At 65.2% G+C, this 55,683-nt stretch carries 57 protein-coding genes, 1 tRNA gene and 1 riboswitch (1 of these 59 only partly in view); of the genes, 27 read left to right on the forward strand and 31 right to left on the reverse strand.

What is annotated here, in order from left to right; genetic code table 11:
* The 7 genes from GGR00_RS03020 to GGR00_RS03050 form a co-directional block, all read right to left on the reverse strand.
* Positions 1–679: the 5' portion of an NADH-quinone oxidoreductase subunit E gene (locus GGR00_RS03020; protein WP_246441258.1), read on the reverse strand. It extends 32 nt beyond the left edge of the window; only the first 679 of its 711 coding nucleotides appear in the window; it begins with the start codon at positions 677–679; its stop codon lies off the left edge, out of view.
* A gap of 86 nt (positions 680–765) precedes the next feature.
* Complete coding sequence (gene nuoF, locus GGR00_RS03025; RefSeq protein WP_055969385.1) at positions 766–2,073, reverse strand: NADH-quinone oxidoreductase subunit NuoF; 1,308 nt, start codon at positions 2,071–2,073, stop codon at positions 766–768.
* An 11-nt stretch (positions 2,074–2,084) separates the two neighbouring features.
* On the reverse strand, positions 2,085–3,191 hold the full coding sequence (gene nuoE, locus GGR00_RS03030) for an NADH-quinone oxidoreductase subunit NuoE (RefSeq protein ID WP_184697784.1): 1,107 nt from the start codon (positions 3,189–3,191) through the stop codon (positions 2,085–2,087).
* A complete protein-coding gene (locus GGR00_RS03035) occupies positions 3,192–4,382 on the reverse strand; it encodes an NADH-quinone oxidoreductase subunit D (protein ID WP_184697786.1) in 1,191 nt (396 codons plus the stop codon).
* Positions 4,383–4,391: 9 nt separating this feature from the next.
* Entirely contained in the window at positions 4,392–4,997 is a 606-nt protein-coding gene (locus tag GGR00_RS03040; RefSeq protein ID WP_055969393.1) for an NADH-quinone oxidoreductase subunit C, read from the reverse strand.
* Between the two features lie 5 nt (positions 4,998–5,002).
* Positions 5,003–5,584: a NuoB/complex I 20 kDa subunit family protein gene (locus tag GGR00_RS03045; protein WP_055969396.1), complete on the reverse strand. Its 582-nt coding sequence runs from the start codon at positions 5,582–5,584 to the stop codon at positions 5,003–5,005.
* The gene (locus tag GGR00_RS03050; RefSeq protein WP_055969399.1) at positions 5,575–5,940 is read right to left on the reverse strand and encodes an NADH-quinone oxidoreductase subunit A; all 366 of its coding nucleotides are present in this window, start codon (positions 5,938–5,940) and stop codon (positions 5,575–5,577) included. Before GGR00_RS03050 ends, GGR00_RS03045 begins: the two co-directional genes overlap by 10 nt.
* Before the next feature lie 343 nt (positions 5,941–6,283).
* Between GGR00_RS03050 and GGR00_RS03055 the strand changes: the two genes are divergently transcribed.
* The 8 genes from GGR00_RS03055 (at position 6,284) to GGR00_RS03090 (ending at position 16,691) form a co-directional block, all read left to right on the forward strand.
* Positions 6,284–7,510 carry a winged helix-turn-helix domain-containing protein gene (locus GGR00_RS03055; protein ID WP_184697788.1) on the forward strand — a complete coding sequence of 409 codons (1,227 nt, stop codon included), beginning with the start codon at positions 6,284–6,286 and terminating at the stop codon, positions 7,508–7,510.
* Positions 7,506–7,707: riboswitch (cobalamin riboswitch) on the forward strand. It overlaps the preceding gene by 5 nt.
* Before the next feature lie 37 nt (positions 7,708–7,744).
* On the forward strand, positions 7,745–8,182 hold the full coding sequence (locus GGR00_RS03060) for a DUF1636 family protein (RefSeq protein WP_210314938.1): 438 nt from the start codon (positions 7,745–7,747) through the stop codon (positions 8,180–8,182).
* Positions 8,179–9,216 carry a cobalamin biosynthesis protein CobW gene (gene cobW / locus GGR00_RS03065; RefSeq protein ID WP_055969407.1) on the forward strand — a complete coding sequence of 346 codons (1,038 nt, stop codon included), beginning with the start codon at positions 8,179–8,181 and terminating at the stop codon, positions 9,214–9,216. The genes GGR00_RS03060 and cobW overlap by 4 nt, the downstream gene beginning before the upstream one ends.
* A gap of 165 nt (positions 9,217–9,381) precedes the next feature.
* Positions 9,382–13,008, forward strand: a complete 3,627-nt coding sequence (locus tag GGR00_RS03070) for a cobaltochelatase subunit CobN (RefSeq protein ID WP_184697790.1) — start codon at positions 9,382–9,384, stop codon at positions 13,006–13,008.
* Positions 13,005–14,546 (forward strand): precorrin-3B synthase, encoded by a 1,542-nt coding sequence (cobG, locus tag GGR00_RS03075; RefSeq protein ID WP_184697793.1) that lies wholly within the window; start codon positions 13,005–13,007, stop codon positions 14,544–14,546. Before GGR00_RS03070 ends, cobG begins: the two co-directional genes overlap by 4 nt.
* A gap of 2 nt (positions 14,547–14,548) precedes the next feature.
* The gene (locus GGR00_RS03080) at positions 14,549–15,181 is read left to right on the forward strand and encodes a precorrin-8X methylmutase (protein WP_184697796.1); all 633 of its coding nucleotides are present in this window, start codon (positions 14,549–14,551) and stop codon (positions 15,179–15,181) included.
* Positions 15,178–15,930: a precorrin-2 C(20)-methyltransferase gene (locus GGR00_RS03085; protein WP_055969418.1), complete on the forward strand. Its 753-nt coding sequence runs from the start codon at positions 15,178–15,180 to the stop codon at positions 15,928–15,930. Before GGR00_RS03080 ends, GGR00_RS03085 begins: the two co-directional genes overlap by 4 nt.
* Entirely contained in the window at positions 15,927–16,691 is a 765-nt protein-coding gene (locus GGR00_RS03090; RefSeq protein ID WP_184697799.1) for a precorrin-3B C(17)-methyltransferase, read from the forward strand. Before GGR00_RS03085 ends, GGR00_RS03090 begins: the two co-directional genes overlap by 4 nt.
* Here GGR00_RS03090 and GGR00_RS03095 read toward each other — a convergent pair.
* Positions 16,655–17,419, reverse strand: a complete 765-nt coding sequence (locus tag GGR00_RS03095) for a cobalt-precorrin-6A reductase (protein ID WP_184697803.1) — start codon at positions 17,417–17,419, stop codon at positions 16,655–16,657. The genes GGR00_RS03090 and GGR00_RS03095 overlap by 37 nt on opposite strands.
* Positions 17,420–17,573: 154 nt before the next feature.
* On the opposite strand from GGR00_RS03095, the gene cbiE reads away from it, so the two are divergent.
* From cbiE to cobM, 3 genes are read left to right on the forward strand one after another with little or no spacing between them, the layout of a single operon-like run.
* Positions 17,574–18,803, forward strand: a complete 1,230-nt coding sequence (gene cbiE / locus GGR00_RS03100; protein ID WP_184697805.1) for a precorrin-6y C5,15-methyltransferase (decarboxylating) subunit CbiE — start codon at positions 17,574–17,576, stop codon at positions 18,801–18,803.
* Positions 18,800–19,186 (forward strand): cobalamin biosynthesis protein, encoded by a 387-nt coding sequence (locus GGR00_RS03105; protein WP_184697808.1) that lies wholly within the window; start codon positions 18,800–18,802, stop codon positions 19,184–19,186. Before cbiE ends, GGR00_RS03105 begins: the two co-directional genes overlap by 4 nt.
* The gene (gene cobM, locus GGR00_RS03110; RefSeq protein WP_184697811.1) at positions 19,183–19,947 is read left to right on the forward strand and encodes a precorrin-4 C(11)-methyltransferase; all 765 of its coding nucleotides are present in this window, start codon (positions 19,183–19,185) and stop codon (positions 19,945–19,947) included. The genes GGR00_RS03105 and cobM overlap by 4 nt, the downstream gene beginning before the upstream one ends.
* On the opposite strand, the gene GGR00_RS03115 is transcribed toward cobM, so the two are convergent.
* Complete coding sequence (locus tag GGR00_RS03115) at positions 19,914–21,029, reverse strand: cobalt-precorrin-5B (C(1))-methyltransferase (RefSeq protein ID WP_246441259.1); 1,116 nt, start codon at positions 21,027–21,029, stop codon at positions 19,914–19,916. The genes cobM and GGR00_RS03115 overlap by 34 nt on opposite strands.
* A gap of 53 nt (positions 21,030–21,082) precedes the next feature.
* On the opposite strand from GGR00_RS03115, the gene cobA reads away from it, so the two are divergent.
* The 9 genes from cobA to GGR00_RS03160 all read left to right on the forward strand — a co-directional run bounded on the left by cobA (position 21,083) and on the right by GGR00_RS03160 (position 29,700).
* A complete protein-coding gene (gene cobA, locus GGR00_RS03120; protein ID WP_055969436.1) occupies positions 21,083–21,868 on the forward strand; it encodes a uroporphyrinogen-III C-methyltransferase in 786 nt (261 codons plus the stop codon).
* A complete protein-coding gene (locus tag GGR00_RS03125; protein ID WP_055969438.1) occupies positions 21,865–23,178 on the forward strand; it encodes a cobyrinic acid a,c-diamide synthase CobB in 1,314 nt (437 codons plus the stop codon). The genes cobA and GGR00_RS03125 overlap by 4 nt, the downstream gene beginning before the upstream one ends.
* Position 23,179: 1 nt before the next feature.
* Positions 23,180–23,938: an adenosylcobinamide-GDP ribazoletransferase gene (gene cobS, locus GGR00_RS03130; protein ID WP_184697814.1), complete on the forward strand. Its 759-nt coding sequence runs from the start codon at positions 23,180–23,182 to the stop codon at positions 23,936–23,938.
* A 24-nt stretch (positions 23,939–23,962) separates the two neighbouring features.
* Positions 23,963–24,973 carry a nicotinate-nucleotide--dimethylbenzimidazole phosphoribosyltransferase gene (cobT, locus tag GGR00_RS03135; protein WP_184697817.1) on the forward strand — a complete coding sequence of 337 codons (1,011 nt, stop codon included), beginning with the start codon at positions 23,963–23,965 and terminating at the stop codon, positions 24,971–24,973.
* 187 nt (positions 24,974–25,160) lie between these two features.
* Positions 25,161–26,147 carry a sulfate ABC transporter substrate-binding protein gene (locus GGR00_RS03140; RefSeq protein ID WP_184697821.1) on the forward strand — a complete coding sequence of 329 codons (987 nt, stop codon included), beginning with the start codon at positions 25,161–25,163 and terminating at the stop codon, positions 26,145–26,147.
* Positions 26,148–26,327: 180 nt separating this feature from the next.
* Positions 26,328–27,149: a sulfate ABC transporter permease subunit CysT gene (gene cysT, locus GGR00_RS03145; protein WP_055969448.1), complete on the forward strand. Its 822-nt coding sequence runs from the start codon at positions 26,328–26,330 to the stop codon at positions 27,147–27,149.
* Between the two features lies 1 nt (position 27,150).
* Positions 27,151–28,059 carry a sulfate ABC transporter permease subunit CysW gene (cysW, locus tag GGR00_RS03150; protein ID WP_184697824.1) on the forward strand — a complete coding sequence of 303 codons (909 nt, stop codon included), beginning with the start codon at positions 27,151–27,153 and terminating at the stop codon, positions 28,057–28,059.
* Positions 28,056–29,078 carry a sulfate/molybdate ABC transporter ATP-binding protein gene (locus GGR00_RS03155; protein ID WP_055969455.1) on the forward strand — a complete coding sequence of 341 codons (1,023 nt, stop codon included), beginning with the start codon at positions 28,056–28,058 and terminating at the stop codon, positions 29,076–29,078. Before cysW ends, GGR00_RS03155 begins: the two co-directional genes overlap by 4 nt.
* A gap of 172 nt (positions 29,079–29,250) precedes the next feature.
* The gene (locus tag GGR00_RS03160; protein WP_184697827.1) at positions 29,251–29,700 is read left to right on the forward strand and encodes an RrF2 family transcriptional regulator; all 450 of its coding nucleotides are present in this window, start codon (positions 29,251–29,253) and stop codon (positions 29,698–29,700) included.
* Between the two features lie 3 nt (positions 29,701–29,703).
* On the opposite strand, the gene GGR00_RS03165 is transcribed toward GGR00_RS03160, so the two are convergent.
* The 7 genes from GGR00_RS03165 to GGR00_RS03195 all read right to left on the reverse strand — a co-directional run bounded on the left by GGR00_RS03165 (position 29,704) and on the right by GGR00_RS03195 (position 36,007).
* Entirely contained in the window at positions 29,704–30,615 is a 912-nt protein-coding gene (locus GGR00_RS03165) for an LLM class flavin-dependent oxidoreductase (RefSeq protein ID WP_184697830.1), read from the reverse strand.
* Between the two features lie 128 nt (positions 30,616–30,743).
* Complete coding sequence (locus tag GGR00_RS03170; RefSeq protein ID WP_162244879.1) at positions 30,744–30,896, reverse strand: hypothetical protein; 153 nt, start codon at positions 30,894–30,896, stop codon at positions 30,744–30,746.
* Positions 30,897–31,217: 321 nt separating this feature from the next.
* The gene (locus GGR00_RS03175; protein WP_156381056.1) at positions 31,218–31,490 is read right to left on the reverse strand and encodes a glycine zipper domain-containing protein; all 273 of its coding nucleotides are present in this window, start codon (positions 31,488–31,490) and stop codon (positions 31,218–31,220) included.
* A 181-nt stretch (positions 31,491–31,671) separates the two neighbouring features.
* The gene (locus GGR00_RS03180; RefSeq protein ID WP_055969465.1) at positions 31,672–33,612 is read right to left on the reverse strand and encodes an AI-2E family transporter; all 1,941 of its coding nucleotides are present in this window, start codon (positions 33,610–33,612) and stop codon (positions 31,672–31,674) included.
* Between the two features lie 156 nt (positions 33,613–33,768).
* Positions 33,769–34,707: a glutaminase gene (locus GGR00_RS03185; RefSeq protein ID WP_184697833.1), complete on the reverse strand. Its 939-nt coding sequence runs from the start codon at positions 34,705–34,707 to the stop codon at positions 33,769–33,771.
* 207 nt (positions 34,708–34,914) lie between these two features.
* Positions 34,915–34,990, reverse strand: a tRNA-Lys gene (locus GGR00_RS03190).
* A gap of 102 nt (positions 34,991–35,092) precedes the next feature.
* Complete coding sequence (locus tag GGR00_RS03195) at positions 35,093–36,007, reverse strand: PhzF family phenazine biosynthesis protein (protein WP_055969470.1); 915 nt, start codon at positions 36,005–36,007, stop codon at positions 35,093–35,095.
* A 174-nt stretch (positions 36,008–36,181) separates the two neighbouring features.
* Here GGR00_RS03195 and GGR00_RS03200 point away from each other — a divergent pair, with 174 nt between their 5' ends.
* From GGR00_RS03200 to GGR00_RS03210, 3 genes are read left to right on the forward strand one after another with little or no spacing between them, the layout of a single operon-like run.
* Positions 36,182–37,480, forward strand: coding sequence for an efflux RND transporter periplasmic adaptor subunit (locus tag GGR00_RS03200; protein WP_055969473.1), 1,299 nt, complete (start codon positions 36,182–36,184; stop codon positions 37,478–37,480).
* An 8-nt stretch (positions 37,481–37,488) separates the two neighbouring features.
* Positions 37,489–38,193, forward strand: coding sequence for an ABC transporter ATP-binding protein (locus GGR00_RS03205; protein ID WP_055969475.1), 705 nt, complete (start codon positions 37,489–37,491; stop codon positions 38,191–38,193).
* 3 nt (positions 38,194–38,196) lie between these two features.
* Positions 38,197–39,408: an ABC transporter permease gene (locus GGR00_RS03210; RefSeq protein ID WP_055969478.1), complete on the forward strand. Its 1,212-nt coding sequence runs from the start codon at positions 38,197–38,199 to the stop codon at positions 39,406–39,408.
* Between the two features lie 2 nt (positions 39,409–39,410).
* On the opposite strand, the gene GGR00_RS03215 is transcribed toward GGR00_RS03210, so the two are convergent.
* The 3 genes from GGR00_RS03215 to GGR00_RS03225 all read right to left on the reverse strand — a co-directional run bounded on the left by GGR00_RS03215 (position 39,411) and on the right by GGR00_RS03225 (position 41,777).
* Entirely contained in the window at positions 39,411–39,812 is a 402-nt protein-coding gene (locus tag GGR00_RS03215; RefSeq protein ID WP_377864693.1) for a cupin domain-containing protein, read from the reverse strand.
* Positions 39,813–39,939: 127 nt separating this feature from the next.
* Positions 39,940–40,653, reverse strand: a complete 714-nt coding sequence (locus GGR00_RS03220; protein ID WP_055969483.1) for an NUDIX hydrolase — start codon at positions 40,651–40,653, stop codon at positions 39,940–39,942.
* An 11-nt stretch (positions 40,654–40,664) separates the two neighbouring features.
* The gene (locus GGR00_RS03225) at positions 40,665–41,777 is read right to left on the reverse strand and encodes an endonuclease/exonuclease/phosphatase family protein (protein WP_184697836.1); all 1,113 of its coding nucleotides are present in this window, start codon (positions 41,775–41,777) and stop codon (positions 40,665–40,667) included.
* A gap of 170 nt (positions 41,778–41,947) precedes the next feature.
* On the opposite strand from GGR00_RS03225, the gene GGR00_RS03230 reads away from it, so the two are divergent.
* Positions 41,948–42,463 carry a BA14K family protein gene (locus tag GGR00_RS03230; RefSeq protein WP_184697839.1) on the forward strand — a complete coding sequence of 172 codons (516 nt, stop codon included), beginning with the start codon at positions 41,948–41,950 and terminating at the stop codon, positions 42,461–42,463.
* A gap of 115 nt (positions 42,464–42,578) precedes the next feature.
* Positions 42,579–42,872, forward strand: a complete 294-nt coding sequence (locus tag GGR00_RS03235; RefSeq protein WP_055969492.1) for a PilZ domain-containing protein — start codon at positions 42,579–42,581, stop codon at positions 42,870–42,872.
* A gap of 136 nt (positions 42,873–43,008) precedes the next feature.
* Here GGR00_RS03235 and ilvC read toward each other — a convergent pair whose 3' ends face one another.
* From ilvC to GGR00_RS03265, 6 genes are all read right to left on the reverse strand, one after another.
* A complete protein-coding gene (ilvC, locus tag GGR00_RS03240) occupies positions 43,009–44,028 on the reverse strand; it encodes a ketol-acid reductoisomerase (protein ID WP_055969494.1) in 1,020 nt (339 codons plus the stop codon).
* 24 nt (positions 44,029–44,052) lie between these two features.
* Entirely contained in the window at positions 44,053–44,706 is a 654-nt protein-coding gene (locus GGR00_RS03245; protein WP_184697842.1) for a TetR/AcrR family transcriptional regulator, read from the reverse strand.
* Between the two features lie 252 nt (positions 44,707–44,958).
* Positions 44,959–46,062, reverse strand: a complete 1,104-nt coding sequence (locus GGR00_RS03250; protein WP_246441260.1) for an OmpA family protein — start codon at positions 46,060–46,062, stop codon at positions 44,959–44,961.
* A 51-nt stretch (positions 46,063–46,113) separates the two neighbouring features.
* Positions 46,114–47,376 (reverse strand): FAD-dependent oxidoreductase, encoded by a 1,263-nt coding sequence (locus tag GGR00_RS03255; RefSeq protein ID WP_184697845.1) that lies wholly within the window; start codon positions 47,374–47,376, stop codon positions 46,114–46,116.
* A gap of 84 nt (positions 47,377–47,460) precedes the next feature.
* Positions 47,461–49,377 carry a potassium transporter Kup gene (locus GGR00_RS03260; RefSeq protein WP_055969497.1) on the reverse strand — a complete coding sequence of 639 codons (1,917 nt, stop codon included), beginning with the start codon at positions 49,375–49,377 and terminating at the stop codon, positions 47,461–47,463.
* A gap of 105 nt (positions 49,378–49,482) precedes the next feature.
* Positions 49,483–50,223, reverse strand: coding sequence for a pyridoxine 5'-phosphate synthase (locus GGR00_RS03265; RefSeq protein WP_184697848.1), 741 nt, complete (start codon positions 50,221–50,223; stop codon positions 49,483–49,485).
* Positions 50,224–50,350: 127 nt separating this feature from the next.
* Here GGR00_RS03265 and GGR00_RS03270 point away from each other — a divergent pair, with 127 nt between their 5' ends.
* Complete coding sequence (locus tag GGR00_RS03270) at positions 50,351–50,749, forward strand: SpoIIAA family protein (protein WP_055969501.1); 399 nt, start codon at positions 50,351–50,353, stop codon at positions 50,747–50,749.
* A gap of 46 nt (positions 50,750–50,795) precedes the next feature.
* Complete coding sequence (locus GGR00_RS03275) at positions 50,796–51,668, forward strand: hypothetical protein (protein ID WP_184697851.1); 873 nt, start codon at positions 50,796–50,798, stop codon at positions 51,666–51,668.
* Between the two features lie 115 nt (positions 51,669–51,783).
* Here GGR00_RS03275 and GGR00_RS03280 read toward each other — a convergent pair whose 3' ends face one another.
* The 6 genes from GGR00_RS03280 to nthA form a co-directional block, all read right to left on the reverse strand.
* Positions 51,784–52,911: an ATP-dependent DNA helicase gene (locus GGR00_RS03280; protein WP_184697854.1), complete on the reverse strand. Its 1,128-nt coding sequence runs from the start codon at positions 52,909–52,911 to the stop codon at positions 51,784–51,786.
* A 47-nt stretch (positions 52,912–52,958) separates the two neighbouring features.
* Positions 52,959–53,354 (reverse strand): type II toxin-antitoxin system VapC family toxin, encoded by a 396-nt coding sequence (locus GGR00_RS03285; protein WP_055969507.1) that lies wholly within the window; start codon positions 53,352–53,354, stop codon positions 52,959–52,961.
* Positions 53,351–53,599 carry a type II toxin-antitoxin system VapB family antitoxin gene (locus tag GGR00_RS03290; protein ID WP_055969510.1) on the reverse strand — a complete coding sequence of 83 codons (249 nt, stop codon included), beginning with the start codon at positions 53,597–53,599 and terminating at the stop codon, positions 53,351–53,353. The genes GGR00_RS03285 and GGR00_RS03290 overlap by 4 nt, the downstream gene beginning before the upstream one ends.
* A 369-nt stretch (positions 53,600–53,968) precedes the next feature.
* Positions 53,969–54,334, reverse strand: coding sequence for a nitrile hydratase accessory protein (locus GGR00_RS03295; protein ID WP_055969514.1), 366 nt, complete (start codon positions 54,332–54,334; stop codon positions 53,969–53,971).
* Entirely contained in the window at positions 54,321–54,980 is a 660-nt protein-coding gene (gene nthB / locus GGR00_RS03300; protein WP_055969517.1) for a nitrile hydratase subunit beta, read from the reverse strand. Before nthB ends, GGR00_RS03295 begins: the two co-directional genes overlap by 14 nt.
* Complete coding sequence (gene nthA, locus GGR00_RS03305) at positions 54,977–55,591, reverse strand: nitrile hydratase subunit alpha (RefSeq protein WP_055969520.1); 615 nt, start codon at positions 55,589–55,591, stop codon at positions 54,977–54,979. Before nthA ends, nthB begins: the two co-directional genes overlap by 4 nt.
* Positions 55,592–55,683 lie beyond the last annotated feature (92 nt).

Consider the following 55,683-nt stretch of genomic DNA (forward strand, 5'->3'; position numbering starts at 1 on the left):
CCGCCTGCCCGATCCAGTCGTCCCGGCCGATCCGGCCCTTGAAGCCGAGATAGTCGTCGGCCCAGGCCACTTCTTCCGGCGTCCAGCCGGCGATCTGGCCATAGGTCCAGATGCCGAGACCGTTCAGCACCTGCTCCAGCTTCGGCCCGATGCCGGAGATAGCCTTCAGATCGTCAGCCGCTTCCGGCCGTTCGATCGAAGCCGGCTGCCTGAAATCCTCGGGCTGGATGCCCGCCGGCGCTGCTTCGACCCCGGCAGCCTCGACACCCATCGGATCGGTCGCAGCGACAACCGCCGGCTTCGCCTCGGCCTTCTCCAGCTTGCGCGCCAGCGTCTTCACCTCGGCGATCAGCGACGCGGTCGAGGCCGCATCCCTCTTCGCAGTCGTCTCGCGCACCGGCTTGGCTTGCGTCGCACCGGTGAAATCGCCGAAGTCTGGCGAAAACAGGCGCTGCGCCGCCTCTGACGCACCGGTCACGGCCCCGATCCAGACGCCCATGGCGTGACTGGCGAGGCCGACACTCAGTGCGGAAGCAGCAGCGATTCCAGCGGCGGGGTGCACCATGAGGTTCGCCGTACCGCCAAACTCCTTGGGCAGCATCGCCACGAAGTCCCTGTTCATCTGCTCCAAACGTTCCATCTCAGGCACTGCACTTTCGGGAATGGGAAATGTCGACATTGATAGCTCCTTGTCGCCTTCGCCGTTCGCCTCTGCCTCGTCGTTTCCTGTTTCGGACCTTTGGCCCGCACTTTCTGACTTAACCCTTACTCCGCCGCCACCAGCACCGGCTCGGCGCGGTGCGAATTGCGCGAAAACTCGTCGATGCGCCGCTCGATCTCGGGGCGGAAGTTGCGGATCAGGCCCTGGATCGGCCATGCGGCCGCATCGCCCAGCGCGCAGATCGTGTGGCCTTCCACCTGCTTGGTGACGTCGAGCAGCATGTCGATCTCGCGCTTGTGCGCTTCGCCGCGCACCAGGCGCTCCATCACGCGCCACATCCAGCCGGTGCCTTCGCGGCACGGCGTGCACTGGCCGCAGCTCTCGTGCTTGAAGAAGTAGCTGAGGCGCGCGATCGCCTTCACGATGTCGGTCGACTTGTCCATGACGATCACGGCAGCCGTTCCGAACGACGACTTGCGCTCGCGCAGGCCGTCGAAATCCATCGGGCAGTCGATGATGTCCTCGGCCTTGACCACCGGGCAGGACGCGCCGCCGGGGATCACCGCCAACAGATTGTCCCAGCCGCCGCGAATGCCGCCGCCATGCTTTTCCACCAGCTCGCGGAAGGTGATGCCCATGGCCTCTTCGACGGTGCAGGGCGTGTTGACGTGGCCGACCAGCATGAACAGCTTGGTGCCGACATTGTTCGGACGGCCGATGCCGGAGAACCAGGCAGCGCCACGGCGCAGGATGGTCGGCGCAACGGCGATCGACTCGACGTTGTTGACCGTCGTCGGGCAGCCATAGAGGCCGACATTGGCCGGGAACGGCGGCTTGAGGCGCGGCTGGCCCTTCTTGCCCTCGAGGCTTTCCAGCAGGGCGGTTTCTTCGCCGCAGATATAGGCGCCGGCGCCGTGATGGACGTAGATGTCGAAATCGTAGCCGTTCTTGTTGTTCTTGCCGATCAGCTTGGCCTCATAGGCCTCGTCGATGGCGCGCTGCAGCGCTTCGCGCTCGCGGATGAACTCGCCGCGCACGTAGATGTAGGCGGCCACCGCACCCATGGCGAAACCGGCAAGCAGGCAGCCTTCGACCAGCGTATGCGGGTCATGGCGCAGGATGTCGCGGTCCTTGCAGGTGCCCGGCTCGGATTCGTCGGCGTTGACGACGAGATAGGACGGGCGACCATCGGGGTTGCTCTTGGGCATGAACGACCACTTCAGACCGGTCGGGAAGCCGGCGCCGCCGCGGCCGCGAAGGCCCGAAGCCTTCATCTCGTTGATGATCCACTCGCGGCCCTTTTCGATCAGGCCGGCGGTGCCGTCCCAATGGCCACGCGCCATCGCCCCGGCCAGCGACTGGTCGAAGCGGCCGTAGATGTTGGTAAAGATGCGGTCCTTGTCTTCAAGCATGATTACGCTCCTCAGACCGGCTTCTTGCCGAAGACGCGGATGTATTCGGCCACACCACCCTTGGCGAGCGCCTTGGCCTGCTTGACCCAGTCGTCACGTTCGATGCGACCCTTGAAATTCAGATAGCCGTCGACCCATTCGCGCTCAGCCTTCTTCCACGAAGCCACCTGGGCAAACGTGAAGATACCGAGCTCGTGCAGGGTGCCCTCGATCTTCGGGCCGACGCCCGAAATCAGCTTGAGATCGTCGACGGCAACCGGACGGGCGATGCCGACCGGGCGGTTCTTGTCTTCGAGCGAAGGCTTCGGCGCAGCGACGCTTGCTGCCTTCTCGGCGGCCGGTGCTGCCTTGACCTTCGACGGGGTCTTCACCGCCGGGCTGGTCTCGATCGCGTCGGTCTTCGGCTTGGCTGCGTTCGACGGCGGAACGGTCGCCTCCACCACGGCTGCCTTGGCGGCCTTGGAAGCAGCCTTGGCTTCCTTGTCGCGGGTCGTCTTGAGAACGCCCTTCTCTTCCTTGAGCGACGTGAACCCGGTCAGCGGCGCGGAGTACACGCGGCCGGTCTGCGGGCCGGTCTTGACCTGCTCGCCCTTGCCGGCTTCGAACTGGTCGATGATCTCGCCCAGGCGCTCGGGCGTCAGGTCCTCATAGGTGTCCTTGAAGATCATGACCATCGGTGCGTTCACGCAGGCGCCGAGGCACTCGACCTCTTCCCACGACAGCGTGCCCGCCTCGTTGGTGTGGAACTGGTCGTGATGGATCTTCGAGCGGCAGACATCCATCAGTTCTTCCGAGCCGCGCAGCATGCAGGGCGTGGTGCCGCACACCTGGATATGGGCGCGCGTGCCCACAGGCTTGAGCTGGAACTGCGTGTAGAAGGTCGCGACTTCGAGGGCGCGGATATAGGGCATGCCGAGCATATCGGCGACATGCTCGATGGCAGCCTTCGTCACCCAGCCGTCCTGCTCCTGCGCAAGCATGAGCAGCGGGATGACGGCCGACTGTTCGCGGCCCTTGGGGTACTTCTTGATCCAGGTCTTGGCCTGCGCCGTGAATGCCTTGTTGAAGGCGAAGGACGCTGGCTGGACGCTGGCTTCTGCGAGACGGCGGACTGACATTTAGCGGTCGACCTCACCAAACACGATGTCGAGGGAGCCGAGAACGGCCGAGATATCCGCGAGCATGTGGCCGCGGCACAGGAAATCCATCGCCTGGAGATGGGCGAAACCCGGTGCGCGCAGCTTGCAGCGGTATGGTTTGTTGGTGCCGTCGGAGACAAGGAACACGCCGAACTCGCCCTTCGGCGCTTCGACGGCCGCATAGACTTCGCCGGCGGGCACGCGGTAGCCTTCGGTGTAGAGCTTGAAGTGATGGATCAGCGATTCCATCGACCGCTTCATCGCCTGGCGCTTCGGCGGAACCACCTTGCCGTCCATGTTGGACACCGGGCCGGTGCTTTCCTTGCCGAGCAGCAGATCGACGCACTGGCGCATGATGCTCGCCGACTGGCGCATCTCTTCCATGCGGATGAGGTAGCGGTCGTAGCAGTCGCCGTTCTTGCCGATCGGAATGTCGAAATCCATCTCCGAGTAGCACTCGTAGGGCTGGCTCTTGCGCAGGTCCCAGGCAGCGCCCGAACCGCGCACCATCACGCCCGAGAAGCCCCAGGCCCAGGCGTCGTCGAGCGACACCACGCCGATGTCGACGTTGCGCTGCTTGAAGATGCGGTTGGGGGTCAGCAGGTCGTCGAGGTTCTTCACCGTCTGCAGGAACGGATCGATCCATTTGCCGATGTCTTCGACCAGCTTCTGCGGCAGGTCCTGATGGACGCCGCCCGGACGGAAGTAGGCTGCGTGCATGCGCGCGCCGCAGGCCCGCTCATAAAACACCATCAGCTTTTCGCGCTCTTCGAAGCCCCACAGCGGCGGGGTCAGCGCGCCGACGTCCATCGCCTGCGTCGTGACGTTGAGCAGATGCGACAGGATGCGGCCGATCTCGGAAAACAGCACGCGGATGATCTGGCCGCGCTTCGGCACCTCGATGCCGAGCAGGCGCTCGACCGCGAGAGCAAAAGCGTGCTCCTGGTTCATCGGCGCGACATAGTCGAGCCGGTCGAAATAGGGCACGGCCTGCAGGTAGGTCTTCTGCTCGATCAGCTTTTCGGTGCCGCGGTGCAAAAGGCCGATATGCGGATCGACGCGATCGACGACTTCGCCGTCGAGCTCGAGCACCAGGCGCAGCACGCCGTGCGCTGCCGGGTGCTGCGGACCGAAGTTGATGTTGAAGTTGCGGACGGAGGTTTCAGCCATGTCGCCGCCTCAATTCGTCTTGGCTTTTTCGTCGCCCGGCAGCACGTATTCGGTGCCTTCCCAGGGAGACAAAAAGTCGAAATTGCGGAATTCCTGCTTGAGCTCGACCGGCTCGTAAACGACGCGCTTCTGCTCGTCGTCGTAGCGAACCTCGACGAAACCGGTGAGCGGGAAGTCCTTGCGCAACGGATGGCCCTCGAAACCGTAGTCGGTCAGCAGGCGGCGCAGGTCGGGATGGCCGGAAAACAGGATGCCGTACATGTCGTAGGCTTCGCGCTCGAACCAGTCGGCGCCGGGAAATACCGACGTGATCGACGGCACCGGCGTGTCTTCGTCCGTGCTGACCTTGACGCGGATGCGCAGATTCTGGCGCGGCGACATCAGGTGATAGACGACGTCGAAACGCTTGCGGCGCTGCGGATAGTCGACACCGGCGGCATCGATGAATGAGACGAACTGGCACTGCACGTCCGAGCGCAAGAAGGTCATCACGTCGACGATGTCGGCTGCCTTCACCGTCAGCGTCAGTTCGCCATAGGCGACAACGCTTTCTTCGATGTCCGCATCGAGCTTTTCCGCAATGTAGGCGGCAAGGTCGTTCAAGGCTTCACTCATCTGGATCACCGCTCGATCGTGCCGGTGCGGCGGATCTTCTTCTGGAGAAGAAGGATGCCGTAGAGAAGTGCTTCGGCGGTCGGAGGGCAGCCGGGCACGTAGATGTCGACGGGCACGACGCGATCGCAGCCGCGCACCACCGAATAGGAATAATGGTAGTAGCCGCCGCCATTGGCGCACGAGCCCATCGAGATGACGTAGCGCGGCTCCGGCATCTGGTCGTAGACCTTGCGCAGCGCAGGCGCCATCTTGTTGGTCAGCGTGCCGGCAACGATCATCACGTCCGACTGGCGCGGAGAAGCGCGCGGCGCGATGCCGAAGCGTTCGGCGTCATAACGCGGCATCGAGATGTGCATCATCTCGACGGCGCAGCAGGCCAGGCCGAAGGTCATCCACATCAGCGAGCCGGTGCGCGCCCAGGTGATCAGCGCCTCGGACGAGGTGACGATGAAGCCCTTGTCCGAAAGCTCGCTGTTCAGCTCGCCGAAAAAGGCGTCGTCGGAACCGATGAGCTTGCCGGTGTTGGGATCGATGATGCCTTTCGGCTTCGGCGCGATCAGGGTGCCGGAGGCGTCGTTCAATCCCATTCCAGCGCTCCCTTTTTCCACTCGTAGATAAAGCCGATGGTCAGCACGGCCAGGAAGATCATCATCGACCAGAAGCCGAGCATTCCGATCTCGCCGAAGGACACTGCCCACGGGAACAGGAACGCCACTTCGAGATCGAAGATGATGAACAGGATGGAGACCAGGTAGAAGCGAATGTCGAACTTCATGCGGGCATCGTCGAACGAGTTGAAGCCGCACTCGTAGGCAGAAAGCTTCTCCGGATCCGGATTTCGGTAGGCGACAAGGAAGGGCGCCACGATAAGGGCGATGCCGACGAGTAGCGCCACACCGATGAAGATGACGATGGGCAGATACGAACTCAGGAGAGCGTTCATGCTGCGAATTCCGTTGGTGGCCTATCCACCCAGATTTACAGCACGGGGTCCGTTTCCGGAAGCGCGACGAATTCTCGCCGGCCCTGACGAAACGGTCGTGCTGCAATGCGGCGACGGTTAGCGCAGCCGGTCGGGCGAAGCAAGCCCAACCTTGTCCAAAACGGGGCAAACCCCACCGCTGGACCAAAATCCTGCGCGTGTGGCTCCTGTTTGATTTCCTTCGTCTTTTACTCAACTTTATATTCCTGACAAGCCTGGAACCGCACTCCTGCTAGCATTTGCAGCAAAGGCCGATTCTGGTGCCCTTGCGTCACTCATCCGGAGACTGCGATAGCTTGCCGCAATGAAGGAAAAACTCTCGCTTCCCACCGCCCGCCGCATCGCACTCGCGGCCCAGGGCTTCGCCGATCCGCGCCCGTCCGGCGCGGTCACTCGACGTCACCTGCAGCGCGTGCTCGGCCGCACCGGCCTGCTGCAGATCGACTCGGTCAGCGCCGTCGTGCGCGCCCACTACATGCCGCTCTATTCGCGCCTCGGCCCCTACCCCATGGCGCTGCTCGACGACGCCATGCAGCCGAAAAAGCGCATGCTCTTCGAATACTGGGCGCATGAAGCCTCGCTGCTGCCGCTGGAGACCTTTCCGCTGCTGCGCTGGCGCATGGAGCGGGCGGACACCGAGATGTATTCGGGGCTGGCGAAGTTCGGCCGCGAGCAGGCTCCTTACATAGAAGGGATCTATCGCCAGGTGGTCGACCGCGGCCCGATCGCCGCCTCGGACATCGAGGGCGCCAAGGGTTCGGGCGGCTGGTGGGGCTGGAGCCTTGAGAAACGCGCCTTCGAATGGCTGTTCTGGGCCGGCCGCATCACCACCCATTCCCGCCGCGGCTTCGAGCGTCTCTACGACTTGCCCGAGCGCGTGCTGCCGGCTGACATCTACAACAGCCCTGCTCTGCGGGCCGAAGATGCCCATCGCGAACTGTTGCGAATCTCCGCTCAGGCCCATGGCGTCGCGACCGGCACCTGCCTGCGCGACTATTTCCGCCTGTCGCCGGACGACATGAAGGGCCGGCTCGAAGAGCTGGTCGAGATGGGCGAACTGATTCCCGTGCGCGTCGAAGGCTGGAACAGGCAGGCCTATCTGCATGCCGAGGCCCGCATCCCTCGAAAAGTGCAAGCACGCGCCCTGCTCGCGCCCTTCGACCCGCTGGTGTTCGAGCGCACCCGCGCCGAGCAATTGTTCGACTTCCGCTACCGCATCGAGATCTACACGCCAGCGGACAAGCGCCAGTACGGCTACTACGTCCTGCCCTTCCTGCTTGGCGAACGCATCGTCGCCCGCATCGACCTCAAAGCCGACCGCCCGGCCGGCGTGCTGCGCGTCCATGCCGCCTATGCCGAGCCCTGCGCGCCCCCGGAAACAGCAGCCCAGCTCTTTGAAGAACTCAAGCAGATGCGCGACTGGCTCGGCCTCGAACGCATCGAGGTCACCCCCGCCGGCGACCTCGGCCCGGCGCTGAGCGACATTGTTGGTCGCTCCATTGCGTTGACTCCACCCCACGCGAAAGCCTAAATCGCCCACAGACGGTCCTTCGCCCGCAACGGCGGGGGCTAAGAGGGAATGCGGTGCGGCGCATATGCGCCAAAACCGCGGCTGTCCCCGCAACTGTGAGCGAAGAGCCAGACCCGAAGACCACTGGGATTTCCCGGGAAGGCGGGCGAAGGCGACGATCCGCAAGCCAGGAGACCTGCCGTCGCAGACATTGATCCGATCGCCTGGCGGGTGCCCCGGGCAGGGAGCCTGGATTTGGACTTCGACGACAACCTTCCGGTCGGTACTTCTGACGCATCCGGCGATGCAGCAGGCGTGCGCGCCTGCGACGTGACCATCCTCGTGTGCTCCTCCTGCCGTGACGAAACCGGTTCGGACGCCCATCCCCGCGCCGGAGAAAGACTTGCCGAATCCGCCCGTCGGGCAGCAGTCGGCCAAGGCGTCACCGTCCGCACCGTCGAATGCCTCGGCAATTGCAAGCGCCGCCTGAGTGCCGCCCTGCTCCGAGACGGCGCATGGAGCTACGTGTTCGGCGATCTCAACGTTTCCTCCGGCGAAGACCTCGTCACCGGCGCACAACTGTTCAGCACCTCCACCGACGGCCTGATCCCCTGGCGCGGCCGTCCCGACAGCCTCAAGCGCGGCCTCGTCGCGCGCATCCCTCCGCTTGCTCTCATCAAGGAAGACAAATGACCGCCTCCGTCGAACGCGTTCCCTGCACCGTCGTCACCGGCTTTCTCGGCGCCGGCAAGACCACCCTGCTGCGCAACATCCTCGAAAACTCCAAGGGCAAGCGCCTCGCCATCATCGTCAACGAGTTCGGCGATGTCGGCATCGACGGCGAAATTCTGAAGGGCTGCGGCATCGACGCCTGCCCGGAGGAAAACATCGTCGAACTGGCCAATGGCTGCATCTGCTGCACCGTCGCCGATGATTTTGTCCCGGCCCTCGACCAGATTCTCGCGCGCACCCCAAAAGTCGACCACATCCTGATCGAGACTTCGGGTCTGGCGCTGCCGAAACCCTTGGTCCAGGCCTTCCAGTGGCCGACGGTGAAGAGCCGCGTCACCGTCGACGGGGTCATCGCCGTGGTCGATGGCCCGGCTCTCGCCGAAGGCAAGGTCGCCTCCGACATGGAAGCGCTGGCCGCCCAACGCCAGGCCGATGATTCGCTCGATCACGACGACCCTGTCGAGGAGGTGTTCGAGGACCAGGTTGCCTGCGCCGACCTCATCATCCTGTCCAAGTCCGACCTTCTCGACGACGCCGGCCATGCCCGCGCCAGCGCCATCGTCAGCGAGCACCTCGCCCGCGCGGTCAAGATCGTGCCGTCGGCGCATGGCAAGGTCGACCCATCGGTGCTGCTCGGCCTCGGCCTCGCCGTCGAGGACGACATCGAGAACCGCAAGACCCACCACGACGGCGCCTTCGACCACGAGCACGACGATTTCGACACCTTCGTCATCGAGATTCCCTCGATCGCCAACCCCGACGAACTGGCCAAGCGCGTCGCCACGGCCGCCGAGGAAGAAAACGTGCTGCGCGTGAAGGGCTTTGTCGACGTCGGCGGCAAGCCGATGCGCCTGCTCGTCCAGGCCGTCGGCCCGCGCGTCAACCACTACTATGACCGCGCCTGGACCGCCGAGGACGACCGCCGCTCGCGCCTCGTCGTCATTGGCCTCAAGGGCCTCGACCGCCCGGCCATCGAGCGTATCCTGGTCGGCTAAAACGATGTCCCCTCACCCGACCTCCGCTGCGCTCGGTCGACCTCTCTCCAAACTGGAGCGGAGATCGCCGACGTCAGCGCGTGCCTCATCTCCCTGCCGGGGAGAAGGTCGCCCGAAGGGCTGGATGAGGGGGACATTTCGCGCGACCTCAAGCGAGGCGAGCTGATGCACATCCTCACCACCACCTCCGCCTCGCTCGACGACCTCATCGAGCCTGTGGACCTCGGGCAGAAGCCTGCGGATGTGGTGGCGCTGTCCTTCACCGACAGCGATCTGGCAGGCCTCGCCAACGCCTGGAAGGCGGGTGCAGCAAACCTGCCGTCGATGCGGCTCGCCAGCCTGCGCGACCTCCGGCACCCGATGTCGGTCGACCTGTGGATCGACAGCGTGGCTGCCCACGCCAGGGTCATCCTCGTCCGTATCCTCGGTGGTCACGACTGGTGGCGCTACGGCTGCGACCAGCTTGCTGCGGTGGCTCGCGAAAGAGGCATCGCGCTGGCGCTGCTGCCCGGCGAAAGCCATGACGAGGATCTCAGGCTGATCGAAGCATCGACGCTACCACGCGCCGAACTCGATGCCCTGCTCGGTTACTTCCGCGAGGGCGGCCCGGAGAACATGAAGGCGCTGGTCGCGCGGCTGGCTGGGCTGGCAGGTGACAAGAGCATCATCGTAGCACCTGTGGCGGTGCCGAAAGCGGGGTTTTATGATCCGGAGCGGGGCGTGATTGAAGCCCCCTTCTCCCCGTTCACGGGGAGAAGGTCCCGGCAGGGGGATGAGGGGCAAGCACCGACCTCTGGCAGCCTTGCGCAGCCCCTCAACCGCCCCTTCGGGGCACCTTCTCCCCGTGAACGGGGAGAAGGAAACGTCATCCCCATCCTCTTCTACCGTTCAATGCTGCTCGCCGCAGACGTCGCCCCCATCGACGCGCTGGTCGAAGCACTCAGGACCCAAGGCCTCCGCCCCGTCCCGATCTTCGTCTCCAGCCTCAAGGACAAGGCCTCCCTCGCCTTCATCGAGGCCGCGCTGACGCAACTTGCTCCGGCAGCCATCGTCACCGCCACCGCTTTCGCAGCAGGCGCCGAGCCCGGCGCGGAAACGCTGTTCGACCGCGCCGGCGTGCCGGTGTTTCAGGTCATCGTCGCCACCACCCGCCGCGAAGCGTGGGAAGGCAGCCCGCGTGGCCTCGCGCCCGCCGACCTTGCCATGCATGTGGTGATGCCCGAGCTCGACGGCCGCATCCTCGCCGGTGCCATCTCCTTCAAGGCCGAGAGCGAGGTCGACCCCGCGCTCGGCTTCCGCGCCTTTGCCAACCGGCCCGAACCCGACCGCGTCGACCAGGTCGCCCGCCGCATCGCCGCGCATCTCAGGCTGCGCGAGACGCGGCCCGAAAACCGCAAGCTCGTGATCCTCATCCCCGACTACCCCAGCGCCCCTGGCCGGACGGGTTATGCCGTCGGCCTCGACGTTCCGAACAGCGTGCTCGCAATGCTGCACGACCTGAAGGACGCGGGCTATGCGGTTGAAGGGATTCCGGAATCACCGCGCGCACTGCTCGACCTGATCGAGGCAGGTGGGCATGGGCTGGCGCTGAATGACTATCTCGCGCTTTCCGCCGATCTGCCCACAGATGCAAGAAATGCGGTTGAGGCGGCGTGGGGAGAAGCAGCGCAGGAAGCTGTAATTGCGCTTTCGCGCCGCCCCTCATCCTCTGCCGGACCATCTCCCCGTCAGGACGGGGAGATGGAAGTCCGCCGCAACGCCAGCGCCAACGAAGACAGCCTCAACGCTTACGCCCCCCTCTCCCCGACCTTACGGGGAGAGGGTAAGGGTGAGGGGCAGCTCAACCTTTGCGAGGAGCAACGCCATTTCCCCTTCCGCGCTGCAACCTTCGGCAATGTCACCGTAGCCCTCGCCCCCGACCGTGGCCGCTCTGCCGATCGCCGCGCCGATTACCACGACCCGACGCTGCCGCCCCGCCATGCCTTGCTCGCCTTCGGCTTCTGGCTGCAGAAGTCGCTCGGCATCCATGCCATCGTCCATGTCGGCGCCCATGGCACGCTCGAATGGCTGCCCGGCAAGGCGGTGGCGCTGAGCCAAAACTGCTTCCCCGAGATCGTCACCGGCTCGCTGCCGGTGGTCTATCCCTTCATCGTCTCCAATCCCGGCGAGGCAGCCCAGGCCAAGCGCCGCATCGCGGCCGTGACGCTTGGCCACCTGCCGCCGCCGCTCGCCAGCGCCGGGCTGGATGAAAACCAGCACAAGCTCGAGCGGCTGGTCGACGAATACGCCCAGGCCGACGGCCTCGACCGCCGCCGCCGCGACCGGCTCGCGAAGCTGATCGTCGAGACGGCGTCGCAGACCGGCCTTGCCGCCGAGGCCGGCGTCGCCAACACCGACGCGCCCGACGAAGCGCTGCGCCGCATCGATTCCTGGCTCTGCGACCTCAAGGATTTCGCCATCAAGGACGGCCTGCACGTCTATGGCCGCGCCGAAGAGAACGAGCCGGACCCAGCGCGCCGCGCCAGCGCCGAGGCCGAGCGGAAAAACCTGATCGCCGCACTCGACGGCCGCCACGTCAATGCCGGTCCCTCGGGCGCCCCTGCCCGCGGTCGCACCGACGTGTTGCCCACCGGGCGCAACCTGTTCACCTCGGATCCGCGCACAATGCCGACGCCGACCGCTTTCGACCTCGGCAAGATGGCCTCCGACGAGATCATGCGCAGCTACCTGCAGAGCCACGGCGAATGGCCGCGCGCGCTGGTCATCGATCTTTGGGGCAGCGCGTCGCTGCGCACCGGCGGCGAGGAAATCGCGCAGGGCCTGGCGCTAATGGGCTGCCGGCCGCAATGGGATGCCGCGACCGGCCGCGTCACCGGCATCGAGGTGCTGCCGCCGGCAGCGCTCGGCCGCCCGCGCGTCGACGTCACCTGGCGCATCTCCGGCCTGTTCCGCGACATGTTCCCGACCCAGATCGCGCTGGTCGATGCCGCTGCCCGTGCTGTTGCCACCCGCGACGAGGACGACCATGACAACCCGCTCGCCGCCAGCACCCGCGCCGCAGGCAAGGTCGAGCCGCGCATTTTCGGCTCCTCCCCCGGCACCTATGGCGCTGGCCTCGAAGACCTTTTGTCCAGCGGCGACTGGCAGGCCCGCGAAGAGCTCGGCCGCGCCTATCTCGACGCCGCCTCCCACGCCTATGGCGGCAGCGACGGCGAAGGCTTTTCCGCGCCCGGCGCATTCGCCGGCCGCATCGCCGAGGCTGACCTTCTCGTCCACACCGGCGACGACCCCGGCCGCGACATCCTCGAAGGCTCCGCCGACGTCGCCTTCATCGGCGGCTTTTCGGCGGCGGTGGCAGCACTCGGCAAGAACGCCGACGTCATCGTGCTCGACACATCGGACCCGCAAAAGCCGCGCCCGCGTTCGGTCACCGAGGCCGTCGGCCGCGTCGTCAGGGCACGCGCCACCAACGCCCGCTTCATCGCCGGCCAGATGCGCCACGGCCCGCGCGGCGCCTCCGAATTCGCCGAGACCGTCGACCGGCTGATCGGCTTCGCCGAAACCACCAACGCCATTCCGGGCGCGCTGATCGAGGCCGTCCACGACGCCTATGTCGGTGACGAAGCCGTCCGCGACTTCATGCTGCGCGAGAACCCGGCAGCGGCAAAGTTCATCGCCGAGCGTTTCGCCACTGCCCGCCGGCGTGGTCTGTGGCACCCGCTGCGCAATTCCATCGACGACGATCTCGTCGCCCTCATCGCCGAGGCTGAAGCGCGTGAGGTGGCGGCATGACAGGCTTTTCCCGTCGCGGTGCCTGTCCGGCGCTATCAGCCCCGATGCAGACCGGCGACGGCCTGCTCGTGCGGATCAATCCGCTCGTCGGAGAACTTACGCCCAACACCTTGATCGGACTCTGCGAATCCGCAGCTAGACATGGCAACGGCATCGTCGAGGTCACTGCACGCGGCAGCATCCAGATCAGAGGGCTGACGGAGGAGAGTGCCTGTTTGCTGGCCGAAGAAGTCGACACGCTGGGCATCGCGGTGCGCAGCGGTGTGCCCGTCGACACGAGCCCGCTCGCTGGCATCGATCCCGAGGAAGTCGTTGATCCCGCGCCTCTCGCCGCAGCGATCCGCACAGGCATTGAGGCTGCCGGCCTCGCTTCGCGGCTCGGGCCAAAAGTGTCCGTTGTCGTTGATGGATGTGGCCAGATCAGGCTCGGCGCCATCATGGGCGATGTCAGGCTTGTCGCAGCGGATGCAGAACGCTGGCGCCTGTCGGTGGCTGGCGATGAGACCTCGACGCGTTTGGTCGGCGAGTTCGATGCGGATGCCGCCTGCCGCGCCACGCTCGACATGCTTCACGCAATTGCGGCGCTGGGTCGGCAAGGCCGCGCCCGTGACCTCAAACCGGAGGCCTTGCGCGCCGCCATAGCAGGATTTGAAGCCTCTCGTTCCTTCGCACCCCCCTCTGTCCTGCCGGACATCTCCCCCGCAAGGGGGGAGATTGGCAGCTCCGCTGGTAGCGCTCATCTTAAAGCGCTGCGGATGGGCGGAGACGGCGATGGCAGCCTGATCTCCCCCCTTGCGGGGGAGATGTCCGGCAGGACAGAGGGGGGTGGGAAGGATCGCGACCTAAACGATCAGCCATCGCCAAAAGCAGCTGATTCAAATCATGAGCACTCCGCCGCAACCGATTCATCTCCCATCGGAATCTTCCCGCTAACCGGCGCCCGAATCGCCCTCGGCATCGCGCTACCCTTCGGCAGCGTCGACGCCCCAACCCTGACCAAATTCAGCCAGGCAGCGAAAGCCGCCGGCGCCACCGGCATCCGCCCAGCACCCGGCCGAACCCTGCTCGTCATGGGCCTCGACCGCACCGCCGCCGCCACCCTAACCTCCACCGCCCAATCCCTCCGATTCGTCACCTCGCCCGCCGACCCGCGCATCCGCATCGCCGCCTGCCCCGGCGCGCCGGCTTGCGCATCGGGCATAATCGCCGCGCGTGACGTCGCCTCGAATATCGCAACCAAAATCGGCGATGACCTCGACCCAACGCTTTCGCTCCACGTCTCCGGCTGCGCCAAGGGCTGCGCCCATCCGGGGCCTGCCGCGCTCACCATCGTCGGTGACGAAAAAGGTGCGGCATTTGTCGTCGGCGGAACGGCAAAGGGCCTTCCGGCATCCTACACCGCAGGATATGAAGCCGCGCGCGGCATGGGCCGCCTCATGAAATTGCTCGCCCAGGAGCGCAAGCCGGACGAAAATGCCGCCGCTTGCCTCGCAAGGCTGGGCGCAAAGCGCCTCGCGCAAGCACTGGCACAGGAATGAACATGGCCGCCTACGACTACATCCATGATGGCACGGCCATCTACGAACGCTCCTTCGCCATCATCCGCGCTGAGGCCGACCTCACGCGCTTCTCGGAAAACGAGGCCGACGTGGCGGTGCGCATGATCCATGCCTGCGGCCTGGTCGAGGCCGCCGAGCATTTCGTCTTCTCGGAAAACTTCGTCTCCGCCGCGCGTGGCGCGCTGCAGGTCGGCGCACCAATTTTCTGCGACGCAGAGATGGTGTCGCGCGGCGTCACCCGGGCCCGCCTGCCCGCCAATAACGAGGTGCTTTGCACCCTGCGCGACCCGCGCACGGCAGACATCGCCAAGGAGATCGGCAACACGCGCTCGGCCGCAGCAATCGACCTCTGGATGGACAAGATCGCCGGCTCCGTCGTCGCCATCGGAAATGCGCCGACAGCCCTGTTCTACCTGCTCGAGAAGCTGCGCGACGGCGCGCCAAAACCTGCCGCCATCATCGGCATGCCGGTCGGTTTCGTTGGCGCTGCCGAATCCAAGGACGCGCTGGCCGAGAATTCCTACGGCGTGCCCTATGCCATCGTCCGTGGCCGCCTCGGCGGCAGCGCCATGACTGCGGCTGCGCTCAACTCGCTGGCGAGGCCCGGCGTATGACTGCTTCCGCTGCAAAAGGCCGCCTCATCGGCGTCGGCACCGGACCCGGCGACCCCGAACTGCTGACGGTCAAGGCCGTGCGCGCTCTGGCCGAGGCCGACGTGATCGCGCATTTTTCCAAGCGCGGCGCCAACGGCAACGCCCGCACCATCACCGGTGCGCATTTCCGCGACGGCGTGATCGAGCTGCCGCTTGTCTATCCCGTGACGATTGAGATCGACAAGGATCACGACGACTATCGCTCGGCGATCACGGGTTTCTACGAGGAGTCGGCGCAGGCCGTCGCCGCCCATCTCGACCAGGGCCGCACTGTCGCCATCCTGTCCGAAGGCGACCCGCTGTTCTACGGCTCCTACATGCACCTGCATGTGCGCCTGTCGCATCTCTACCCGACCGAGGTCATCCCGGGCGTCACCGCCATGTCAGGCTGCTGGTCGCAGACCGGCGTGCCGATCGTCCAGGGCGACGACGTGCTGTCGGTGCTGCCGGGCACCATGAGCGAGTTCGAGCTCACCCGCCGCCTCGCCGACGCCGACGCCGCCGTCATCATGAAGGTCGGCCGCAACCTGTCCAAGATCCGCAAGGCGCTGGAGGCGACCGGCAAGCTCGACCGCGCGCTTTATGTCGAGCGCGGCACCATGCCGAACACGCAGCACATGCGGCTGGTCGACAAGACGGACGACATCGCACCCTATTTCGCCATCGTGCTGGTGCCCGGCTGGGCCGGCAAGCCTGGAGCGGACAAGTGAGCAGCCGCCTCGTCGTTATCGGCCTTGGGCCCGGCAATCCCGACCAGATCACGCCGGAAGCCAGCCGCGCGGTCGCTGAAGCCAGCCATTTCTACGGCTACAAGCCCTATCTCGACCGGCTGGAGCTGCGCCCCGACCAGACCCGCGTCGCCTCCGACAACCGCGAGGAAATCTCGCGCTCCAACGCCGCGCTCGAAATGGCAGCCAGCGGCCACAAGGTCGCCATGGTCTCCGGCGGCGATCCCGGCGTCTTCGCCATGGCCGCCGCCGTCTGCGAAGCGATCGAGGCCGGCCCGAAAGAATGGCGCGACATCGAGCTCGCGGTCATTCCCGGCGTCACCGCCATGCTTGCCGTTGCCGCCCGCGTCGGTGCGCCGCTCGGCCATGATTTCTGCGCCATCAACCTGTCGGACAACCTGAAGCCGTGGGATTTGGTCGAACGTCGCATGGTCGCGGTCGCCCAGGCCGGATTCGTCATTTCGCTCTACAATCCGATCAGCAAGGCCCGCCCGTGGCAGCTCGGCAGCGCGTTCGAAACGCTACGCAACCACTTGCCTGAAACAACGCCAGTCATCTTCGGCCGCGCCGCCGGCCGGCCCGACGAACGCATCGAAATCGTAACGCTCGGCGAGGCCGTTGCTGATATGGCCGACATGGCGACCTGCGTCGTCATCGGCTCGCCGGAAACGCGCCTCATCGAACGTGACGGCAAGCCCCCGCTGGTCTACACGCCGCGCTTTTCAACTGGTGTGGCGAAATGATCGACCATCTCGGCCATCGCAGAGACGCTTGGAGCGGACGGCACGTCGGGCAGCTGCGGTCGGCGGAACAGGATCACCTCGATGCCAAGCTGCCTGGCCGCCGCGATCTTGCCGTAGGTCGCCTGCCCGCCACTGTTTTTGGCGACGATGACGTCGATCCTGTGCGCCTCAAGCAGCGTCCGCTCGTCGGCTTCGGCGAACGGCCCGCGCGCCAGGATGTAGGTCGCATCAGGCACGCCGAGCGGCGGCTCGATCGGATCGACGCTGCGAATGACATAGGCATGCTGGGGCGCGGTCTCGAACGCCGCCACCTCCTGCCGTCCGAGCGCCAGGAACACGCGGCGCGATGCCTCGCCCAGCGTGGCAACCGCTTCTTCGGCAGTGTCCACCAGCGTCCAGCGATCTCCGGCGACAGGTGCCCAGCCGGGACGGCGCAGAGCAAGAATCGGCACACCGGCTATCCGCGCCGCCTCAGCCGCATTGGCCGAGATGCGCGCCGCATGAGGATGCGTGGCATCGATCAGCAGATCGATCTCGTGCCCGGTCAGCCAGTCGGCCAGCCCCGTCGCGCCGCCGAAGCCGCCTGTTCGCACCGGCACCGGCTGCGCGACCGGGTTTTCGGTTCGGCCGGCCAGCGACAGGGTGATGTCGAGATCCCCGCGCGCAGCAAGCTTCGCCGCCAGCAGCCGCGCTTCGGTGGTTCCGCCCAGGATCAGTATCTTCTTCATGTCGCCTGCGATTATCCTAATAAGGGGGAAACGGCCCCTCACCCTTACCCTCTCCCCGTAATGACGGGGAGAGGGAGTCGTCAACCTGGCCGCTTCTCCCTTCTCCCCGCCTGCGGGGAGAAGGTGCCGGCAGGCGGATGAGGGGCAGCGCGACATGACAGACTCACATAGCGCCGTGCAAAAGTGGCTGACTGTCGTCGGTATCGGCGAAGACGGCGTGGCAGGCCTCGGCGACGAGGCCAAGCGCGCTATTTCGTCTGCTACCCGCGTCTTCGGCGGCAAGCGCCATCTGGCGCTGGCCGCAGAGCTGATCAAAGGCGAATCCCGCCCTTGGCCGACACCCTTCGACGACGAGATGCGCGACGTCGTCGCCCTGCGCGGCGAAAGCGTCTGCGTGCTGGCGTCGGGTGACCCGTTCCTTCACGGCGTCGGCGTCACGCTCGCCCGTGCAGTGCCTCCGGCGGAAATGCGCGTCATCCCCGCTCCGTCCGCCTTCTCGCTGGCAGCATCCCGGCTTGGCTGGGCGCTGCAGGATGTCGAGACCATCTCGCTCCACGGCCACGCCATCGAACTGATCCGCCCGCGACTGCATCAGGGCGCGCGCATCATCGCGCTCACCTCCGACGGCGAAGCGCCTGCCCAGATCGCAGCGCTGCTCACCGACAGCGGCTTCGGCCTGTCGCGGCTGACGGTGCTCGAAGCGCTCGGCGGTGAAAACGAGCGCATGCGCACGAGCGTCGCCGCCTCTTTCGACGTCGAAAACATCAATCCGCTCAACGTCCTGGCGCTTGAGCTTGAATCAACTCCGCAGGCCCGCATCCTGCCACTCGTCTCGGGGCTCCCGGACGACCTGTTCGAGCATGACGGCCAAATCACCAAACGCGAGATCCGTGCGGTCACGCTGTCCACCCTCGCCCCGCGCCGTGGCGAGCTGCTGTGGGACATCGGCGGCGGCTCCGGTTCGATCTCGATCGAATGGATGCTCTGCCATCCCTCCCTGCGCGCCATCGCCATCGAGCACAACGACGAACGCGCCGAGCGCATCGAACGCAACGCCAGCGCCTGCGGTGTACCTGGCCTGAAGGTCGTCAGGGGTGCAGCACCCGAGGCACTCGCCGATCTGCCCACCCCCGACATGATCTTCATCGGCGGCGGCGGCTCGGAGGATGGTGTCTTCGATGCGGCCATATCAGCTCTTTGTCCCGGTGGCCGTCTCGTTGCCAACGCCGTCACGCTCGAAATGGAAGCGCTGCTGCTCGCCCGCCACGCCGCGCACGGCGGCGAGCTGCTGCGACTACAAATCTCCCGCGCCGCCCCCGTTGGCGCGATGACCGGCTGGCGGCCGGCAATGCCGGTCACACAGTGGAGCTGGGTCAAGCCATGATGGTCGCAGGCATTGGCTGCCGCAAAGGCGCAGCGCACGAAGACATTCTTTCCGCCATCGAAACCGCGCTCGAAGCGCACGGCCTCGTCGTCACCGCGCTTTCGGCGCTGGCCACCGCCAGCCTGAAACGTGACGAGCCCGGCATTCTCGCCGCCGCGCGCCGGCTCGACCTGCCGCTGCTCGTCATGGATGACGCGGCACTGGCGGCCGCCACATCCCGCACGCTCAGCCACTCGCAGGCTTCGTTGGAAGCAGCCGGCACGCCTTCCGTGTCCGAAGCCGCCGCCCTCGCCGCCGCCGGCGCCGACGCCGCCCTGCTCGGCCCGCGCATATCCGTCGGCCCCGCCACCTGCGCCATCGCCACCTCTGGAGCCACAGCTTGACCGTCCATTTCATCGGCGCCGGCCCGGGCGCGGCAGACCTCATCACAGTGCGCGGCAGCCGCCTGCTCGGCACTTGTCCGGTCTGTCTCTATGCCGGTTCCATCGTTTCGCCGGAACTGCTCACCTATTGCCCCGATGACGCCCGGCTGGTCGACACCGCACCGATGTCGCTCGACGAGATCGAGGCCGAGTATGTCGCCGCCCACAAGGCTGGCCACGACGTCGCGCGCCTGCATTCGGGCGACCTCTCGGTGTGGAGTGCTGTCGCCGAACAGATCCGCCGGCTGGAGAAAAACGGCATCCCCTACACGCTGACCCCCGGCGTGCCGTCCTTTGCTGCAGCAGCGGCAGCACTCAGGCGCGAGCTGACCATCCCGGAAGTCGCGCAGAGCCTGGTGCTGACCCGCACCTCCGGCCGCGCCTCCAAGATGCCGCCGGGCGAAACGCTCGCCGGCTTCGGCCGCACTGGAGCAACGCTCGCGGTCCACCTGTCGATCCACGCGATCGACCAGGTGGTAACGGAACTCACCCCGCATTACGGCCCGGAGTGCCCTGTGGCGGTCGTCTTCCGCGCCTCCTGGCCAGACGAGCGCATCGTCAGGGCCACGCTGTCGACGATATCAGCCGAACTGGCCAAGGACCCGATCGAACGCACCGCCATCATCTTCGTCGGCCAGTCGCTGGCGGCGGAGGATTTTCGCGAAAGCTCGCTCTACGACGCCTATTATCAGCGCCGGTTCAGGGGCCGCGACGGGTTATGACAGGCGGCGAAGGGCGCATGCCCCATCAGCTCGCCCTCGCGGTTGAAGACGAGGATTTCGAGCGCGATATCGGCACTGTTGAGCGCGCCGGCCGCCGTGCGCCACGCCGCAGCCGCAACCGCGTCGCCGATCGCAATGCCGGCCTTGCGCGCCTCGATGAAGGCTTCGGCGACCGTGTTGGCGCTCTTGATGCGCGCTTCGAGCGCGGCATCGGCGCCTGCCTCTACAGCGACTGCGGCAAGCCCGTCGAGATCGGCCGAACCGCGGTTCGAATGCACGTCGAGCAGGCCTTGCGACAGCTTGGTCATCTTGGCGACGCCACCGGCGATCGTCACCTTGGCCACCGGATGGGCGCGGATGTATTTCGCCATGCCGCCGACGAAGTCGCCCATGTCGATCAGCTGCACCTCGTGCAGGCCATGGAACTTCTGCACCGCCAGCTCGGAAGCGTTGCCGGTCGATCCAGCGACATGGTCGAAACCCATGGCGCGCGCCACGTCGACGCCGCGATGGATCGAGTGGATCCAGGCCGAGCACGAATAGGGAATGACGATGCCCGTCGTTCCCAGGATCGAGATGCCGCCGAGGATGCCGAGGCGGGGATTGAGCGTCTTGAGCGCCATCTCCTCGCCGCCGGCAACGGAAATCTCGACCTCGACATCGGCGCCCTCGCCCAGCACCTCGGCAACGACACCGGCAATCATCTTGCGCGGCACTGGGTTGATCGAGGCTTCGCCCGGCGGGATCGGCAGGCCCGGCCGCGTCACCGTGCCGACGCCCTTGCCGGCCTTGAACACAACACCGCTGCTCGCAGCACCGGGGCGCACCGTGCTCATGACAAGCGCGCCATGCGTGACATCAGGGTCGTCACCGGCGTCCTTGACGATGCCGGCCATGGCCCAGCCGTTGCCCCGCTCGCTTTTCGCCAGCGCAAAGGCCACGTTCTGCCCGCCCGGCAGCACGATCTCGACCGGGTCCGGAAACGCCCCCGTCGTCAATGCCAGGCACGCCGCCTTGGTGGCGGCGGTGGCGCAGGCGCCGGTGGTCCAGCCGCGCTTGAGCGGACGATCTTCTTCATTCATGACGCGATCTATAGGCTGGCCGAGCCTGAACGTCATCGCCGAAAGCGACACGCATGAGCCTTGAAACTGCCATCTCGCGTCTGAACTACCAGCAGCGCATTCTCGAGCCGGGCCATGTCTGGCTCGCCGGCGCCGGCCCCGGCGATCCCGGGCTGCTGACGCTGGACGTTTTGTCGGCGCTCGCCCAGGCCGATGCGCTGGTGCATGATGCACTGGTATCACCCGAAATCGTCGCCGTTGCCGAGCAGGCGGAGAAGTTCTTCGTCGGCAAGCGCGGCGGGCGGCTGTCGATACCACAGGGCGACATCAACGCGCTGCTGGTCAAGCTGGCACGCGAAGGCCGCAAGGTCGTGCGGCTCAAGGGCGGCCATCCCTTCGTCTTCGGCCGCGGTGCGGAGGAAGCGCTGGTGCTGACCCGCGAGAACATCCCGTGGCGGGTACTGTCGGGCATAACCTCTGCCTTCGGCGGCCTGTCCTCTGCGGGCATCCCGGCCACCATGCGCGGCGTCAACGGCGCCATCATCCTCGCCACCGGCTTTGCCGCCGTGAGCGACGACCGGCCCGACTGGGCAGCCCTTGCCCGCACCGGCCAGCCCATCGTCATCTACATGGGCCTGACCCACATGGCCGACACGGTGGCCGAGCTGATGGCCGGCGGCCTATCGGTCGACACGCCCGCGGCCTTCGTCGAAAACGCCTCGATGCCGGAGGAACGCACAGTCACTGCGACGCTGGGCACGCTGGTCGCCACCGCCGAGCGCGAAAAGGTCGTGTCGCCGTCACTCATCGTCGTCGGCGGCATCGTTGCGCTGCGCGCCGAACTGATGGGGCAAGAATGACAGCGCGCGGACTCATCATCGGCGCCCCGCGCTCGGGCTCGGGCAAGACCAGCGTCACCATCGGCCTTTTGCGCGCGCTCGCCCGCCGCGGCGTCAAGGTGCGCGGCGCGAAGTCCGGCCCCGACTACATCGACCCCGGCTTCCACGCGGCCGCCACCGGCCTTCCCGGCGTCAATCTCGACAGCTGGGCCATGGCGCCTTCCCTGCTCAACGCGCTTGCCGCCGATGCATCGTCCGACGCCGAGATCGTGATCCTCGAAAGCGCCATGGGCCTGTTCGACGGCATCCCCTCGGACAAGGGCCGTTCCGGCGCGGCAGCCGATCTCGCCCGGCTTTACGGCCTGCCGGTTCTGCTGGTGCTCGACGTCTCAGGCCAATCCCAGACCGCCGCCGCCATCGCCAAGGGTTTCGCCACCTACGATCCCGATGTCCGCATCGCGGGCGTGGTGCTCAACAGGCTCGGCAGCGACCGTCACCGCAAGCTTGCCGGCGACGCTATCGAGGCGCTCGGCCTGCCCGTCGTCGGCGCCATCCTGCGCGACCCGACCTTGTCGATTCCCGAGCGCCATCTCGGCCTCGTCCAGGCCGAGGAGCATGCCGACCTCTTCGCCCACATCGAAAAGCTCGCCGACATGGTCGAGCGCTCGCTCGACCTGGATGCCATCATCGCGCTGGCGACGCCACTGGCGCCAACCGCCGGCGACCAAGCTTTCGCGCTGCCGCCGCCGGGCCAGCGCATCGCACTCGCCCGGGACGCCGCCTTCACCTTCCTTTACCCTCACCTTGCCGCCCACTGGCGCGCCATGGGGGCGGAACTGGTGCAGTTCTCGCCGCTCGCCGACCAGGCGCCCGACGCCTCCTGTGATGTCTGCTGGCTGCCAGGCGGCTATCCCGAACTCCATGCCGGCCGCCTCGCCGCTGCTGAGAACTTCATATCCGGCACTCGCCGTTTCGCCGAAACCAGGCCCGTCCATGGCGAGTGCGGCGGCTTCATGGTGCTCGGCCGCTCCATCGAGGACGCCGATGGCGTCACCCACGGCATGCTCGGCCTGCTCGGCCACGCCACCAGCTTCGCCAAGCGCAAGATGAACCTCGGCTACCGCCAGGCGACACTCTCGGCACCCTGCCCGCTCGGCCCTGCGGGCGGCATCATACGTGGCCACGAATTCCACTACGCCCAGACGATCGAGCGTGGTGAGGACACGCCTTTGGGCGAAATCGCCGATGGCCAGGGCAACCCGCTCGGCGGCTTCGGCGGCCGGCGCGGCCATGTCACCGGCACCTTCTTCCACGCGATCGCGCGAGGTTGAGATGGTCAAGCCGGCGACCATCTTCGACGACATCCGCCTCGGCCTCGTCTTCTTCACCCGCCTGCCGTTGCCGCATTTCGAGGTCAGGGACCGTTCGCTTGCCGACGCAATCTGGACCGCGCCGCTGGTCGGCGTCGTCGTGGCGTTCGTCGCCTGGCTCGCCTTTGCTGCCGGACACGCTCTCGGCCTCGCCGAGGGACCGGCGGCCGCCCTGGCAATTGCCGCCGCCATGCTGGTCACGGGTTGCCTGCATGAAGACGGCTTATCCGATTGCGCCGACGGCTTCGGCGGTGGGCGCACGCGTGAACGCAAGCTGGAGATCATGCGCGACAGCCGCATCGGCAGCTATGGCGCCGCAGCCCTGATGCTTTCGATCCTGGCGCGCTGGAGCGCGATCACCGAAATCGAGGATCCCGCTCCGGTCTTCGCCGCCCTGGTCGCCGCGCATGTCGGCTCGCGCGCGCTGATCCCAGCTTTCATGCACCTCTTGCCGCAGGCACGCATCGACGGTCTTGCCGCCGGCGTCGGCACAGTCGCCGATAGTGCCGCGGTCACAGCCCTCGTCATCGGCGCGCTCGGCCTGCTCTTCCTCGGCCTCCGGGGCGCGATCGTTGCCGCCTTGTGCCTCGCCATCCTCTTCTTCGGCTTCAGAAAGCTTTGCCTCGCGCAGATCGGCGGCCAGAGCGGCGACACCATCGGTGCCCTGCAACAGCTCGCCGAAATCGCGCTGCTGTTCGTCGCATCCGCCATCCTTGCTTGATTCAGTTTTGGAGTATTCGCAGACATGGCCTTCAAATCGCTCGATCAATTGCGCAATGCCTGCCTCGACCTGCCCTCCGGCAGCGATACCGCAGCGGATGCCGTCGCCCGCCGCCAGGACACGCTGACCAAGCCGCGCGGCAGCCTCGGCAAGCTGGAGCAGATCGCCGCATGGCTCGGCCGCTGGCAAGACCGCGACATGCCCAGGCTCGACAGGGTCAAGGTTATCGTCTTCGCCGGCAACCATGGCGTCACCGCCCAAGGCGTGTCTGCCTACCCGTCCGAGGTGACGGTGCAGATGGTCGCCAACTTCGCCGGCGGCGGAGCTGCCATCAACCAGCTCGCCCGTCTTGCCGGCGCCGAGCTTTCGGTGATCCCGCTCGACCTCAACCACCCCACCGGCGACTTCACGCAGACAGTCGCGATGACCGAGGCCGAGTTCCTCGCTGCCGTCTCCACCGGATACGAGGCGGTCGACCAGGACCTCGACCTGATCTGCTTCGGCGAAATGGGCATCGGCAACACCACCCCGGCCGCGGCCATCGCCGCTGGCCTGTTCGGAGGCACCGGCCGGCAATGGGCCGGCCGCGGCACCGGCGTCGACGATTCAGGCCTGTCGCGCAAGTTTGCTGCAATCGATGCCGGCCTTGCCCGCCATGCGGCGACGCTCAACGATCCGCTGGCCGTCGCTGCCAATCTCGGCGGCCGCGAGCTCGCCGCCATCCTCGGCGCCACCCTCGCCGCGCGCCACCACAACGTGCCCGTCCTGCTCGACGGCTTCGTCGTCACCGCCGCTGTCGCGCCACTGGCAAGACTCCACCCCGAAGGCCTTGCCCACACGCTCTCCGCCCACGTCTCCGCCGAAGCCGGCCACCGCCAGTTGCTGGAGGCGCTGAAACTTGCGCCGCTGCTCGATCTCGGCATGCGGTTGGGCGAAGGCTCCGGCGCCTGCCTTGCGGTCAACCTCGTCCGATCGGCACTGGAATGCCATGCCCGCATGGCGAGCTTTGCCGAAGCCGGCGTGACGGACAAATAGTCGGACTTTCCCCTGGCAACAGTTCAAAAACTTCGCATTGGAAAACGATTTCTTCGGTTTCAGAAAAGATAGAAGAAAATTCTTATCATGAGCGCAGAGGCAACCGGCCTCTGCCTCCTCCTGGCGCAGCCTCCCGACTATCTTGCGGCCTACTTCAGCCATTTGCCGCTTGTCTCAGGAGAGCCCCATGAAACGTTTCCTTCTCGTCGGCGCCGCGCTCGCCGCGATCCTCGCCGACCCGCTGGAGGCTTCCGCCGCCGACAAGCTGCTCAATGCCTCCTACGACGTCGCCCGCGAGCTGTTCGCGGGCGAGAACGCCGCCTTCATCGCCAAGAACCCGGGCATCACCGTCGACCAGTCGCATGCCGGCACCTCCAAGCAAGCGCGCGCCATCGTCGAGGGACTCGAGGCCGACGTCGTCACCTTCAACCAGGTCACCGACATCGACTTCCTGGTCAAGAACGGCTTCGTTTCCGACGACTGGAAGCAGGATTTTGCCAACCAGGCCTCGCCCTTCTATTCGCTGCCGTCCTTCCTCGTCCGCGCCGGCAACCCCAAGGGCATCAAGGACTGGTCCGATCTCGTCCGCGACGACGTCAAGGTGATCTTCCCCAATCCCAAGACCTCGGGCAATGCGCGCTACACCTATCTCGCGGCGACCGCCTACGCCAAGGAAGCCTTCAAGGGCGACGAGGCCAAGGTGAAGGAGTTCGTGACCAAGCTGTTCGACAACGTGCCGGTGTTCGACACCGGCGGCCGCGCCGCCACCACCACTTTCGTCGAGCGCAACATCGGCGACGTCCTCATCACCTTCGAAGCCGAGACCCGCTCCATCGCCAGGGAGTACGGCGCCGACAAGGTCGAGAGCGTCATCCCGTCCGTCAGCCTGCTCGCCGAGTTCCCCGTCGCGATCGTCGACAAGGTGGTCGACAAGCGCGGTTCGCGCGATCTCGCCAAGTCCTACCTCGATTTCCTCTATTCGCCCGAAGGTCAGCGCATCGCCGCCCAGCATGGCAACCGCGTCCATGAGCCTGCCGTCGCCGCCGAATTCAAGGAACAGTTCCCCGAGGTTCGTCTCGTCACTGTCGAAGACGTCTTCGGCGGCTGGGACAAGGTCCAGAAGGAACATTTCGGTTCCGGCGGGCTGCTCGAAGAGATCTACGGCGAGCGTTGATCGCACGTGCATGACCCCGAAAATCGATATCGATTTTCGCAAAAGGATCATGCACAACTCAAGTGCTGCAGCGTCCTTCGCGCGTCCAGAATAGACGCGCGGCGCTGTCACCATGCTGTTGAAAATTGGAAAGCCGGTCACGCCGGCTTTCCGCATTGACGTATCCAGGAAGGCATTTCAGTGGCGCGCCGCATTCTGCCAGGGTTCCCCCTGGCGCTGGGGATAACCCTCGTCTACGTCTCGATCATCGTCGCGCTTCCGCTCGGCGCGCTGGTCTTCAAGGCGGCCAGCCTCGGTTTCGAGGACTATTGGCGCATCGTCTCCTCGCCGCGTGCGGTCGCCAGTTATCGCGTCACCGCGCTGTCGGCGCTTGCGGCCACCGCCTTCAACCTAGTCTTCGGCATGGCGCTCGCCTGGGTGCTGGTGCGTTATCGCTTTCCCGGCCGCCGCTTCGTCGACGCGCTGGTCGACTTGCCCTTCGCGCTGCCGACGGCAGTTGCCGGCATCGCGCTGACCACGCTGTTTGCCGAAAACGGCTGGTTCGGCTCGGTCCTTGCACAAGCCGGCATCAAGGTCGCCTACACGCCGCTCGGCATCATGGTCGCCATGGCCTTCACCAGCCTGCCCTTCATCGTGCGCACCGTGCAGCCCGTGCTGGAAGACCTCGACCCGGCACTTGAGGAAGCCGCGCAAACGCTTGGCGGCAGCGATCATTCGATCTTCCTGCGCGTCATCCTGCCGCTGCTGACGCCAGCACTGCTCGCCGGCCTGTCGCTGTCCTTCGCCCGCAGCCTCGGCGAGTTCGGCGCCATCATCTTCATCGCCGGCAACCAGCCGATGGAAACCGAGATCACCGCCCTCCTGGCCTTCATCCGGCTCGAGGAATACGACTACCAGGCTGCCGCAGCCATTGCCTCGGTGCTGCTCATTGCCGCCTTCCTGATGCTCGCCGTCACCAACATCCTGCAGGCGCGTGCCCTGCGCTACACGGCAAGAGGCTGAGATGAGCGCTTCCGTCAAAGGCCGCCCGCCCCGCGTCGGCGACGCTCCAGGCTTCCGCCGCGCCCTGATCGGCGTCGTGCTGACCTTGGTGGCGATCGTCATCATCGCGCCATTGGCGGTCATCGGCTACCAGGCCTTTTCGCAAGGACTGCAGGTCTATGCCGCGGCAATCGCTCATCCCGACACGCTGCACGCCATCGGGCTGACGGTGGTCACCGCCCTGATCGCTGTGCCCATCAACACCGCCTTCGGCGTCGCCGCCGCCTGGGCGATCACGAAATTCGACTTCTGGGGCCGCCGCTTCCTGCTGGTCGTCATCGAAATCCCGTTCTCGATCTCGCCCATCGTCGCCGGCGTCGCCTATCTCTTCGTCTACGGCCTGCAGGGCCTGTTCGGCCCGGCGCTTGAATCGGCGGACATCAAGATCCTGTTCGCCCTGCCCGGCATCGTGCTCGCCTCGATGTTCGTCACCGCCCCCTTCGTCGCCCGCGAACTCATCCCGCTGATGCAAGCGCAAGGGCGCGATCTGGAAGAAGCCGCGACATCGCTCGGCGCCTCGGGCTGGCGTACCTTCTTTTCGGTCACGCTGCCCAACATCCGCTGGGCACTGCTCTACGGCGTGGTGCTGTGCAATGCGCGCGTCATGGGAGAGTTCGGCGCCGTCTCGGTGGTGTCGGGCAACATCCGCGGCCAGACCAACACGCTGCCACTGCACATCGAACTGCTGTACCACGACTACCAGACCGCAGGCGCCTTCGCCGCCGCATCCATCCTCGCCCTGCTCGCCGTCGTCACCCTAGTGGCCAAGGTCCTGCTCGAACGCCAGGGCGCCGGGCGCGCGCGCCGCGGCCCGGCACTGGCGGCCCCGGCTGCCGCTCCCAAAACCGCTTCCGCAGAGGTTTCGTCATGAAAATCCGCCTCGACAACGTCGTGAAGACCTTCGAGACCTTCCGTGCCGTCCACGGCGTCTCGCTCGAAATCGAAAGCGGTGAACTGGTAGCCCTGCTCGGGCCCTCCGGCTCGGGCAAGACCACCATCCTGCGCATGGTCGCCGGCCTCGAATATGCCGATGCCGGCCACATCTATTTCGGTGCGGAGGATGCCACCGACATTCCGGTGCGCGACCGAGGCGTCGGTTTCGTCTTCCAGCATTATGCGCTGTTCCCGCACATGACGGTGGCCGAAAATATCGCGTTCGGCATGAAGGTGTCGAAGGTCCGCCGCGACAAAGGCGCGATCGACACGCGCGTTGCCGAACTGCTGCGCCTCGTCCAGCTCGATGGCCTGGGCGAGCGCTTTCCCGGACAGATCTCCGGCGGCCAGCGTCAGCGCGTGGCTCTTGCGCGCGCGCTCGCCGTCGACCCCAAGGTGCTATTGCTCGACGAACCGTTCGGCGCGCTCGATGCCAATGTCCGCCGCGACCTGCGCCGCTGGCTGCGCGAGATCCATCAGGAACTCGGCATCACCACCTTATTCGTCACCCACGACCAGGAAGAAGCGCTCGACCTCGCCGACCGCGTCGTCATCCTCGACAAGGGCCGTATCGTCCAGCAAGGCACCCCCGAAGAGGTCTGCCGCAACCCGGCATCCGCCTTCGTCATGAACTTCCTGGGCGACACCAACCGCTTTTCCGCCGCGGTCTCCGGCGGCGTCGCACGGCTCGGCGACGCCAGGATCCCCGCCCCCGGTTTTGCCGACGGACCGGTCGACATCTTCCTGCGCCCCAGCGATCTCGGCTGGAGCCAGTCGGGCGAAGGCATCGCGGCAACCGTCGCGCGCGTCATCGACAGGCCGGCCGGACGGCGCATCCTGGCGCTGACGGCGACAGGCGAAGCGGTCGAACTCGACGTCGCCCCGGAGACGGTGGTCAGCGCCCAGCAGAAGGGCGTCATCACCATCGAGCGGGCCAAGGTCTACGCCACGGCCTGATTCTGGCCCAAAACACGCGAAACTTACGGAAAATCAACGCGTTTCGGCTTGTATATCAAGTCGCTGGAATTTATCTCTGACGAAAGCCGGAATGCGATGGGGCCGAATCGTTATCCTCGGCATGCAACCTCATGCTGCGACAGGCAGCGGAAGCCGATGACACGCGTTCGCCATGCTGACTAAAAAAGGCAAATACGGGCTCAAGGCCCTCGTCCATCTGTCCCAACTCCCCGCAGGCCAGCTCGCCTTCGTCGGCGACATAGCCATCACCAACAAGATCCCGAAGAAGTTTCTCGACGCCATTCTGGGCGAGTTGCGAAATGCCGGTTTCGTCCAGAGCCGCAAGGGCAAGGACGGCGGCTACCGGCTTGCCAGGCCGGCGACTGAGATCAAGATCGGCCATGTCGTGCGCGTGCTCGACGGCCCCCTGGCACCCATTCCCTGCGCCAGCCGGACCCAGTACCAGCCGTGCGACGACTGCGACGAGGCCACCTGCCAGATCAGGCACATGATGCTTGAGGTGCGCCAGGCGATTGCCGGCGTGCTCGACAACCGCAGCCTCGCGCAGGTCCGGGATGCCGCCAATGACGACATCCTGGCCGAGGCCCTGCACCACGCCTGAGGGTCAGACCACCTGGCGCAGCGCCACGGGCCGCTTGCGCGGGCTCGCCGGCGTCGGCCGCCTGAACATCTTGCGCACAACCGCCATGACCTGATGTCCGAACGAAGCGATAGCGTCGGCATCGTCGAGGCCGTGGACGATGAAGTCGCTGACGCCGAGTTCGACGAAGCTTGCCAGCACCGCCACGGCTTGCTCCGGCACGATGCCGAGTTGCCAGGCCTGATCGCCTTCTCCGGCAAGCACAGGCAGCGAAAAGCGAATGCGCCGTGTCCGGCCGAACGGCTCGGCCGCCGCCCTCAGGCGCTCGATCAGCCGTCGTGTTTCGTCGAAGCTGCCAGCCGGCAGCTCGAACCGGTCGGCGTGCCGGCCGGCGATCTTGAGCGCGGTGCCCGACAATCCGCCGAGTTGCAGCGAAATGGCGGCGCCCTCTGCCGCCTTCATCGGCACGAAGCCACCATGGATGCGATAGAACAGGCCCTCATGCTCGAAGGGTTGCGCATTGCTCCAGAGCCGCTTGAGCAGCGTCAGGTATTCATCCGTCCGCCCCAGCGTGGCGACCAGGCCGCTATCGTCGTTGGTTTCGCGCAGGTCGCGGCTTGGCGGCACGCGCAGTGCCAGTCGGCTGGGCCCAAGCTGGTCGAGAGCCGCAAATTGCCGGGCCGCCACCACCGGCGCGACGATGCCCGGCCAGTGGGACACCAGGACGCCGATCGATTGCGTGCTGCGCAACGCCAGCGAAGCCAGGTCCATATTGGCGAGCAGGCCGCCGGCATCGTCGATCAGGACACCGCTGAAGCCCGCCTTTTCAAGCTGCCGCAGTCTCTGCACGGCCAGTGCCGTGTCGGAAAAGAAGGAAGGGTGAAGTTCGTCCTTGTCGGCAACGCCGCCCGGGCAATGGGTGAAGTCGATCTGCATTGCAAACTCCTTCATCTTGTCAGGAACAGTCTTTGGCGCCGCCCGCGCCGGTTCACGCGCTACTCGGATAAGCCTTCATCATCGGGGTTGAGGATTGCGTCCGCCTCCGGACGCGCATTTGGGGTAGCCTAGTGGACCAGGCCAACCACGACGGCTGCGGTGAAGCCGAACGAAACCGCAAAGACAAGGTAGGAACCGAACCTGGCAAATGCTGCAGGCCGCGCGGTCGAGGCCGCGGCCTGCGCAGCGCGGCCGTTCGAGAGATACTGGGTCTGTGCCATCGCAATCTCCATCATGACCTTAGTCTATAAAATTAATAGACTTTGTCGATTGCTAATTTTGGCAAGATTGTGGAACGGCATTGCCGCGACATGCACTCCGCAGAGCATATTTTCCCGTCAGGCCAGCCACCGGCGAAGCGCGAAGAGATCGAAGATGCGGCTAATCACCTGATCTATTGCTAAAAAAGTCAAGTAATTACAGATAGATAAATTATCGCCACCATTGCCTTCACGCTCGTACGATCACGGGCCGCGGCCAAAAAACGATGTCCCGAAGGCGCATCGGCACCCTCGGGACATCGCGCATGAAAGATAGTCGGCTCAGTAATAGCCGCGCGGGCATTCCGCGAGATAGGTGCGGCCATAGCGGTCGCGATAGCGGCAGCGATTCGGCTCGTTCGCCCGACCGATCAGGGCACCGGCCACGGCACCCACGGCACCGCCGACAAGAGCACCTTCGGCGCGGTTTCCAGGCGCAGCAACGGCACTGCCGATCGCCGCGCCGCCGAGACCGCCGATCGCAGCCCCCTGTTCCGTCTGCGAGCAGGCCGCCAACGGCACCAACAGTGCCAGACACATCACCAGTTTCTTCATCACCATCACTCCGAAAAGGTTTAAACGCCCGTCCGAATCTAACAATGCGCAACGAGCGGAATCGATCCATCGCCTTCTGGACGGCGGATCGCACGAATCCCTTCAACTCCTGAGATGCATACGCACTGCGGCAGCAATCGGGCGACGTTGCCCCTATGTCGGTGAGCCGGTGCTCATCGGCCTATGCGGCCTTGCTCTTCTTTCGGGCCTGCGACGGACGCCGCACCTTCCTTTTGGCGGCTTTGAGGGGGACTGCGGGCGCATCGGTCAGGGCGCCGATCGCAGCACCAGTCATGCCGAACGCGGCAAAATCGGCGTTGAGGTCACCGGCCAGCTTCCCGGCATCCCCGCCAGCGGCATCGGTCCACAACACGACCCCGACCCTCAGCGACGGCTTGGCGCGCTTCAGGCGCCGCACCAGGAAGCGGCCATGGTTCAGCGAATCGGCGTTCAGGAACCCCACCACGGCCGTCTGGACGCCTTCGAGCGGCAGGCTCCTGATGTTGGACGGCTCCATGTCGGCATGGCTCGCCGTCGTTGCTGCCGCCCCCTGTACTGTCAGGACCTGTGCCAGCATGGCGGCAGCCGCATTGTCGAGTTCGCCGCGGCCGCCGATGCAGAGCACCGATTTTCCAGCCCCGTCCGGCAGTTCCTCTTCCTCCTCGCCATCGGCTTGAGCCGCGTCGTCCGAAGCATCGTCATCGTCTTCGTCGGCCTCTTCGTCGGCGATCTCGTTCAGATTGGCCACCAGCGTCACGGCGCTTGCCGCAACGCGTGTCCGCTGCTCGTCGGTCAAGGCACCTCGCGCCCGGTCCAGTTCGCCCAGCAGCAAGGCAGGAATGGCGACCTTGCCGTAGAAGTCGACCAGATATTCGGTCTCGAGCATCTCCTCGGCATGATCGGTCGCCTCGTCCGGATCGCCCGCCAGCAGGCGCTGGTACAGCCGCTCCTTGGGGTCGAGCACCGGTTCGTTGCCGAACAGCACCTCCAGGAACTCGAACTGCGGCACATGCTTGCCGAGCACCACGAGGCACACGGTCAGCGGCGTCGACAGCACCAGGCCCACCGGTCCCCACAGCCACGTCCAGAAGATCGCGGCAACGATGATGGCGAGCGGCGAGAGCCCGGTCCGCGAACCGTATAGCCAGGGCTCGATGACATTGTTGATGACGAGTTCCATGGCGATGAACAGCGCCGCCGCCCACAGCACCAGCGACCAGCCAGGCGCCACGGCAAGTGCCAGAAACAGCGGCAGGATCATCGCGATCGCCGGGCCGATATAGGGCACGAAGCGCAACACGATGGCCAGCAGGCCCCACAGGATCGCGTTGGGTATCCCCAGTAGCCAGAGGCCCATGCCGATGGGAACGCCATAGGCCACGTTCACCACCAGCTGCATCAGCAAGTACTGCCCCACCCTTCGGCCGGCATCCTGCAGCGCTTCGGTCGTTCGGTGCAGGTCGCCATAGCCGACAAGGCGGATGAACCGGTCGCGCAGGTCCTCGCGCTCCAGAAGCATGAAGATGACGACGACAATGACCAGGCCTGCCGTGGCGAGCGGCCCGATCAACGGTCCGATCAGGTTTTTCAACGTCTCGATCGGCCTCTGCGGCGTGAATATCTCGACCAGCAGCGGGTCGGGACGCGATGGCTGCGCTGCGGGCACTGTCGCCGATTCAGGCTTTTCGATCTCCTGGCCGACGCGTTCGATGACGCCGCTCAGCCTGTCGATGATTCCGCCGCCGCTGCCGCTTTCCTTGAGAGAGCGCACCTTCTCCAGGATGTTGGCCTGGTAGGTCGGTACGTTGCGGGCAACCTCGCCGACCTGGGAAACGACGACAAAACTGAACACCGCGACCACGCCGAACGCGGCCAGCACGCAGGCAATCACCGAGACCAGCCTGGGAACGCCGATCCGCCTCAACCAGGCGACGATGGGCGCCAGGGCGAAAGTCAGCAGCACGGCGATCGCCAGTGGCAGGAATACGTCGCGGGCGAAGTAGAGGATCGCGACCACCGCCGCGGTGGCGGCAAATGTCGGCAAGGCCGTCCTGGAATGCGGTTGCAGCGACAGCTGGTTGCCGGAACTCAGGCTTCGGCCCTTCGAAATTGCCTCGACCACCCGCGACCTCCTGCCCTGAATTGCCGCGTGCCGACGACGCGCACTCCATAGTCGCGGAAGAGCGGCGGCTTTTGCAATGGGCAAGCCTAACCGTTGAAGGTTTGCTGCCTGTCAGACGCAGCCGGAAGCCGCGGCAGAAGCCTAAAACGTGACGGATCAGGCTGGTTTCGGCGAAAAGATCGACCAGTTCATCCTTTTGGTCAGTTGCTCCAGCGCGATCGAGCCAAGCATCGAATTGCCGCGCGCATTCAGCCCCGGCGACCAGACGGCGATCGACGCGACACCGGGCACGATCGCCAGGATGCCGCCGCCGACACCGCTCTTCCCCGGAATGCCGACACGGAAGGCAAACTCGCCCGAACCGTCATAGTGGCCGCAGGTCAGCATCAGCGCATTGATGCGCTTGGCCCGTTCGCTCGAAATGACCGTGTGCCCCGACGAGGGAACGCGCCCGGCGTTGGCCAGGAACCGGCCGGCATTGGCCAGTTGCTGGCAGTTCATCGCGATGGCGCAATGATGGAAATAGACGCCCAGGGTCAATTCCGGCGCATGATTGAGGTTGCCAAAGCCCTTGAGGTAATTTGCCAGGGCAAAGTTGCGGTAGCCTGTGACGCGCTCGGAACCGGCGACATCGCCATCGACCACGATCGTGTCGTCATCGGCCAGCGAGCGCACGAAACTCACGATCTCGCCGATCGCTTCGCGCGGCTGATGGCCTGCCAGGAGCACGTCGGAAACGACGATTGCACCGGCATTGATGAACGGGTTGCGCGGGATGCCCTCCTCCCGCTCCAACTGGACGATGGAATTGAAAGGTGTGCCGGACGGCTCCCTGCCGACACGCTTCCACAAGGTGTCGCCGACACGGCCCAGCGCCAGGGCCAGGGTGAACACCTTGGAGATGCTCTGGATCGAAAACGGTTCGTCGGCGTCGCCCGCGACCAGCACCTCGCCATTGGTCAAGGTGACGGCGATGCCGAACTTGTTCGGATCGATCTTGCCGAGTTGGGGAATGTAGGATGCGACTGCGCCGCGGTCCGAATATCCTGCCATCTCCGCGACGATCTCGTCGAGGACATCTCTCAAACTAGGCATATTTTATCCCGAAATCTTCCCGGCCCGAATCGCGCTTGCGTTCGACAATCGGCGCTCCGCTAAAGCAAGACAAGCTTACCGGCGCCAGCCGGCCGGACAGGAAACGCGTTTGCGACGATGGAAAAGACAGAGGCTCTTGCCGGAAGCCGGCACCAGAATTTCGTATCATCTTGCATGAAGAATTCAGCGGAAGTCTTTGAGAAGACTTGGTGGGTGCGACAGGGATCGAACCTGTGACCCGCTGATTAAGAGTCAGCTGCTCTACCAACTGAGCTACGCACCCACTCGACCGGTAAACCGACCGTGGCCGGCATATAGCCAAGCCATTTTGCGCTGTCCACCCCACCAGTCGTTTTTTCTTCAAGTCGGCAAAAATTCCTTCGCTTCAGACCAAGAGAACGCCTTCTGCGGTCCTCACGGCATGCCCGCCGATGCGCGCGGCGACGAGATTTCCACCCGAGACGTCCAGTTCGAGCCTGATTCTCGACGGCCGGCCCATTTCGATTCCCTGTTCGATCCAGAATCGCTGCCCGCCATCGGTCGGCCTGTCGAAGTTCATGATCGCACCGGCAAAGGCGGCCGCCGCCGAACCCGTGGCCGGATCTTCGTAAGACGGGCTGCCCGGCACCATCATGCGGGCATGGAAGGCGCTGGTGTGGTCGATCGTCTCGCGGCAGTAGACATAGGCGCTGGCGACAGCGAATTCGCTCTTCTTCGGCGAAAACTCGAACCAGGCCTCGTTGTTGAACCGGATCTTCGATGCAGCCTGAAGGTCGGCGACCGGCACCGTGATGTAGGGTACGCCCGCCGACCACAGCGACACGCGATGGTTCTCGAAGCCGATTTCATGCGGCCCGAGCCCGAGTGCCGCCCCGATCGCCTCGGCATCGGCCGACAGCGGCAGTTGTTCCGGCAGCTTCGGCAGGTCGAATTCGGCGAACAGTCCGGAACCGACCTTGTCGACCGCGCATCGCACCAGGCCGATGTTCTCTTCGAGCACGAAAATGCCGGCGAGATCGCCACTCTTCTCCATCTCCGACAAGGCGATGGCCGTGCCGACCGTCGGATGGCCGGCAAAGGGCATCTCGTAGTCGGGCGTGAAGATGCGTACCCGCGCCTTGTGCTTGGGATTGTCGGGCGGCAGAACGAACGCCGTTTCCGACAGGTTGAATTGCCGGGCGATCGCCTGCATCCCAGCCGAATCGAGCCCCTTCGAATCGACGACGACGGCCAGCGGGTTGCCCGCAAGCCTGTCCTGGGTGAAGACGTCGTAAATAAAATACTTGCGTCCGATCGTCATGTTTGCTCCTTCTGCTGCCGGCAACATGAGCGAAATTTAATTTGAATTCCGGGACAACACGGCCGATCTGTGATCCTAGAGCATGACCCCGAACGGTGGGAAACGGTTTCGGAAAGATCATGCTCGAGCAACAGGCTCTAAGTGGGTTTTCTCGAGCCATCAAAGGGGTCTGGCTTGGACCAGTTGGTAAATCGTCAGGATCAGGCGAGCACGCCATCCATCGAGACGGCACTCGGCCTCGATGGCAATGGCCGCACAACGCGTCGGCGCAAGGGCTGGCTCTGGCTGATTCTGGCTGTGATTGTCGTCGCCTTGGCCTATGCCGCCTTCTCCTGGCTCGGCACACCTTCCGAGCGCATCGTCTACACCAGCCAGCCGGCCGAGGTCGGCGACATCACCGTCGAGGTCTCCGCGACAGGTAACCTGCAGCCCCTGACCCAGGTCGACATTTCGAGCGAACTTTCGGGCGTCGTCCGTTCGGTCGCCGTCGTCGAAAACCAGCAGGTCAGGAAAGGCGACGTGCTGGCCGCGCTCGACACCACCCGGCTTTCCGCCCAGATCGAACGTGCCCAGGCTTCGGCAAAGGCGGCTGCCGCCAAGGTCGAGGATACGCGCACGACATTGTCGCAGAATGCGCAGGCCTTGACCCGGGCGCAGGAACTGACACGCCGCGGCATGGCCACCACCCAGGCGCTCGAAGCAGCCACCGCCGAACGCGACCGCGCCCAGAGCGCGCTCGACATGGCGGAGGCCAACCTCGCCATCGCCGAGGCCGACCTCAAGCTGCAGCAGGCCGACCTTGCCAAGAGCAGCATCTATGCCCCCATCGACGGTGTCGTGCTGACGCGTTCGGTCAACCCGGGCCAGACAGTCGCCTCCTCCATGCAGGCGCCGGTGCTGTTCGTGCTCGCCGCCGACCTGTCCAAGATGGAGCTCAAGGCGGCGGTCGATGAGGCCGACATCGGCACGGTCGCCAAGGGTCAGCACGCGCGCTTCACCGTAGATGCCTTCCCCGACCGCAGTTTCGACGCCTCGATCCGCGACATCGCCTATGCCTCGGTCACCACCGATGGCGTGGTCACCTACAATGCGTGGCTCGATGTCGACAATGACGAACTGTTGCTGCGCCCGGGCATGACCGCCACCGTCTCGATCGTCACGCGCGAGGCCAAGGACGTCCTCACGGTGCCGGCGACGGCATTCCGCTACCGACCCACCCCCGCCGCACGCAACTCCGGCTTCAGCCTGCAGAACGTGTTCCTGGGCCGGCCATCGCGCGGACCGACCGATCGCAGCCGTCCAGCCTCGACCCCTGCCGACGGCTCGCGCACGCTCTATGTCCTCAAGGACGGCGCACCGGTTGCGGTCCGGGTCAAGACCGGGGCCACCGACGGCGACCGCACGGAGATCGTCTCCGGCCTCAATGCCGGCGACCAGGTCGTCACCGCCTCGAATTCGTCGCGGGCGAATTGAGAACCGACATGAGCCCGGCTCCGCTCATCGTCTTCGACAAGGTCTGGAAGACCTACGGCCAGGGCGAGGCTGAGGTGCGCGCGCTTGCCGGCATCGATCTTGCCATCGGCCAGGGCGAGTTCGTCGCCATCATGGGTCCGTCCGGCTCGGGCAAGTCGACGGCGATGAACATCGTCGGCTGCCTCGATACCCCGACCTCCGGGCGCTACGGCTTCATGGGCGTCGACGCCGGCCGGCTCGATCGCAACCGGCGTGCGGAACTGCGCAATCTCTACATCGGCTTTGTCTTCCAGGGCTACAATCTGCTGCCGCGCACCACGGCGGTGGAAAATGTCGAGCTGCCGCTGATCTATCGCGGCGTTCCGGCCCAGGACCGGCGCGCTTTGGCCATGAAGGCACTGGCCGAAGTCGGCCTCGAGGACCGCGAACACCACACCCCGGCCGAACTGTCCGGCGGCCAGCAGCAGCGCGTCGCGATCGCGCGTGCCATCGTCACGCGGCCGACGCTGCTCGTCGCCGACGAACCCACCGGCAATCTCGACACCGCCCGCAGCCACGAGATCATGCAACTGCTCACCCGCCTCAACGAGGAGTACGGGCTGACCATCGTCATGGTCACGCACGAATCCGACATCGCCGCCTATGCCGGCCGGACCATCGCCTTCCGCGACGGCCACGTCGCCTCCGACACCAAGAAGCTCGAGGCGGCATAGGCGATGATCTGGGAAACCGTCCGCCTTGCCCTTCGCTCGGTCCGCCGCAACGCGCTGCGCTCGTTTCTGACCCTGCTCGGCATCGTCATCGGCGTCGCGGCCGTCATCGCCATGCTGACCATCGGCAGCGGCACGACGCAGAAGGTGAAGGCGGACATCTCGCAACTCGGCAGCAACCTGCTCATCGTCCGCTCCGGCCGCCCCGCCGCCCCCGGTTCGGGGCCGCAGCAGACGATCCGGCCGCTCGGCGAAAAGGAAGTCGCCGCCCTGGCGGCCCATCTCGAAGGCGCCCGCGCGGTCTCGCCGGCGTCGCAGAAGCAGGTGCGCGTCGTGTTCGGTACCGAGAGCCTGACCTCCTCGATCACCGGCACCGACAACGCCTATCTCGACGCGCGTGACTGGAAGGTCACCTCGGGCCGTTCGTTCAGCGAATCGGAAGTGCGCGGCGGCATCAATGCCTGCCTGATCGGTGAAACCGTGCGCCGGCAGTTTTTCGGCGCCGGCGACCCCGACGGCGCCAGCATCCGCATCGGCCGCATGAGCTGCAAGGTCGTCGGCCTGCTCGAACCCAAGGGTTATTCCGGTTTCGGCCAGGACCAGGACAATGTCGTGTTGATGCCGCTGTCGGCCTTCCAGCGCCGCATCGCCGGCAATCGCGACATCGAAACGATCTATGTCGCTGCCGACGACGCCACGCCGACCCAGGTGGTGCAGACCCGCATCGAAGACATCATGCGCGACGTCAGGCGCGTCACCGCCGACCGCGAGGACGATTTCTCGGTGCGCGACATGACCCAGATTGCCGACGCCATGGCCAGCGCCACCGCCACGATGACCGGCATGCTCGGTGCCGTGGCCGGGGTAAGCCTGCTCGTCGGCGGCATCGGCATCATGAACATCATGCTGGTGTCGGTCACCGAGCGTACGCGCGAGATCGGCATCAGGCTGGCCATCGGCGCGCATGAAAAGCACATCTTGATCCAGTTCCTGGTCGAAGCGACGGTGCTGTCGCTGCTCGGCGGGCTGATCGGCATCGCCATCGGCCTGGCACTGGCAGGTGCCGCGTCGCTGGCGCTGTCGATCCCGTTCGTGCCCAGCCTGGCCGTGGTGCTGCTCGCCGTCGGCTTCTCCGCGCTGATCGGAATGGTGTTCGGCTTCTTCCCGGCATTGCGAGGCGCCCGCCTCGATCCGATCGAGGCCCTGCGCCACGAATAGGGCTACTGCTTCAGCACCGTGTTGGACGTGCCTTCCTCGACCTGGTCGATGACGAGCAACTGGACTGGCTCCGCGCCGACATTCGCGCCCTGGTGCCACTCGCCGATCATTTCGACGATGAAGTCGCCCTTCTTGTAGCTGGTGCTCTTGCCGGTCTCGACGTTCGTGACCTCGAGGTTCCCGGCCAGCACGTAGGCGTAGCGCGCGGACGGGTGCTCATGCACGGGCAGCTTGGCGCCTGGCGGTATCTCGAAGGATGACACCAGCACCTGCACGTTCTTCTGCGGCAGCACGATCGGCTGTCCGCTCGCCGTCGTGGTCACCGACGCCAATGGCGTCACGACGACCTTTGCGCCTGGATTGCCGCTGTCGAGCGCTTGCAACCCGCTGCTGGACAACAGCATCGCCGTCGAAACCACGATCGCCGCGTAGCCGCTGCGAAGCATCGATGTGACCATGAAATCCCCCCTTGGAATATCACCGACAGTGCGCCTGGCGCGCACCGTCAGCAAGAGGGTGTGGGTGAGACGGCTAGCGCCGGGAGAAATGCCATTCCACCAGAGGGCGCATATGCGGCATCAGGCCCTCGGGCAGGTCGTCCATGCCGCGAATGATCACCGGCCCTTCGATCTCGGGGGCGGGATCGTCGGCAACGAACCTGGCTATCTGCGCCGCCACCTCGTCGGCCGTTGCCGCCAGGCGGTAGCAACGCACGATGGCCGTGCCGCTTTCCACCGAAAGCGCATGGCAGCGTTCCTCACGGCTGGCCGTGCCAAGGTCGAGGCCGGTCTCCTCGCGCACCTCGCGCGCCATGTTGTAGTCGAGGTCGACGAGGCCGTCGCGAAAGTCCTCCGGCTCAAAGGAGCCAGCGGCAAAGTACACCTTGCCGGCATTGGCCGTATGCGCGCCCATGCGGATCGCCACCAGCTTATCGTCGCTCGAAATCAGCATGGCATGCGCGAAAGCGTGCTCGGCGCTCGTCACCGGCTTCAGTCTGCGCCACAGCATGAAGGTCGAGTAGCGGATGGCATGGCATCGGCCGGTCAGCCGGTTGTCGCCGTAGGCGAGTTCCGACAGGAGCACCACCGTGCCGTCGAAAAGCGCTGGCCGCGCCGCTTTCTCCGCCGCCCAGTTTGCGGCGATGGCTTCGGCATTGTCGCGCTCGAAGGGATGCGGCTCCGCATCGAGGCGCACGTCGACCACGTCGACCGGCAGGATCTGGTTGCGCGGAATGTCGAATGCCAAGGCTTGGCCTCTCAGGTGATGTCGAGGGTCACGGCCACCGGACAGTGGTCGGAGGCCTTGGGCCTGTCCCAGCCGGCGCGCGGATAACGTTCCACCTCCTGCCCCGGCGGGAAGATGGTGCGCCAGGGCTGTCCGCGTCTGACGATGTCGGGTACGGCTTGGCCGTTTGCCTTCGCCAGCGCCGGCGACAACAGGATGTAGTCGAGCTGGCACAGGTGCCGCTCGAGCGGCCCGCGCGTATGGTAGAGCGTCCAGCGCTCCATCTCGGGTCGTCTCTCGACGACATTTTCGGCAAAACCGTCGGCCAGGAACACGTCGAGGCATGAGGTGGTCTCTTGGACCGGCGTGAAACTGTAGCCCTGATAGGCATCGCCGCCGATGACCACCCGCTCGCGGTAGTCGTTCATGTCGCCGCAGATCACCCAGCGCCGCTCGCCGACATGGTCCTTGCCGAAGCGGTCCTCGATGATCCGCCGCACCGCCTTGGCCTCGGCGATGCGGATCGGCATCGTCGCATCACGGCCGTTCAGCCCGTTTCGCGGCGAGCCCATCGACTTGAAGTGCACCGAATAGATGGTCAGCGGCTTGCCGCCGATCTTGACGTCGATCTCGAGGCAATCGCGCCGGAAGATGCGCTCGAACGGCTCCTGCCCGAGTGCTGCGAGCTCAGGCGTATGCAGCCCGAACTGCTCGAAGGTGACATGGGCGTGGCTGGTCATGCGCACGAATTCGATCGGCTGGCCGTGCGCCGTCTCGGCCCGCATCATCACCGCCACGTCGATGCCGCGCGAATCATTGCCCGAGGTGGTGTATTTGTGCTGGTAGCCCTGCCCCACCATCTTGAAGAGATAGCCGTACTCGAACGCCTTCAGCGCTTCGATGTTGTCGACCTCCTGCAGGCAGATGATGTCGGCGCGGGTCTCGGCGATCGCCAGCGCAGTCAGCTGGCGCATGTCGTCGGCGTGCGCGATGGCCCGCGCCTGCTCCAGCAACCGGTACTCGGCCTCGCTGCGGATCTCGAACAGCGCAAGCGCTCGATCCTCGTTGAGCTGGTTGCGGTAGCCGGAATAATCGAACCTGTTCATCAGGTTCTCGACATTGAAGGTGGCAAGGCGCAGCGACATGGCGCGAGCATTGCCTTCATGTCGGCCCAAACACAAGAGCGCAAACAACGGGACGGCGGGAACCCGCGCCGTTCATTGCACGTTCAGGCTGAGAAGCCGAACATGTGTGATCTCCATCGAAGATTGGGGGCATGGGGCCTTTGACATTCGAACGTCAGGAGACGACGAAAATGAAACTCTCATCCTTCTTGCGCTCAGGTATGCTCGCATTCGGCCTTGTTGCCGGCCTGCCGCTGGCAGCGTCGGCCGGTCCGATTGGTCTTGGTCAGCTGCCGGCGGCTCCCCGGGCGGCCACGAACATCATCCCCGTCGCCAGTCAGCTCTGCGAAATCCGTGGTGACTGCCGTCGCTATGGCCGCCGCGACGGCTGGCGTGGCGACAATTGGCGCCACAACAACTGGCGCGGTGATCGCTGGCGCGACGACCGGCGCTGGCGGCATCGTCCGCACCGGCGCAATTGGGGCGGCACCGGGATCTATCTGAATTTCGGCATCCCGGCCTACCGCTACGACGAGCCGCGCTACTACCAGCCGCGCTACGTGCAGCCTCGCCGTGTCTATCGCGGCGGCCTGTCGTCGGTGCATGTCAGGTGGTGCTACAACCGCTATCGCTCGTACCGCGCCTGGGACAACACGTTCCAGCCCTACAACGGGCCGCGCCAACAGTGCTGGTCGCCCTATAGCTGACGCTCAGGCGGCGCCGGCAAGGTGGGCGCCGCCCCAAAAACCTCGTGTTTACATGTCCACGCTAGGACCCTCCGCAGCGTGCGGTCGTTTGCCTGCACGCGCATGGACCGAGCGAATGAGCGACGACGCAGAAATCAACAACCGGCGCGAGCACCGCAATCGCGTGCTCAAGGGCGCCACCATCATCACCGGTGTCGCCAATTCGGAAATCAGCGTCACGGTGCGCAACATGCACCAGAACGGCGCCGAGCTGCGCGTCAGCGCCGACGCGCGCGTGCCCGAGCGCTTCCTGCTCTATGTCCCGGTCGATGGCATCGGCTACCGTTGCGTCGTGCGCTGGCGCAAGAACGACCGCGTCGGCGTGCAGTTCGAAGGCACCGAGCCGAAACCGGCCTGGCACTACGGCTGATCCCCCCGCAACGACAAAGGCCGACGGACTGCCCCGCCGGCCTTTTTTGAGTCTGGCGCCGAACGCCATGGAAATCCGGAGCAATTCGCCACTGCCGCGCTGAAGGCTGCGGCAGGAGCGAATTGAGACGGGCTTCTTAGTTCTTGGTCTTGTCGACCAGCTGGTTCTTGGCGATCCAGGGCATCATCGCGCGCAGCTTCGCGCCGACTTCCTCGATCTGGTGGCTGTCGTTGTTGCGGCGGATGCCCTTGAAGCGGGCCGCACCCGAACGGTACTCCTGCATCCAGTCCGAGGTGAACTTGCCGGTCTGGATGTCCTTGAGGACGCGCTTCATCTCGGCCTTGGTCTCGTCGGTGATGATGCGCGGACCGGTCACGTACTCGCCCCACTCGGCGGTGTTCGAGATCGAGTAGTTCATGTTGGCGATGCCGCCCTCATAGATCAGGTCGACGATCAGCTTCACTTCGTGCAGGCATTCGAAATAGGCCATTTCGGGGGCATAGCCGCCCTCGACGAGCGTCTCGAAGCCGGCGCGGATCAGCTCGACCAGGCCGCCGCAAAGCACGACCTGCTCGCCAAACAGATCGGTTTCGCACTCTTCCTTGAAGTTGGTCTCGATGATGCCCGAACGGCCGCCGCCAACGCCGCAGGCGTAGGACAGGCCGAGATCGAGCGCGTTGCCCGAGGCGTCCTGGTGAACGGCGACCAGGCACGGCACGCCGCCGCCCTTCTGGTACTCGCCGCGCACGGTGTGGCCCGGGCCCTTCGGCGCAACCATCAGCACGTCGACGGTCTTCTTCGGCTCGATCAGGCCGAAATGCACGTTGAGGCCGTGCGCGAAAGCGATGGCGGCGCCGTCGCGGATGTTCGGAGCGATCTCGTCGCGATAGATGTCGGCCTGCAGTTCGTCAGGCGTCGCCATCATCATCAGGTCGGCCCACTTGGCAGCTTCCGCAACCGTCATGACCTTGAGGCCGTCGGCTTCGACCTTCTTGGCGGTCGCCGAGCCGGCCTTGAGGCCAACGACGAGTTCCTTGGCGCCCGAATCCTTGAGGTTCAGCGCGTGCGCGCGGCCCTGGCTGCCGTAGCCGATGATGGCAACCTTCTTGCCCTTGATCAGGTTGAGATCGGCATCACGATCGTAATAGACACGCATTGGTGGGTTCCTTCCCGGTTTAGATTAGAGGGCCCTGGGCCCGGTTTTCGCTCCGTGGAGAGCAAGAAACTGCTGCGTTGCACGCGCGGCATCGCCGTCGATCCCCGCAGCAGTCAATTCCAGCCGGTCGCCGAGCAGCAGACGTATCTGCACGTCCCGCGCGACCAGCCCGAAAAAGGTTCGGAACGCCTCCTCGGCGTCGTCGAATTCGAGAAGCCCCGCCTCGCGGCCCGCTTCCAGCACCGGCTTGAGCCTGCGGCCGAGAGCAAAACGGCCACGCTCGAGCACGATAGCGCCAAGGTCGCGTTTGTCCGAGCCGGCATGCACGACCCCCACGCGGTTGAGCGCAATCGACGTGTCGCTTGAGATCACCCTAAGCCAATCGGAGGCGAAGCGCTCGAGACTTGCCGTCAGCGAGACGAGGTCCAGTCCCTTGCGGTCGACCGGCGGCACCCGCACCTTCGAGGCCTGCCACTGCACGGTGGCCGTCAGCAAGCCGTCGCGGTCGCCGAACCATTTGTAGAGCGTCTCCTTGGAGCAGCTGGCGCGCCGGGCAACGGCGGTCATGGTCAGCCGGTCACCTTCTTCGACGAGCAGGCGCAGCACCGCGTCAAGCACGTCCTGCTGACGCGCCGTCGGCCCCTCGCCTTCCATCATCTCGGTGACTGCCTGCAGCATCTTCGCCTGCCGTGGATCGTGGCCCGGCGCGCCCTGCGGCGCCGTACCGTACGTTACGGTTCGGCTTATGCCGCAAATTTCATGGCCTCGCAATGGGCAAGTTCGCCTTGTCGGAATTTAGTTGGCTGGGTCGCGAAGTCGAAAGCGCCAAGTCCGCCGCCAATCGGAAAAAACGCCCGGCGACAACGCAATCGCACACACCTGCGTTGCCGCGCGAAGGCCGCTTCCCGTGTTGGCCAGATGCTCCGGAGGTTAGTTCAACTTGACCAGCGCAACGCGCCGGTTCTTGGCCCGCCCCTCGTCATTGTCGTTGCTGGCAACCGGCGCCATCATCCCCGCCCCTGCCGCCGTCAGGCGCCCACCGTCGATGCCGAATTGCGAAACGAGAGCGGATTTCACCGCAGCGGCGCGGCGATTGGACAGGTCGACGTTGTAGTCGAACTTGCCCTGGTTGTCGGTGTGGCCGACGACAGCCACCGCAAGTGCCGGATCGTCCCCCAACAGCTTGGCGATCTCCTTCAATGTCGGCTCCGATTCGGGCTTGATGTCGGCCTTGTCGGTGTCGAAAAAGATGCCATAGAGCGAGATGGCGCCGCTCGCCGACAATGAATCCGCCATCTTGGCCGCTTCCACCAGCACCATCTTCTTGTCGCGCGCCTTGGGCTCCAGCACGTGCACGATGGCGATCGTGCGCGCATTCAGCTCCTTGCAGTAGAGATCGTCGAGCAACTGGAACGTCTGCACCGTGACATATGCGTCGCCGCCGTCGCGTGGAACCTTGGCGGTGAAATAGCGCTGGTCAGCGACCCCTGACGAGGCCACGCACGCGGCATTCGAAAATGCCTCCACCCCGAGTTCGCTGTCATAGAAGAAGTTCATCATCAGGCTCATGTCACCGCCGCCGCTCGAAGCCGAGCGCGAGGCGTCGCCGCCGCACTCCTCCTTCTTGCATTCGAAGACGACTTCGCCGCCGGCAGCCTGCACCACGTCCTGGTAGTTGCGCAGCACTTCGAGCGGCGAACGGCCGTCCGGCAGCACATAAAAGAGGCGGGTGAGCGAACCCTCGACCTCTTCCGCTTTTTCCGGCTTGAACACGGAATTGTTGTTCTTGTCGCGTTTGTCCGTGTCGGGATCCGCCTTCAGCGGCGCCAGTGGCACGCTGAAATCTGTGTAGTCGAGCTTCTGGTAGTAGACGATGAACGCGCCTTCATAGCGCTTGGCGAGCGCATTGTCGGCAGCACCCTCGATGTCGGCAGTGGGAATTGTCGCATCCGCCAGCGCCGGCATGCAGCCCAGGGCAAGCAGGACTGCCGCCGCCACCACCTTGCGAATTCCGCGCAGCATGAACCCCGACATCACAGCCCCTCGGTTGAATGTGACGCAACGTAGCCACAACCGCAGCATGGCTCAAGCCGGGATTCGAGCAGCCCCCTCATCGCTGCGGCTCGTCCAATCCGCCTCCTCGAGCCCCGCCGGCGCGAACGGATCGATCAGCGTGCCGGCGACGATGGAAGCAAGAAGCTGTGGCGTCGGCGGGATCCTGGCGACGGTCGCAACGAGACTGTCCCGCAGAAACGGCAAAAGCATCGAGTCCGACTGGTAGAACGGCGTGAAGACCAGCGAGAGCGCCTGGAACAGCCTGACGTGCCAGCGCCGCGCCCGGAGATAGCTGGCAAGCGCCGCGTCCACATCGCTTGCCTGCCTCAGGGCATAGGCGAGCGATGCCGCGTCGAGCAGAGCCATGTTTGCGCCCTGCCCCAGTTGCGGGCTGGTCGAATGCGCGGCATCGCCAATGACGGCAAAGCCCCGCGCTGCCGGTTGCGCCAAGGTGAAGTGGCCATAGCGGGCCAGCGTCAGTTGCTCGAAATCCTCGATCTGGTCGAGATAGGCCTGGCTCTCCGGCCACAGCCTTGCCACCTGGGCCTTCCAGGCAGCCAGGCCGTCGGCTTGCACGCGTTCGGCGTCGGTCGGCTTCAGGCTCCAGAAGAACGCCGCCATCTTCCGCCCCTCCGCTTCCGCGCGTCCGATCGGCAGGACACCAATCATCACGCTGGCGCGGCGATAGCGCTGGGACAGCGCGCGCTCGTCAAAGCCTTCGCCGCGCCAGTCGAGCGAGGTCCAGAATGCACCATAAGCGAGCGGCTTTGGCTCCCCAGCGAGGCCGGCACTACGGCGCAGCTTGGAGCGCGAACCAGTGGCGTCCACGACGAGATCGAATGACCCGAGGCCGCGCCCCTTGTCGTCGACAAGCCGGGTTCGCCCGCCAGGCTCCACCGCATCGAGTTCAACGTCGGTGACAACCTCGATGCCCACCCGTTGGGCCGCGCGATAAAGCGTGCCGAACAGAACCGCACGATGCACGGCGACGCCGAAGCGTCCGCCCGGACGCGCATCGTAGCGGACGTCGAGCACGGTCCGCCCGCTCGCCGCATCCGTGCCATGCAGCCGGTCGATCCGGCTGCCAAGCATGCGAATTTCATCGATCAGGCCCATATCGTCGAGCACCGTCAATCCGGTCGGCTGCAGGATAAGCCCAGACCCTACTGGCCTCGGCTCGGCAAAGCGTTCGAAAACGGTGACGCGATGGCCATCCCGCTGCAGGTAGAGGGCCGCGGCAAGCCCGGCCGGCCCGGCGCCGGCAATTGCTATTTGAAGATTTCGACCGTTCATGCGCACCCCATCCGCGGCAAAATTCACGGATGGCCGCGCTTTGGCAATGCTACACTTCGCCCTAGCCAAGGTCCGGCAAGGACGTCAGATCGAGACCTGGGTGCCGACCTCGACCACACGCCCGGTCGGAATCTGGAAATATTCGGTCGCATCTGCCGCAGTACGCGCCAGCCCGATGAACAGCCTGTCCTGCCATGCCGGCATGCCCGAATTGGGTGACGCCTTGAGCGAGCGGCGCGACAGGAAGAACGACGTCGTCATGATGTCGAACTTCCAGCCCTGCTTGCGGCAGATGGCCAGCGCCTTGGGAATGTTTGGCTGCTCCATGTAGCCGAACTTCAGCTTCACGCGCATGAACAGCTCGTTGACCTGCTCCATCTTGACGCGTTCGCTATCGGGCACGATCGGCTGCTGCGCCGTCACCACCGACAGGATGACGTTCTGCTCGTGCAGCACCTTGTAATGCTTGAGGCTGTGCATCAGCGCGGTCGGCGCGCTGTCGGGGTCGCTGGTCAGGAACACTGCGGTGCCGGGCACCAGGTGCGGCTTCTTCTTGATCAGGCTGCCCGCCAGGAAGTCGAGCGGGATTTCGTTCTTGCGGGTCTTGTCGAAGAGATAGCGGCTACCGCGCACCCAGGTCCACATGATCAGGACGATGGTGAAGGCGACGGCCAGCGATGCCCAGCCGCCGTCAAACACCTTGACGATGTTGGACGCGAAGAAGCCGATGTCGATCAGGCCGAAGATCGAGATCGCCACGACGACGACGGCGGCCTTCCAGCGCCAGATGCGCAGCATCACCACCGACAGCAGCAGCGTCGTGACCAGCATGTTGCCGGTCACCGAAATGCCATAGGCCGAGGCGAGCGCGCTCGACTCGCCGAAACCGACGACCAGCAGCATCACCACCAGGGCCAAAAGCAGGTTGACGCGCGGCATGTAGATCTGGCCCTGCGTCGTCTCCGACGTGTGCTGGATGACCAGGCGTGGCAGCATGTTGAGCTGCACGGCCTGGCGCGTCAACGAATAGGCGCCGGTGATCACCGCCTGGCTGGCGATGACGGTCGCAGCCGTCGCCAGCACCACCATCGGCACCAGCATCCAGCCCTCGTTCATCTCGAAGAACGGATGGCCCACCGTGCCGTTGTGCGAGAGCACGAAAGCGCCCTGCCCGACATAGTTGAGCAGCAGGCAGGGAAAGACGATGCACAGCCAGGCCAGCACGATCGGCCGGCGGCCGAAATGGCCGAGGTCGGCATAAAGCGCCTCGGCGCCGGTCACCGCGAGGAAGATGGCGCCGATGGTGACGAACGACACCTCCGGCTGGTTGACCAGGAACTTCACGATGTAGATCGGGTTGACCGCCAGCAGGATTTCGGGGTCGTCGGCGATGTGGACGATGCCCGAATAGCCGATGGCCAGGAACCAGACCAGGGTGATCGGCCCGAACACGGTTGCCACGCCGCCGCTGCCGAAGCGCTGGACCGAAAACAGCGCCGCCAGGATCACCAGCGTCAGCGGCACGACATAGGGCTGGAACGCCGGCGTCACGACATTCATGCCCTCCACCGCCGAAAGGACGGAAATCGCGGGCGTGATCACCGCATCGCCATAAAACAGCGCAGCGCCGACCATGCCGAGCGCCAGGATGATACCCGACCGCTTGGGCAGGCTGCGCCGCGCCAGCGCCATCAGCGACAGCGTTCCGCCCTCGCCCCGGTTGTGCGCCCGGAGCACGAACATGACGTATTTGACGGTGACGATGATGGTCAGCGCCCAGATGATCAGCGACAGCACGCCGAGAATGTCTTCGCGGGAAGCGACCTCGCCGCCGGCCGACGCCACCAGGGCCTCGCGGAAGGCGTAGATCGGGCTCGTGCCAATATCGCCGAAGACGACGCCGAGCGCACCAAGCACGAGAATCCTGATGTCGTGGGAATGGCCGTCCGTCTGGACCGCCTGCCCGCTCGTGTTCGCCTTGTCAGGGCCGGCATCGGTCATGGACGACTCTCCGTGAAGCCGCGGGGCTCTACGCTTGCTGCAATGCAAAAGCAACAGCTGTTTTGCGACAGCTAATGTTCAACCCTTGCAGCCGGCGCATGCGTTCTACCACCCGCAGGCCTTCAGATATCGCTTGATCGTACCGGTCATGCCGTATTCCAGCGCATCTGCCGTCAGGCCATGGCCGATCGACACTTCCGCCAGCTTCGGGATGCCGCGCATCAGCAGTGGCAGGTTGTCCACGACCAGGTCGTGGCCGGCATTGACCGCGAGGCCGGCAGCGATCGCGGCATCCGCGGTTTTACCGAGCATTTCCAATTGCTTCTCTGCCCCGGCGGGATCGTCGTGGCAGGCGCCATAGGGCCCGGTGAACAGCTCGATCCGGTCCGCGCCGGTATCGCGCGCAGTGTTGACACCGGAAGGATCGGCGTCGGCAAACAGGGAGACACGGAACCCGCCCTTCTTGAGCCGCGCCACCACCGGCTTCAGCAGCCCCGCCTGGGCGGCAAAGTCCCAGCCGTGGTCGGAAGTCGCCTGCGACGGATCGTCCGGCACCAGCGTCACCTGTTCCGGCTGGTGCTTCTCGACCAGTTGGAGGAAATCCTCGCTCGGATAGCCTTCGATGTTGAATTCTGCCTTCGGAAACTCGTCGTCGATCAGCGCCCGCAGCTCAGGCACGTCGGAAAAGCGGATGTGCCGCTGGTCCGGACGCGGATGCACGGTCAGCCCATGCGCGCCGGCGGCAAGTGCCAGCCGGCCCAGGCCGGTCACACTGGGCCATGGCAGGTCGCGCCGGTTGCGCAGCATGGCGATGGCATTGACGTTCACGGAGAGCTTGGCGGGCATCGGCAACTCACGGCAAATCTTGAGACGAACGCACCTAACACGCCTTGGCCGGGAACAGAGAGCGCTTTTATGTGTTCCAATGTCGTTGCAGCCAAAAACCGCCAGACGGCCAGCGAGGAGGACACCAATGAAATCCATGGATGCCCCACCGCCTTTCCGGCGCATCGACACCGACAACAGCGAGGTTTTTGCTTTTGAGATCGTCGGCCATTTCACCCAGGCCGACATCGAAAACGCCTATGGCCTGCTCGACGCGGCCTACGAAGGCCATGAAAAGATCGACGTTTTGCTGCGAGCATCGGGTTATGACGGCTTCGACTGGTCGGCGCTTTTCGATCCTCTTACCTTCAAGGGCAAGATGAAGGCACTGCACCATATCAGGCGCTATGCGCTGGTCGGCGGCCCCGCCTGGATGGGCCCGGTCGTCGGCCTGTTTGCGCCGCTCACCTCGATCGAAACCAGGCATTTCGGCGATGCCGACGAGGCCGAGGCATGGCAATGGCTTGGCGCAAGGCCAGTCGAATAGCCTGCGGTCACACTCCGGTCACGGCCGCGCGCCAGACAGCTCCATCATGCCCAGCATCCGCATCATAGATTCGATCACCGCCCCCGGCTCCATCAACCGCCCGAACGAGGACAGCGCCGGCGGCAACGCCACCTGCGCCTTCGTCATCGACGGCGCCACCGGCCTCGGCGGCGCCAGCCTCGTCGGCCTGCATGGCTCGGACGCGGCCTGGCTGGCCCGTTTTGCCCGGAGCACGTTCGAAGAACTGGCCCGCAACGGCCGCCCGATGGCCGATGTCGTGCGCGAACTCAACCAGCGCGCCGCCAATGTCGTGCACGAGGCCGCGCCGGCGCTGCCGATCGAGCCGTGGAACCTGCCGGTGGCAAGCTTCCAAATGGTCCGGATCGAAGGCGACGAGATCGTCACCCACGGCCTTGGCGACTGCCGGCTGTTCCTGCTCAGCGCCGACGGCAGCACCCTCAGCACCAGCGCCATCAAGGGGGCGTCCGCCCAGGAGCGCGACGGCGCACGCGCGGCCATCGCTCATGCCGGCGGATTTGCCACCCATCAGGCCTTGGCCGATGCTCCGGGCGTGCGCGAGGAACTGCGCCGCCACCGCGCCGACTACAACCGCGTCGGCGGCTCGGTCTGGACGCTTGGCATCGAGCCGTCTGCCGCCGAGCATCTCGTCACCGAAACGCTCGCGCCCTCCCTTCCGGCCAGGGGTCTTCTCTGCAGCGACGGCTTCGCCGCCCTCGTCGATCAATACGGCCGCTACGACGCCGCCGGATTTGTAGCTGCCGCGGGCACCGCCGGCCTTGCTCCGCTGCTTGAGGAATTGCGCCACATCGAGTTGACCGAAGACCCCGACGGCAAGCAGTTTCCCCGCTTCAAGGTCTCGGATGACGCGACGGCGGTTCTGTTCGAGATCGTAACCTGACGGCGAGCAGGCGCTCGGCTCCACGGCCGGCAACGACGCATTTCGACAGCCGAACGGGCCTTGCAGTTGAGCAGCGGAAGCGCACGCAACGGCCCTTTTCGTGCGGCCGTATCCCCTACCGAACGACTGTCAGCCGTTCGGCCGCACGGGTAATCGCCGTATAGAGCCAGCGCTGGCGCGTGTCCTTGAAGGCCCAGCTCTCGTCAAACAGCACGACATTGTTCCACTGCGAGCCCTGCGCCTTGTGCACCGTCAGCGCGTAGCCATAGTCGAAGTCGTCGTATCGCTTCTTGGTGCCCCAGGGGATTTCTTCGTCCGGGCTCTCGAACACCTGCTTCAACAGCTTGATCTTGGCGACGCCGCGGTCGGGATCGTCTTCCTCCGGCGCCACCAGAAGATTGATGCCGGGCTTCACCGTCTCGCGCGACGAGGTCATCACCTTCCACAGCGAGCCGTTGAGCAGGCCCTTGGCCGGGTCGTTGCGCAGGCACACCAGCTTGTCGCCGGCCTGCGGATAACCGGCGGTGAAACCCTTGAGCTCGCGCAGCCGCTGGTTGTAGCGCCGGCGCGTGCGGTTGGTGCCCACAAGCACCTGGTCGGCGCCCAGCACCAGATCCTGGTTCACGTCTTCCTTGCCGATCACCTGCGCGGTGCCGTAGTCGCCGCGCATGAACTCGCGGCCCTCGCGCACGTCGAGTGCCAGCCGGATGATCGGGTTGTCGCGTGCCTGGCGATGGATCTCAGTGAGCAGGAAGTCCGGCTCATGTTCGGTGAAGAAGCCGCCGCCCGAAATCGGCGGCAGCTGCGCCGGGTCGCCGAGCACCAGCACTGGCGTGCCGAATGTCAGGAGATCGCGGCCGAGTTGTTCGTCGACCATCGAACATTCGTCGATGACCACGAGCTTGGCCTTGGCGATCGGGCTCTGGCGGTTGAGCGAGAAGGTCGGCGACATCGAGGTCTTGCCGGTCGCTTCGTCGGCAATCGCCTCCTCGCCCTTCGGCCGATAGATCAGCGAATGGATGGTGCGCGCATTGGTGGCGCCCTTTGAGCGCAGCACCTGGGCGGCCTTGCCGGTGAAGGCGGCGAACTGCACCTGGCCATCGACATGCTCGGCGAAATAGCGCGCCAACGTCGTCTTGCCGGTGCCGGCATAGCCGAACAGGCGGAAAACCTGCGGCTTTCCCGATTTGAGCCACCGCGCCACGGCCTGCAGCGCATCATCCTGCTGAGGTGAGAATTCCATGGGCTTGACTGACAGGATTCGGACGCGAAGGGCAAGGGATTTGCCGATCAGGCGAGATCGGTTTGGGCGAAATCGTTGCCCTTGTAAATCAACGGAACGCCAGAGCGGATTGCTGCAGCATAGGAAAAACAATCGCCGAAATTCAGCCGTGCCGGATGGCCGGAACCTTTACCGTAGCGCTCATATACTTGAAGGGCTGTGATGTAGGTGTCGGCCTCTACCGGCTCAATTGCGATGCGGGCGCGCGCCAAAAAGTCATGAACGACAAACGTAATCTGGTCTATCGGCACCCGCCGAATGCGGCAGAGCGCCACCACTGTTTCGAACATCACAAGTGGAGACGTGAAATGCGGCGGTTGCTTTTCAAGCTGCGCAGCAATTGCCTCGCCCTCGGGTTCGGCAGCAATCAGCGCCACAAGAGCGGAGCTGTCCACGAAGCTCACTCGGCGTCCTCCTCGCCCCAAAGACTGTCATAAAATTGCTTGTCGGCAACCTCGCCGGTCAACGGGTATGCGCTAACCTTGGCCCGCAAGTCGGCCGTACGCTCCCACAGTGACTGCTTGCTGTTTTCAGCGGCCAAGGCCTCTTCGACAGCTTCCCGTATCGCCTCGGTAATCCCTATCCCTCGCCGGTTGGCGAGATCGCGGACAAGTCGATCCGTCTCTTCATCTCTTACGTGCAAAATCATATCAACACAACCTTACGGTGTCAACACATCGATTGTATCGTATATACCATCGGAACACAATAAGAACATCCAACCTTCCAGAACGCCTCATCGAGCGGCGTGCTAGCGTCTCCGTGGCGCGCCCCGTCTGGCATTGTAGTGAGGCGGAAAGGCCAACCTCTGCGTGACGGAGGCCTCGCCAGCCGACGGCAAGCGGACTTTCAGCGCTCGGCAAAGGGCTTAATCGTTGCCCCTCCCAGAGGGATTTATACCCTCCGATACCATGGCTTCAGAATTCTTCACCAATGCCCGGGGCAACGATCTTGCCAAATCGCAGAAGCTCGCCGGCAATCAACTGGTAGCAATTGCCGACATGGCTTTCGGCTGTCGTTACAAACCGGAATGCTTTTTCGGATCGTTCTCCAGCAGGATCGGCTGGCCATGCGGCGTGGCATGCGCAGCCCGCTCCCAGGCGGCGGCGACCGCATCGACCTCGTCGCGCCCGGCGAACCCCTTCTCCGCCATCAACCGCTCGAGCGCGGCAAGCCATCGCTCGTAGTAGTCGCTTCCGTCGGCGGCAGCACCGGGTTTTTTCACTTCTGCCGACAACCGCTCGGCCCATTCCGCCCAGGTGAACAGGCCTCGCTCGTGCAAGGCGACCACAATGGCGAAAGCTTCGGCCTGCCACGGCTCGGCGAAGACCGGTGCGTCGACGCCCTCTGGCCCGACTGGCAAACCCGCCTCATGCCGGCTCAAGATAACTCTCCCAGGCGTCGATGCTGACTTCGAGTGTCGGGTCGGCACCCTCGCCCCACAATTCGCTTGCTGCGAACACCACCGTGTAGAGCCACTGCGGGTTCTCGCCCTTGCCATGCGCATTGGTGTCGGGGAACACATAGCCCTCGCGCACCGCGTCGATCACGCCTTCCTTGCCACGGGCATAACGCGGCAGGCGGGTGTGGCCGGCGGGGTGAAAGTTCCTGGTCCGCACGCGTTGCCCGACAGCAAAAATCACCGGTGCGGCGACCGGCCGGTCGCAGGGTCCGCCCTTTGCCAAAGCGGCCGGCACGTTTTCCGCCTTCAGCACCCGCTTGGGTGTCGCCGCCGGATCGACGGCATCGCCGACCGCGAAGTCGTTGGCTGTCACGAAGTTGTGCCGCTTGAGCAGCGTTTCCAGCCCCTTGATCCAGATTTCGTAGTAGCTCGACGCATAATAGTCGACGGGGTGCAGCGATTCCCGCGCATGCCGGCTTTCGTCGATGTTCCAGGCACCCATGGCACCGGCCGTCAGCGTCACGCCGAGCGCGCGCTTTTCCCATTCGGCATGAAAACAGGGCTCGTCCTTTTCAGGTGCCACCGGGCCAAAGCCCATCTGGCCGCCGAGATCCTGGGGGCCGTTCATGCAGCCCCCCGCGCAACGCCGGTGCCGATCATCGAGTCCCGCGTCACCAGTTCGGCCAATTGCGCCTCGCTCCAGCCTTCGGTGCCGTCGGGACGCTGCGGCACGACGAGGTAACGCAGCTCCGCGGTCGAATCCCAGACGCGGATCTTTTTGTCCCTGGGCAGCGTCAGGCCGAATTCCTCGAGCACGCCCCGCGGATCGATCACCGCCCGCGAACGGTACGGCGGCGCCTTGTACCAGACCGGCGGCAGACCAAGCACCGGCCACGGGTAACAGGAGCACAGCGTACAGACGACCAGATTGTGGGTCTCGTCGGTGTTGAACACCGCCTGCATGTGCTCGCCCTGGCGGCCGGTGAAACCGAGCGAGGCGATCGCGGCGGTCGCATCCCGCTTCAGCCAGTCGGCGAAGTCGGGCTCGTTCCAGGCCCTCGCCACCACGGCAGCGCCGTTGCGTGGGCCGACCTTGGTCTCATAGGTGTCGACGATGACGTCGATCGCTGCAGGGTCGATCAGCCCCTTGCGGGTCAGGATCGTCTCCAGCGCCCGCACCCGGGCAGCCATCGGGTCCAGTTCATTGTCATGATGGTCGTGGTCATGATCGTGTGACATGGTCGAAAGCTAAGCCCACGCGCGGTGCTGCACAAGCCTCCGCCCCTTGGTCCAGCCCTGTGTTTGCGCCACTGGCCCGACGCCCGCTATCG

This window comes from Aminobacter aganoensis (assembly GCF_014206975.1).
Classification (GTDB): Bacteria; Pseudomonadota; Alphaproteobacteria; order Rhizobiales; family Rhizobiaceae; genus Aminobacter; species Aminobacter aganoensis.

Coding starts and splice junctions, on each gene's coding strand:
- nuoF (WP_055969385.1), bottom strand. CDS start 2,073: ATGCTTGAAGACAAGGACCGCATCTTTACCAACATCTACGGCCGCTTC.
- nuoE (WP_184697784.1), bottom strand. CDS start 3,191: ATGTCAGTCCGCCGTCTCGCAGAAGCCAGCGTCCAGCCAGCGTCCTTC.
- GGR00_RS03035 (WP_184697786.1), bottom strand. CDS start 4,382: ATGGCTGAAACCTCCGTCCGCAACTTCAACATCAACTTCGGTCCGCAG.
- GGR00_RS03040 (WP_055969393.1), bottom strand. CDS start 4,997: ATGAGTGAAGCCTTGAACGACCTTGCCGCCTACATTGCGGAAAAGCTC.
- GGR00_RS03045 (WP_055969396.1), bottom strand. CDS start 5,584: ATGGGATTGAACGACGCCTCCGGCACCCTGATCGCGCCGAAGCCGAAA.
- GGR00_RS03050 (WP_055969399.1), bottom strand. CDS start 5,940: ATGAACGCTCTCCTGAGTTCGTATCTGCCCATCGTCATCTTCATCGGT.
- GGR00_RS03055 (WP_184697788.1), top strand. CDS start 6,284: ATGAAGGAAAAACTCTCGCTTCCCACCGCCCGCCGCATCGCACTCGCG.
- cobW (WP_055969407.1), top strand. CDS start 8,179: ATGACCGCCTCCGTCGAACGCGTTCCCTGCACCGTCGTCACCGGCTTT.
- GGR00_RS03070 (WP_184697790.1), top strand. CDS start 9,382: ATGCACATCCTCACCACCACCTCCGCCTCGCTCGACGACCTCATCGAG.
- cobG (WP_184697793.1), top strand. CDS start 13,005: ATGACAGGCTTTTCCCGTCGCGGTGCCTGTCCGGCGCTATCAGCCCCG.
- GGR00_RS03080 (WP_184697796.1), top strand. CDS start 14,549: ATGGCCGCCTACGACTACATCCATGATGGCACGGCCATCTACGAACGC.
- GGR00_RS03085 (WP_055969418.1), top strand. CDS start 15,178: ATGACTGCTTCCGCTGCAAAAGGCCGCCTCATCGGCGTCGGCACCGGA.
- GGR00_RS03095 (WP_184697803.1), bottom strand. CDS start 17,419: ATGAAGAAGATACTGATCCTGGGCGGAACCACCGAAGCGCGGCTGCTG.
- cbiE (WP_184697805.1), top strand. CDS start 17,574: ATGACAGACTCACATAGCGCCGTGCAAAAGTGGCTGACTGTCGTCGGT.
- GGR00_RS03105 (WP_184697808.1), top strand. CDS start 18,800: ATGATGGTCGCAGGCATTGGCTGCCGCAAAGGCGCAGCGCACGAAGAC.
- GGR00_RS03115 (WP_246441259.1), bottom strand. CDS start 21,029: ATGAATGAAGAAGATCGTCCGCTCAAGCGCGGCTGGACCACCGGCGCC.
- cobA (WP_055969436.1), top strand. CDS start 21,083: ATGAGCCTTGAAACTGCCATCTCGCGTCTGAACTACCAGCAGCGCATT.
- GGR00_RS03125 (WP_055969438.1), top strand. CDS start 21,865: ATGACAGCGCGCGGACTCATCATCGGCGCCCCGCGCTCGGGCTCGGGC.
- cobS (WP_184697814.1), top strand. CDS start 23,180: ATGGTCAAGCCGGCGACCATCTTCGACGACATCCGCCTCGGCCTCGTC.
- cobT (WP_184697817.1), top strand. CDS start 23,963: ATGGCCTTCAAATCGCTCGATCAATTGCGCAATGCCTGCCTCGACCTG.
- GGR00_RS03140 (WP_184697821.1), top strand. CDS start 25,161: ATGAAACGTTTCCTTCTCGTCGGCGCCGCGCTCGCCGCGATCCTCGCC.
- cysW (WP_184697824.1), top strand. CDS start 27,151: ATGAGCGCTTCCGTCAAAGGCCGCCCGCCCCGCGTCGGCGACGCTCCA.
- GGR00_RS03155 (WP_055969455.1), top strand. CDS start 28,056: ATGAAAATCCGCCTCGACAACGTCGTGAAGACCTTCGAGACCTTCCGT.
- GGR00_RS03160 (WP_184697827.1), top strand. CDS start 29,251: ATGCTGACTAAAAAAGGCAAATACGGGCTCAAGGCCCTCGTCCATCTG.
- GGR00_RS03165 (WP_184697830.1), bottom strand. CDS start 30,615: ATGCAGATCGACTTCACCCATTGCCCGGGCGGCGTTGCCGACAAGGAC.
- GGR00_RS03170 (WP_162244879.1), bottom strand. CDS start 30,896: ATGGCACAGACCCAGTATCTCTCGAACGGCCGCGCTGCGCAGGCCGCG.
- GGR00_RS03175 (WP_156381056.1), bottom strand. CDS start 31,490: ATGAAGAAACTGGTGATGTGTCTGGCACTGTTGGTGCCGTTGGCGGCC.
- GGR00_RS03185 (WP_184697833.1), bottom strand. CDS start 34,707: ATGCCTAGTTTGAGAGATGTCCTCGACGAGATCGTCGCGGAGATGGCA.
- GGR00_RS03195 (WP_055969470.1), bottom strand. CDS start 36,007: ATGACGATCGGACGCAAGTATTTTATTTACGACGTCTTCACCCAGGAC.
- GGR00_RS03205 (WP_055969475.1), top strand. CDS start 37,489: ATGAGCCCGGCTCCGCTCATCGTCTTCGACAAGGTCTGGAAGACCTAC.
- GGR00_RS03210 (WP_055969478.1), top strand. CDS start 38,197: ATGATCTGGGAAACCGTCCGCCTTGCCCTTCGCTCGGTCCGCCGCAAC.
- GGR00_RS03215 (WP_377864693.1), bottom strand. CDS start 39,812: ATGCTGTTGTCCAGCAGCGGGTTGCAAGCGCTCGACAGCGGCAATCCA.
- GGR00_RS03225 (WP_184697836.1), bottom strand. CDS start 41,777: ATGTCGCTGCGCCTTGCCACCTTCAATGTCGAGAACCTGATGAACAGG.
- GGR00_RS03230 (WP_184697839.1), top strand. CDS start 41,948: ATGAAACTCTCATCCTTCTTGCGCTCAGGTATGCTCGCATTCGGCCTT.
- GGR00_RS03235 (WP_055969492.1), top strand. CDS start 42,579: ATGAGCGACGACGCAGAAATCAACAACCGGCGCGAGCACCGCAATCGC.
- ilvC (WP_055969494.1), bottom strand. CDS start 44,028: ATGCGTGTCTATTACGATCGTGATGCCGATCTCAACCTGATCAAGGGC.
- GGR00_RS03245 (WP_184697842.1), bottom strand. CDS start 44,706: ATGCTGCAGGCAGTCACCGAGATGATGGAAGGCGAGGGGCCGACGGCG.
- GGR00_RS03250 (WP_246441260.1), bottom strand. CDS start 46,062: ATGTCGGGGTTCATGCTGCGCGGAATTCGCAAGGTGGTGGCGGCGGCA.
- GGR00_RS03255 (WP_184697845.1), bottom strand. CDS start 47,376: ATGAACGGTCGAAATCTTCAAATAGCAATTGCCGGCGCCGGGCCGGCC.
- GGR00_RS03260 (WP_055969497.1), bottom strand. CDS start 49,377: ATGACCGATGCCGGCCCTGACAAGGCGAACACGAGCGGGCAGGCGGTC.
- GGR00_RS03265 (WP_184697848.1), bottom strand. CDS start 50,223: ATGCCCGCCAAGCTCTCCGTGAACGTCAATGCCATCGCCATGCTGCGC.
- GGR00_RS03270 (WP_055969501.1), top strand. CDS start 50,351: ATGAAATCCATGGATGCCCCACCGCCTTTCCGGCGCATCGACACCGAC.
- GGR00_RS03275 (WP_184697851.1), top strand. CDS start 50,796: ATGCCCAGCATCCGCATCATAGATTCGATCACCGCCCCCGGCTCCATC.
- GGR00_RS03280 (WP_184697854.1), bottom strand. CDS start 52,911: ATGGAATTCTCACCTCAGCAGGATGATGCGCTGCAGGCCGTGGCGCGG.
- GGR00_RS03290 (WP_055969510.1), bottom strand. CDS start 53,599: ATGATTTTGCACGTAAGAGATGAAGAGACGGATCGACTTGTCCGCGAT.
- nthB (WP_055969517.1), bottom strand. CDS start 54,980: ATGAACGGCCCCCAGGATCTCGGCGGCCAGATGGGCTTTGGCCCGGTG.
- nthA (WP_055969520.1), bottom strand. CDS start 55,591: ATGTCACACGATCATGACCACGACCATCATGACAATGAACTGGACCCG.